A 43,782-nucleotide genomic window follows, 5' to 3' on the forward strand; every position below is an offset into this window, starting at 1 on the left:
TGATCCGGGGCCTCGCGTCTGTGGCGGGCCAGGAGGTCCCGGGGCGAGCCCGGGACGGGGGTGTCGGGGGCGGGACCGGTCGTGCGTCGCGGTCGGGCGGGAGTTGCATTGGGTGGCTCAGCGATGTCGAAATGTCACCTCGCGCCCCGGACCTGATCCGGGGCCTCGCGTCTGTGGCGGGCCAGGAGGTCCCGGGGCGGGCCTGGGACGGGGGTGTCGGCGGCGGGGCCGGCCGTGTGTCGCGGTCCGGCGAAGGTTGCATCGGCTGGCTCAGCCCTTTCACGATAAAGGGCATCAGGCGCCGTAGGCGTTACTGTCGTGTTTTTCGACGATCTCGGCAAAGCGGCGGGCGAAACGCTCGTCGGCTTTGGCCTTGGCCTCGAGCACGTCGCGGGCAAAGACCATGTGATCCTCATGCGCCTCGAGCATGTCGGCCATCTTCTGGTTGGTCGCGGTGCCGATGGCGGCCATCGCGGTCTGGGCCTCCTGATCGGTCTTGACCCCGATCTCGTTGATCCGGTGTGCCACGTCCTGCTGCTGCGCGGTCTTCAGAGATTTGGTCAGGGCGTCATAGAGCACCACCCGCTGGCGGGTGTCGGTCTGAAGCTTGTTGATCAGCACCATCTGCGTCGCCGCCTGGTTTTGCAGGCTGTCGACCCAGCTCTTGCCCTTTTCGATGTAGCGCTCCAGCGTCTGGCTCTTGGCCAGCTTGACCTGTTCCTGCTGCACCCGTTCATTGTAGGCCTTGTTCAGATCGGCGAGCTCGGTTTCGAGCCGGGTGCGGGCGCTGGCATCCTGTTCGACGGCGATCTTGTTTTCCAACGCGATGATCTCGGGGTCCATGGCGAGGATCTCCGCCTTGGTGGCCTCGAGCTCGCCGACGGTAAACTCGCGTTCGTCCAGCGTCTCGGTGAGATTGCTCTCCACCCGGTCCTTCTGGTCGTTGAGCACCGCAAGCTGGCTTTCCAGCAGCTTGGTGATGATGTCGGACTTGGAAATCAGGTCTTGCAGCTTGTCATCGATATTTGCGGTCTTCATCCGCTCCTGCCGCAGGGCGTCGGACCGGTCCTTGGAGAAGAAACCGACAAAGCTCTCCCAGCCGGTCTTGGACCGCATCTCGTCGAAATCGCGGGAAAAGGCGGCGGTGACATCGTCAAGCCCCATGATCAGCTCGGCGATATTGGCGTTCATCACCTCGGTATGGGCATGCACATCCTCGAGCGTGGCGTTTTCCACGTCGATTGCGGCCTCAGTGCCCTGTTTCATCTTTTCCCGCGCGGTCTCGATCCGGCTGGTGATCTCGGAGATTTTGGATTGGGCCTCGGCCACCTGGGCCTGGCTTTCGCGCAACTGCGTGTCGAAATTGGACATGAGTGGCTTCCTGTTGCGAATGTATCTGGTGAATATAGGTAATGTTATGCGTATTTACATCGGGGCGATGCGCTGGCCTTGGGGAAAGTCTGGCAAATGTTCCCCCTGTTGGGAAGGTCTGAAATTCCTGCCCCGCCGCTGGCTCGGGCTACCTGTCCAGCAGCGACATCGCCCCGGTCGCCAGGGCCAGCAGCGCCCGGCGGTGGCGGCCCAGCGGGAAGCGGCGCGGTGCTGTGGCAAAGGCGGCCGGGTAGGGCGCGTCGGGCTGTTTGTCGCGGACCAGGTCGGCGAGCAGACGGCCGGCATAGCTGCCCATGGCGACGCCATTGCCGTGAAAGGCGAGGCCGGCGAATGCGCCGGGCATCTCGGGGATGGGGCCGACAAAGGGTGTGCAACTGCGTGCGAGGCAGACGAGACCCGACCAGAAGTGCGGCCGCTCCACCTGCGCCCAGGCCGGGAACATGGCGTCGAAATCGGCCTCGATCTTGCGGCGGAACCGGGCATTGGCGCGGGGCGTCGCAAAGGTGCCGCCGCGCATGCCGAAGAGAAAGCGGTTGTCCGGCAGCAGGCGGAAGTAATGCAGCAGTCTGCGGGTGTCATAGGCCATCTGCCGCGAGGTCCAGCCCTGGGCGGCCAGTTCGGCCTCAGTCAGCGGGCGGGTGGCGAGGATGTTGGATTGCAGCGGCATGTAGCGGGCGCGCAACCAGCCGGGGATGTCGTCGCTGGAATAGCCGTTGGTGGCGAGGATCAGCCGTTTCGCTTTCAGCGCACCCTTGGGCGTGGTCAGGGTAAAGCCGTCGCCCTGGGTGATGGCGGTGACCGGGCTGGCGTCATGCAGCCTGGCGCCGGCCGCCTCGGCTGCGCCGGCGAGGCCGTTGACATATTTGCGCGGGTTGAGCGCGAAGCCCAGCGGGATCGTCATCCCGCCATGGAACGGACCGGTGATCCCAAGGCCAGCGAGATCGGCGGGTTCGTGCAGGACGGGCGTGACGCCATAGGCCTCGGCGACATGCGGCAGCTCGCGGCGTAGCGCGGCCATGTGGCGCGGGGTGTGGGCGAGCAGGGTCTCGCCCTCGGAATGGGTTTCGGCGTCGATGCCGTGGCGCGCCAGACGCTCGGCCACCAGCGCCACGGCGGCTTTTTCGGCGGCACGGTAAATCGCCGGGGCCTCGGGTCCGAAACGGCGCGCGAGCTGCGGATTGTAGATCATGCCGCCGCCGAGACAGCAGAAGCCGCCATTGCGCCCCGAAGCGCCCCAGCCGATGTGGCGCGCCTCGAGCAGCGTAACCTCACTGCCGGCCTCCGCCAGGTGCAGCGCCGCCGAGAGCCCGGTAAAACCGCCGCCGATCACCGCGACCTCGGTGCTTTGCGGCCCGTCAAAGGCCGCGCGCGCCGGGGTCGCATCGGCAGTCCACAGGCATCCCGACAGCGGCGCGTCGGAATAGGCGTGGTCCTCGTAGAGCCGTTGCATCAGGCGCGGACGGCGGCCTGGGCCTCGGCCTGCTGCCGGATGCTGGCGCGTTTCGACACCAGCGAGGCGGTGATCACGCCCAAGGTCACGATGCCGATCATGATCGTCGACAGCGCGTTGATCTCGGGGCTGACGCCCAAGCGCACAGCGGAGAAGATCTTGATCGGCAGGGTGGTGGCCGAGGGTCCGGCGGTGAAGGACGCGATCACCAGGTCGTCGAGCGACAGGGTGAAGGCCAGAAGCCAGCCCGAAATCACCGCCGGGGCGATGATCGGCAGGGTGACCAGCCGGAACGCCTCGAACGGCGTGCAGCCGAGGTCCAAGGCGGCTTCTTCCAGCGAACGGTCGAAGCTGACCAGCCGCGACGAGACCACGACCGAGACGTAGCACATGGAGAACGTCGTATGCGCGAGGATGATGGTCAGGATGCCCCGGTCGAGCCCGATGCCGATGAACAGCAGCAGCAGCGACAGCCCGGTGATCACCTCTGGCATCACCAGCGGTGCGTAGATCATGCCGGAAAACAGCGTGCGGCCATGAAACCGCCCGGCGCGCACCAGCACATAGGCCGCCATGGTGCCCAACACCGTCGCGATGGTGGAGGAGACGACGGCGACGCGGATGGTGACCCAGGCCGCGTCGAGAAAGGCCTCGTTCTGCAACAGCTCGGCGTACCAGCGGGTCGAGAACCCGGCCCAGACGGTGACCAGCTTGGAGGCGTTGAAGCTGTAGATCACCAGGATGATCATCGGCAGGTAGAGAAAGGCGAACCCCAGCGTCAGCGACACGGCGTTGAAGGCGGAAAAGCGTTTCATCCCTCGGCCTCCCGTTGCTTCTGCTCGTTGCGCTGGAACAGCACGATGGGCACGATCAGGATCAACAGCAGGATCACCGCCACGGCCGAGGCAACCGGCCAGTCGCGGTTGTTGAAGAACTCTTCGAACAGCACCTTGCCGATCATCAGCGTGCCCGATCCGCCCAGCAGCGAGGGGATGACGAATTCGCCCACCACCGGGATGAAAACCAGGAAACAGCCGGCGATGATGCCCTGTTTCGAAAGCGGCACGGTGACCAGCCAGAAAGCTTGCAGCCGCGAGCAGCCGAGGTCTTCGGCGGCTTCGAGCAGGCTGTCATCCATCTTTTCCAGCGCCGAATAGATCGGCAGGATCATGAAGGGCAGATAGGTGTAGACCACGCCGATATAGACGGCCGTGTTGGTGTTGAGGATGGTCAGCGGCTCCGAGATCAGGCCGATCTGGATCAGCAGGCTGTTGAGCAGGCCTTCGTTCGACAGGATCCCCATCCAAGCGTAGACCCGGATCAGGAACGAGGTCCAGAACGGCAGGATCACCAGCATCAGAAGAGTCGGCCTCCATTCCGGCGCGGCGCGGGCCATGGCATAGGCGATGGGGTAGCCCGCGATCAGGGTCAGGATCGTCGAGATGAAGGCGATGCGGACGCTGGAGAGATAGGCTTTCCAGTAGAGGTCATCCTGGGTGAGCCAGGTGAAATTCTCCATGTCGAGCTGCGACAGGAAGGCCTTGAAGCCGGCCCAGCCCTCGGAAAGATCGAGTGTGGGCGTGTAAGGCGGGATGGCGATGGCGGTGTCCGACAGCGAGATCTTGAGAACGATCAGGAACGGCACGAGAAAGAGCGCCAGCAGCCAGAGGTAGGGAATGGCGATCAGGGTCAGGCGGCGCATGCGGGGGCCTCCTTGGGGAAATGGGTAACGGCGCCAGACCGCTCGAGGTTCGCAGGGCCACCCTGGCTCCAGGCCGCGAAGCCCGCCCGAGGTCGGGCAGCGCGCAGGCGCGCCTTTTGGCGGGTGTCGAGCGCCGTGCGGGCCTGCGGCCCGCCGTCTTGAGAGCTTCGCGCGGGGTGAAGGCGCGCCGTCTGGCCGGTCTCCTGCCCCATCCCCTACTCCTCCAGCATCACGGCGGCGGTGTCGGTCCAGCTCAGCCAGACGTCGTCTTCCCAGGTCAGGGCGCGGCGTGACAACCGGCGGGTGTTGGCGGTCTGGGCCTTGATGATGCGTTCGCCCGGCACCCGGACATGATAGGTGGAGAGATTGCCGAGATAGGCGATGTCATGCACCGTGCCACGCACCTTGTTGCGGGTCTCGGGCTCTTCGGTGCCGATCGATATCTTTTCCGGCCGGATTGCAAGGTGACAGCTCTGGCCGTCGGAAAATCCGCGTGTCGTCTGGGCATGCAGCGGCGGCTGGCTTTCGGCCCAGGCGATGTCATAGCCATCGCCTTGCGGCGTGGCCACGCCGTTGATGATGTTCACTTCGCCAATGAAATCCGCCACATAGACTGAATTCGGCTGTTCGTAGATCTCCGAGGGCGTCGCCACCTGCACGATCCGGCCCTCGTCCATCACCGCCACGCGGGAGGCCACTGTCATCGCTTCTTCCTGGTCGTGGGTGACGATCACGAAGGTGGTGCCGGTCTTTTCCTGGATGTCGACCAGCTCGAACTGGGTCTGCTGGCGCAGCTTGGCATCGAGCGCGCCCAGCGGCTCGTCGAGCAGCAGCAGCTTGGGCGCCTTGGCCAGCGACCGCGCCAGCGCCACGCGCTGCCTCTGGCCGCCGGAAATCTGGTGCGGTTTGCGCTGGGCGAAGCGTTCCAGCCGGGTCAGCCGCAGCATCTCGGCGACGCGGGCCTCGATCTCGTCCTTGGGTTTGCCCTCGCGTTTCAGGCCAAAGGCGATGTTGTCGAACACCGTCAGATGTGGAAACAGCGCGTAAGACTGGAACATCATGTTGACCGCGCGCTTGTTCGGCGGCACCCGCGACATGTCTTGCCCGGCGATGAGGATCTGGCCTTCGCTTGGCGTCTCGAACCCGGCCAGCATCCGCATCATCGTTGTCTTGCCACAGCCCGAGGGACCGAGCAGGGCAAAGAATTCGCGGGCGTAGATGTCCTGGGTCAGATTGTCGATTGCGGTGAAATCGCCAAACCGCTTGGTCACGCCCTTGAACTGGATCAATGGCTTTTCGTTCGGATCGGTCCAGGGGGCAAAGACGGGTTCGGCCATGATATCTCCTGCTCGCAGAAAAAAGGCCCGCGCCTTGCCAGGCGCGGGCCGCTTCGTCAGGCTCAGGTGCCGGACTTGATCTTGGTCCAGAGACGGGTGACCACGCGCTGTACCTTCGGCGGGTACGGTGTGGTGGTATAGGTGTTGTCCATCGCCGCCGGCGTCGGATAGATCGCCGGATCGGTGATCACGTCCTCGGCCAGAAACTCCTGCGCGGCAAGGTTGCCGTTGGCGTAGTAGACGTAGTTCGACGCCGCCGCCATGTTCTGGGCATCCATAATGAAGTTCAGGAACGTGTGGGCGCCCTCGGGGTTCGGCGCATCGACCGGAATGGCCATCATGTCGAACCACATCTGCGCCCCTTCATTGGGTGCGAAATAGCCGATCTCGACGCCGTTGTCGGCCTCGGCCGCGCGGTCGCGTGCCTGAAGCACGTCGCCCGACCAGCCGACCGCGACGCAGATGTCGCCATTGGCCAGCGCATTGATGTATTCCGAGGAATGGAACTTCTGGATAAAGGGCCGGACCGGTTCATAGACCGCTTCCGCCTTGGCGATCACCTCGGGGTCATGGCTGTCGGGATCCTCGCCGATGTAGTTCAGCGCCGCCGGGATCATCTCGGCCGGAGCGTCGAGGAAATGCACGCCGCACTCGGCCAGCTTTTCCATGTTCTCCGCCTTGAATACCAGATCCCAGCTGTCGACCGGGGCATCCTCGCCCAGCACTTCGCGCACCTTGCCGAGGTTCACCCCAAGCCCGGTGGTGCCCCACATGTAGTTGATCGCATGGGCGTTTTCGGGGTCGTATTTCGCGGTACGATCCGAGATCACATCCCACATGTTGTCGAGATTGGAGAGCTTCGACTTGTCGAGCGGCTGAAAGGCGCCGGCCGCGATCTGCCGTTGCAGGAAGGTGCCGGTGGGCACCACAACGTCATAACCCGAGCCGCCGGCCAGCATCTTGGTCTCGAGCACCTCGTTGCTGTCGAAGACGTCATAGACCAGCTCGAGCCCGGTCTCCTGTTCGAATTTCTCCAGCAGGGCCTCGTCGATGTAATCCGACCAGTTGTAGACCCGGACCTCTTCCGCCGCCGCCATCGAGGCGCCAAGCGCCAGCGCCGCGGTGCAGAGCATGAGTGCATTCTTCATATTTGACTCCCGTTGGGTTCTGGCGGTCATTTTGCTTGCCACCTTCCCTTGATTTGATCAAATTATGCCGTATCAGGCAATATGGAAATGCTGCATCGGGCGCGGTAAAGTCGCAAGACCCCATAAGATGGTGATAAATTGAGCGCATGAACCAGATCGACACCCAGCCAGACAAGCCCGGGCTGCCGGCGCATGAACGGGTTTACCGGCAATTGCGGGCGCTGCTGCTGTTTGGCGAAATGCCGCCCGGCGCCCCGATCACCATCCAGGGGCTGACCGCCCGGCTCGACGCCGGCATGACGCCGGTGCGCGAGGCGATCCGCCGGCTGACCGCCGAGGGCGCCCTGACCTTTCAGGGCAACCGCCGGGTCTGTGTGCCGCGGCTCGATGCCGGAGCGTTGAGCGAGCTGATCCACGCCCGGGTGGCGATCGAGCCGGAGCTGGCGCGACGCGCCTGCGGCTTTGCGACGGCAGAGGATATCGCCGACCTGCGCGCCATCGACGACCGGCTCGACGCCGCCATCGACAGCGGCGACGTGCGCGGCTATCTCGAGGAAAACTACCGCTTTCACGCCGGCCTGAACGCCCTGGCCGGGGCACCGATCCTGCTCGATCTGGCCGAGGGGCTCTGGCTGCGTTTTGGCCCCTCGCTGCGGGTGGTCTGTGGCCGCTACGGCACCCAGAGCCTGCCCGATCAGCACAAGGCGATTCTCGCCGCGCTGGCGGCCGGTGATACCGAAGCCGTTGCCCGCGCGATGGAGGATGACGTACGTCAGGGCATGGAACATATCCAGCAATCGGTGGAATGACGCGTCGGCGGCGCTCGATTCGATTGACAGCGGATAATTTGATCATATTCTCTCCGCAAACCATGGCGCGCGAGGAGTGAGCCCGATGAACATGATCACCAATCACCTTCCGACCGAAGAGCTTCAGGCGCTGGACGCCGCCCATCACATGCACCCGTTTACCGAGGGCGAGGGGCTGGCGGAAAAGGGCGCGCGGGTCATCACGCGCGCCAACGGGGTCTGGATCACCGACAGCGACGGGCAGGAGATCCTCGACGGCATGGCCGGGCTCTGGTGCGTGGCCATCGGCTATGGCCGGGACGAGCTGGCCGAGGTGGCGGCGCGGCAGATGCGCGAGCTGCCGTTCTACAACACCTTCTTTCAGACCACCCATGTGCCCGCCATCGCGCTGGCGAGAAAGCTGGCCGAACTGGCGCCGGATGATCTCAACCATGTGTTCTTTGCCGGCTCCGGCTCCGAAGCGAATGACACCAACATCCGCATGGTGCGCCACTACTGGGCGATGAAGGGCCAGCCGGAACGCAACATCATCCTGTCGCGCAAGAATGCCTATCATGGCTCCTCCATGGGCTCCGGCTCGCTGGGCGGCATGGCGGGCATGCATGCCCAGGGCGGTCTGCCGATCCCCGACATCCACCACATCAACCAGCCCAACTGGTGGGCCGAGGGCGGCGACAGCGATCCGGCCGACTTCGGCCTCGCCCGCGCGCGCGAGCTGGAAGCGGCGATCAAGGAGCATGGGCCCGAGCGCGTGGCGGCCTTTATCGGCGAGCCGGTGCAGGGCGCCGGCGGGGTGATCGTGCCGCCCGAGACCTACTGGCCGGAAATCCAGCGTATCTGCGACCACTACGGCATCCTGCTGATCGCCGACGAGGTGATCTGCGGCTTTGGCCGCACCGGCAACTGGTTCGGGTCGCAGACCATGGGCATCCGGCCGCATATCATGACCGTGGCCAAGGGACTCAGCTCGGGTTATGCGCCGATCGGCGCCTCGATCGTCTGTGACGAGGTCGCCCAGACCATTGCCAAGGACGAATTCAACCACGGCTACACCTATTCCGGCCATCCCGTCGCCGCCGCGGTGGCGCTGGAGAACCTGCGCATTCTCGAAGAGGAAAAGGTGGTTGAGCATGTGCGCGATGTGGCGGGGCCATATCTGAAAGAAAAATGGCAGGCGCTGGAAGATCACCCGCTGGTCGGTGAAGCCCGGATCGTCGGGTTGATGGGGTCGATCGCGCTGACGCCCGACAAGGCCAGCCGTGCGGGGTTTGCCGGCGAAGCGGGGACGGTGGGTTATATCTGCCGCGAACGCTGTTTCGCCAACAACCTGGTGATGCGCCATGTTGGCGACCGGATGATCATCGCCCCGCCGCTGGTGATCACCCGCGACGAGATCGACATCCTGATCGACCGCGCCCGCAAGTCGCTCGACGAGACCTATGAGAAAATCCGCAAGGACGGGCTCTGGGCGGCGGCGTGACCGGGCCAGACTTTGACTTTGCACCGGTCCTGACCGGCGAGACGCTGCACCTGCGGCCCTTGCGGGCGGAGGACCGGGACGGGCTCTACCGCGCGGCCCGCGATCCGCTGATCTGGGCCGGGCATCCGGCCAGGACGCGGCATGAGCGGGCGGCCTTCGACCCCTATTTCGATTTTCTTCGCACTGCGGGCGGCACGCTGGCGGTGACCGACCGGCGCAACGGGGCGATCATCGGCGCCTCGCGATTTTACGAGGTGGCCGAACGCCCCGGCACCATGGCCATCGGCTTTACTTTCCTGACCCGCGCCCATTGGGGCGGGGCGGCCAATCGCGAGATGAAGGCGCTGATGTTTGCTCATGTGTTCCGCTGGTTTGATGCGGTCTGGCTCGACATCGGCGTCGACAACCTGCGTTCGCAACGCGCCGCCGAGAAGATCGGCGCCCGGCGCATGGGCGCGGCGCGGTTGAGCATCGGTGCCCAGCCCGCGGACTACCTCTGCTATCGCATGCGCCGACAGGATTGGCCGGGCTGAGGCGGCCGCCATCCGGGCGCCGGGATTCGCGCGGCTTGGGGTAAACTCCGGGTGCGGCTCTGATTCGAGCCGCGCATTTCAAAAAGGAGATTAGCCGTGCGACACGTCGTATCTGCCATGTTTCTTGCAAGTCTGGCCGGTCTGGCCGGTGCCGAGGGCCATATGGACCGCGGAGAATACCTTGTCACCACCGTGATGGCCTGCGGCAATTGCCACACGCCGATGGGCCCGCAGGGCCCGATTGCCGATCAGGCGCTGGCCGGGCGCCTGGTGGAAAAGAACCCGATGTTCACCGCCATCGCGCCCAATATCACCCCGGCGGGCCGGGTGTCGGACTGGTCCGACGAGGCCCTCGCCCGGGCGATCCGCGAAGGCCTGCGGCCGGATGGCACGGTGATCGGACCGCCGATGCCGATGCTGCTCTATCGTCATATTTCCGACGATGACCTGGCGGCTGTCGTGGCCTATCTGCGCCGGGTTCCTGCGGTCGAGGCCGACCCCGGGACCTCGGAATACAACATGCCGCTGCCGCCGGCCTACGGCCCGCCGATCGACAGCGTCAGCGCGCCGGCCGCCGCGGTGAACGCGGAGTACGGCGAATATGTCGCGCAGCTGGCCCATTGCATGGAATGCCACAGCCCGATGACGCCGCAAGGCCCCGATCTGGGCGCGAACATGGGGCGTGGCGGCTTTGAGTTTCACGGGCCCTGGGGCACCTCGGTCTCGGCCAATCTGACCCACCACGACGACGGGCTGGTGGGCTATTCCGATGCCGAGATCAAGACCATGATCACCCAAGGCGTGCGGCCCGATGGCGAGCGGATGATGCCGCCGATGCCCTATGGCCAGTTCGCCGGCATGACGGATCAGGATCTCGATGCCCTCGTCGTCTATCTGCGTGCACTCCCGGGCCAGCCCGACCTCTGAGCGGTGGCGCGCGCGGCCCAGGCGGCGCGCGCCCCTGCACCCTTTCGGCGGCGAGGGGCCAGCCCCTCGCGCTCCCCGCGGTATTTGCAGCAAGAGGAAGGGGCGGCGGGGCGCCTCAGACCAGCCGGTCGAGCATGTCGAGGCAGGCCTGCATCTGGGCGACGGTGATGTATTCGTTCGCCATATGCGCCTGTTCGATCGAGCCCGGACCGCAGACGATGACATCGGCGCCGAGGCTCTGGAACAGACCCGCTTCGGTGCCGAAGGCGACCAGATCGGTGCCGTTGGCGCCGGTGAGCCGGGCCACCAGATCGCGGGCGGCGTTGAGCTCCATCGGTTCCAGGCCGGGGATTTCGCCGATGGTCTCGACGGTGATGTCGGCCTCGGGGTCGACGGCCTGCATCGCCGGTTTCAGCACGGCATCGACATAGCGCGTCATCTCGGCCTTGACGAAATCGGCGTCGCCCCAATGCACCGGGCGCATGTCCCATTCCACTTCGGCCAGGGCGGCGATGACGTTGTGGGCATGGCCGCCGTGGATGCCGCCGATGTTGATCGTGCTCCAGGGCGGGTCGAAGCGGCTCAGGGCCGGGGTGCGCGCCTTGAGTTCTTCGCGCAGCTCCAGCAGCCGCATGGCGTAGCGGGCGGCATATTCGGCGGCGTTGACCCCTCGGTCCGGCGCCGAGCCGTGGCCCTCGAGGCCGCGAAAGCGGGCGGTGTATTCGCAACAGCCCTTGTGGCCTTCGATGATGCGCATCGAGGTCGGTTCGCCGACAATGGCCATGTCGGGGCGGATTTCCATTTCCCGCAGCGAGGTGACCAGCGCCTGGCCGCCGAGACAGCCGACCTCTTCGTCATAGGTAAAGGCGAAATGCACCGGGCGGGTCAGCGGGCGCCGGGCATATTCCTCGGCCATCACCATGGCGCAGGCGATAAAGCCCTTCATGTCGCAGGTGCCGCGGCCGAAAAGCGCGCCTTCCTTTTCGACCATCTCGAAGGGGTCGCTGTCCCAGGGCTGTTCGACCACCGGCACCACGTCGGTATGGCCCGAAAGCATCAGCCCGCCGTCGCCCTCGGGGCCCAGCGTGGCAAAGAGATTGGCCTTGCCACCGCTGTCGTCCCCCAGCACCCGCACCCGGGCGCCGACATGTTCCAGCCGGTTGGCCAGGTGGTCGATCAGCGCCAGGTTGCTGTCGGCCGAGACGGTGGGAAAGGCGATCAGCTCGCCCAGCAATTCGGTACTTGATCTGAGGTGGCTCATTTCACCACCACGTCGCGCGGGCGGTTGCAGAGCGGTTCGGCCGGGCCGTCGGGGGTGATCAGGATCGATTCGGTGATCTCCAGCCCCCAATCCTCCATCCAGAGGCCGGGCATGAAATGGAAGGTCATGCCCGGCTCCAGCACGGTCTCGTCCTCGGCGCGGAGCGAGATCGTGCGTTCGCCCCAGTCGGGCGGATAGGACAGGCCGATGGGATAGCCGCAGCGGGCGGCGCGCTTGATGTCGGATTTGCCCAGTTCGTCGGCCAGCGCCTCGGCCACGTCACAGGCGCGGTTGCCGGCGCGGGCCATGTCGATCCCGGCCTCGAGCCCGCGCAGGAGCGCCTCTTCGGCGCGTTTGAGGAAATCCGGCGGCGTGCCGAGAAAGATCGTGCGGCAGAGCGGCGCGTGGTAGCGGCGGTAGCAGCCCGAGATCTCGAAGAAGGTGGCCTCGCCGCCGGCGAAGGGCCGGCCGTTCCAGGTCAGATGCGGCGCGGCGGCGTCGGGGCCGGAGGGCAGCAGCGGCACGATCGCCGGGTAGTCGCCCCAATGCCCCTCGGCCCCGGTCACCGCATCGGCCATGGCGGCGGCCACCACCTCGTTCTTGGGCACGCCGAGGGCGGTGCGCTCCATCAGCCCGTCGATGATCTTTTCGCTGATCCGCGCGGCGCGGCGCATGAAGGTCAGCTCTTCGTCGGATTTCACCGCCCGGCACCAGTTGACCAGCGCCGTGGCATCGGCAAATGCGCATTGCGGCAGGGCCGAGAGCAGCTCGGCATGGGCCTTGGCGGAATAGTAGTAGTTCTCCATCTCCACCCCGATGCAGGCGGCCGACAGTTCGAGATCGCCAAAACGCACCGCGAGATCCTGCATCGGGTGCATCTCGGTCGATTGCACGAAGTGATCGGCATAGCCCATCACCCGGTCGTCGGCCATCCAGACGGTGCGCAGGGCGCCATTGGCATCCTGCGCCCGGCCCCACCAGATCGGATCGGCATCGGGCAACACGATCACCGCCTGATGCACGTAAAACGACCAGCCGTCATAGGCGGTGAGCCAGGCCATGTTCGACGGATCGGTGACCAGCAGCGCATCGAGCTCGCGTTCGGCCATGGCAGCGCGCACCTTGGTCAACCGGCGGGCATATTCCGCCTGAGTGAACGGGATGTCCTTGGCAAAGCGGTGGTCTGACATGGCACTTCCTTCCTACTAACTGTGTACGGACCTTGGCCTGCAAGCCGCGTTGGCTGCGTGCCGGAAAACGACATTTCACCTCGCTTTTGGGCGCAATACATTCTTGGTCGCCTGTGTGAGTCGAGCCGGTTCCGTGCCGGATTCCGAAGCGTATGCCACAAGATTGAGCGGACTAATGTCCAGTGAAATCCTGACAGTGCAGGAAAAATTCCCCGAACTGTGCAAATTCGAGTTCGCTTTGCCTTATACGTGCCTGATATTCAGTCAATTGTCCCGCGATGGCGGGAACGTCCCCTAAAGTGTCGCAACTCAGTTGCAGTCGGGGGGATTGCGCGTTTTACTCTGTTACAAAGGGATCAACCCTTGCAAAATAACAGGGAGCCAATTTTGGCAGACGCTTCAGCGAACGGCGCATTCGTCGAATTCGAACGGGTGCAGAAAAGCTATGATGGCGAAACGCTCGTCGTCAAAGATCTCAACCTCTCGATGCCGAAAGGCGAGTTTCTGACCATGCTCGGGCCGTCGGGCTCCGGCAAGACCACCTGCCTGATGATGCTGGCCGGGTTCGAGACCGCCACCCATGGCGACATCCGCCTCGATGGCACCTCGATCAACAACATTCCGCCGCACAAGCGCGGCATCGGCATGGTGTTTCAGAACTACGCGCTGTTTCCGCATATGACGATCGCCGAGAACCTCGCCTTTCCGCTCGAGGTGCGCAAGATCGGCAAGGCCAAGCGCGAGGAAAAGGTCAAACGCGCGCTCGACATGGTCGAGATGGGCGATTTCGGTGGCCGCCGTCCGGCGCAATTGTCCGGCGGGCAGCAGCAGCGGGTCGCTCTGGCCCGCGCGCTGGTGTTCGAGCCCGAACTGGTGCTGATGGACGAACCGCTGGGCGCGCTCGACAAGCAGCTGCGTGAAAAGATGCAGTTCGAGATCACCGATCTGGCGCACCGGCTGGGGATCACCACGGTCTATGTCACCCACGACCAGACCGAGGCGCTGACCATGTCGGACCGGGTCGCGGTGTTCGACGACGGCCGCATCCAGCAGCTGGCGCCGCCGGATCAGCTTTATGAAGAGCCGGAAAACAGCTTCGTGGCCCAGTTTATCGGCGAGAACAACACGCTGGAAGGCACGATCAAGGAAATCAAGGGCGGCCTGGCGCTGGTGCAGCTCGACGATGGCGGGCTGATCGACTGCAAGCCGATCAACGTCAGCGAGATCGGGCAACGCACCCGGGTCTCGATCCGGCCGGAGCGGGTGGAGTTCAACCCCGCGCGGTTGAGCGACGATGCCCATACGCTCAAGGCCGAGGTGCTCGAGTTCATCTACATGGGCGACATCTTCCGCACGCGGCTGCGGGTGGCGGGCAACAACGATTTCATCGTCAAGACGCGCAATGCGCCCGGCCAGGTGCGGCTCAAACCCGGCGAGCAGGTCGAGATCGGCTGGTTGCCCGAGGATTGCCGCGCGCTCGACGCCGCCTGACGAATACATCGCGCAGACCGGCAACGGCGCTGCGCTTCAGGGATGCGGTCCGGCTTGGCGTCACCCGTCGCGTACCGGCCCGCACAGTACAGCAACGGGTGAATCAGGGAGCTATAAATGAAACGTACCAAATTACTTCTGGCCACTTCCGTTCTGACGGCTGTCGGCGGCATCAGTTTCGCCGCCTCGCACAGCGAGATGGAAGCCTGTGAGGACTGCGCCAACGACATGACGCTGGTCAGCTGGGGCGGCGCCTATCAGGCCTCGCAAACCAAGGCCTACGCCGAACCCTACATGGAAATGTTCCCCGAGGTCTCCGTGGCCTGGGACGAAAGCTCGGCCGAGGCCGTGGCCAAGCTGCGCGCCATGAACGAAGCGGGCAACGTGACCTGGGATCTCGTCGACGTGGTGGCCTCGGACGCCATCCGTCTCTGCGACGAAGGCCTGGCGATGGAAATCGACCCGGACGAAGACCTGGCCGCCGCGCCTGACGGCACCTCGGCCGAGGACGATTTCGGCGATCTGCTGGTGTCGGATTGCTTCATTCCGCAGATCGTCTATTCGACCACCTTCGGTTATCGCACCGACCTGGTGCCGGATGGTGTCGAACCGCCCTCCGACATCTGCTCGGTCTTCGACTTGGAAACCTATCCGGGCAAGCGGTCGCTCGAGAAACGCCCGATCAACAACATGGAATGGGCGCTGCTCTGTGACGGCGTGGCCAAAGAAGACGTCTACGACGTTCTGGAAACCGACGAAGGCCAGGAACAGGCGCTGGCCAAGCTCGACACCATCAAGGATCAGGTTGTCTGGTGGTCCGCCGGTGCCGACACGCCGCAGCTTCTCGCCGATGGCGAGGTCTTCATGGGCTCGACCTACAACGGCCGTCTGTTCAGCGTGATCGAAGAGCAGGATCAGCCGGTTGCGATGATGTGGGACGCGCAGGTCTTTGACCTCGACGGCTGGATCATCCCCGAGGGTCTGCCCGAAGACCGCCTGAACCGCGTCAAGCACTTCGTCAAATTCGCCACCGACACCCAGCGTCTGGCGGATCAGGCCAAGTACATCTCTTATGGCCCGGCGCGTGAAAGCTCGGCGCCGCTGGTCGGCCAGCATGCCGAACTGGGCATCGAGATGGGTCCGCACATGCCGACCGATCCGGCGAACGCCACCAACACCTTCCTCTACAACTACGAATGGTGGGCGGATTACCGCGACGACATCGACGCCAAATTCCAGGCGTGGCTGGCGCAATAAGCGCCCCGTCTGAACACCAAGCGGAAGGGCCGGATGCGGCCCTTCCGCCCCGACAGAAACGCGCGACCGCCACAGGCTGGGCTCGCGGCAGAGGGAAAGACAGATGAGCGATCTCAAGAGCACCGGTCCCCAGACCATGGATGCGCCGACGCCGGAAGACGCGTTGCACGAAGCCAAGGCGCTGAACGCCGAGGATCACCGCGACGCCAGCGGGCGATTGGTGACGGCGGACGGCCGATCGCTGAAATCCTCGCTGAACCGGGCGCTGCGGTTGCAGAAGGCGCGCGCCATGATGCTGATCGCGCCGCTTTTGATCTTCGTTCTGGTCACCTTCATCGCGCCGATCGCCTCGATGCTGTTCCGCTCGGTCGAAAACGAGATCGTTGCCAACACCCTGCCACTGACCACCGACCGGCTGGAAAGCTGGGATGCCACTCAGGGCGAGCTGCCGCCGGAAGCGGTGTTTCAGGACCTGTTTTTCGATCTGTTCCTCGCCGCCGAGGCCAAGGAACACACCAAGCTCGGCACCCGGTTGAACTATGAAAGCACCGGCGTCTCGTCGCTGTTCCGGCAATCCGGCCGGCGGCTCGACGACATTGGCGAGGCTTACCAAGACCCGCTCGAAGACCTCAACGAAGCCTGGAAAGAGGGCGCCGTCTGGTTCGAGCTGATGTCGGGCCAAGGCCAGACCTCTGACGGCGTCGTCACCAACCAGATCGACCGTTTCAACAAGCTGACCTCTTCGAACCTGCGGGGCGACATCGGCTTTGCCCCCTCCGAAGAGATCGCGGCGCTGCTGCCGAAAACCACCCGCGCCTATACTGCATGGGCGGTGTTCACCGTATTCGAAGACGAGGATGTGGTGGCCGCCGAAGACCCCTAGGAAGCGGTCTATGCCGCCCTGGCGCTCGACCTTCAGAGCCCCGGCGCGGCCGACAGGATCGCGGCCTATGACGGCCCGCAGGCCGAACTCCTGCAAGAGGCTGCCGCCAACCTCGAGATTCTGCCGGAAGCCGATTTCACCGCCGCCTTCCTCGACATCGACGAGGACTGGGGCGACATTAACCGCTGGGAGACCTTCCAAGTCTACAGCCCGAAATACACGGACGGCTATTTCCTGAATTCAGTCGACCTGCAAAAGACGCCCGACGGCTTCGAGGCCCGGCCCGAAAACGAACGGATCTACATCACCCTGTTCCAGCGCACGATCTTCATGTCGCTGGTGATTACCGGCTCCTGCATCCTGCTGGGCTATCCGGTGGCCTGGATCCTGGCCAACCTGCCGACGCGCACCGCCAACCTGCTGATGATCCTGGTGCTGCTGCCGTTCTGGACCTCGCTTCTGGTGCGGACCTCGGCCTGGAAGGTGATGCTGCAACAGCAGGGGGTGATCAACGACGTGCTGGTCTGGCTCGGACTGGTCGGCGACGGATCGCGGCTGGTGATGATCAACAACCAGTTCGGCACTATCGTGGCGATGACCCACATTCTGCTGCCGTTCATGATCCTGCCGATGTATTCGGTGATGCAGACCATTCAGCCGTCTTATCTACGCGCCGCCAAATCACTGGGCGCGACCAACTGGACAGCCTTCTGGCGGGTATATTTCCCGCAATCGGTGCCGGGCATCGGCGCCGGGTCGATCCTCGTCTTCATCCTGTCGATCGGCTATTACATCACGCCCGAAATCGTCGGCGGCACCAAGGGTGTCTTCATCTCGAACCGAATTGCCTATCACATCTCGTCCTCGCTCAACTGGGGCCTTGCGGCGGCGCTGGGCACGATCCTCTTTGTGGTCGTCCTGGTCCTCTACTGGGCCTATGACAAGATTGTCGGCATCGACAACGTGAAGCTGGGGTAAGCGACATGGCAGCACTGACACCGATCGAACCCAAGCCGTTTTCCTTTGTCGGGCCCGTCATGGCCGGCGTCGGCGGCTTCATGGGCCTGCTGGTGGGCATCGCCAACGACGCCGGGCTGATTGGCCTGATCGTCGGCGCGGCGCTTCTGGCCGGGGTGGCTTTTGTCTTCACCCAGATGTGGCGGCAGGAAAAACCGGCGAAATGGATCCTGATTGCCGGCTTCGGCCTTGGCGGGTTCCTGATGGGCGGGGTTTCGGCGGCCATCATGGGGCTGCTGTTTGGCTGGTTCGTCGGCTGGTTCCTGTTCTGGATCGCCGAAGGCCGCTACCGCGCCAAGCTGGTGCCCTATCTCACTGCGGGGCAGGTGCTCTGGCATTATGCCTTCCGGGTGATCTGCGGCGCGATCTTCATCTTTCTGATCACGCCGATCATCGTGGTCATGCCGCTGAGCTTCAACGCCGAGGATTTCTTTACCTTCACGCCCGAAATGCTGCGGTTGGACCCAGAGGGTTATTCGCTGAAACACTACCGCGATTTCCTGACCAACTCGGAATGGACCGGCGCGGTGTGGAACTCGGTCAAGATCGCACCGGTGGCGACGCTGATCTCGGTCTCCCTGGGCACGCTGGCGGCAATCGGGCTGAGCCAGAGCCACGTGCCGGGCAAGCGGACGATCATGGCGATCCTGATCTCGCCGATGATCGTGCCGCTGATCATCTCGGCCACGGGCATGTATTTCTTCTATTCCTCGATCGGCATCCAGGGCACCTATTGGGGCATCGTGCTGGCCCACGCCGTGCTGGGCATTCCCTTCGTCATCATCACCGTGACCGCCACATTGGTCAGCTTCGACAATTCGCTGACCCGGGCGGCGGCCAACATGGGGGCCGATCCGGTGACCACGTTTTTCCGGGTGCAGATGCCGCTGATCCTGCCCGGCGTGATCTCGGGCGGGCTGTTTGCCTTCATCACCTCCTTCGACGAGGTGGTGGTGGTGATCTTCCTCGGGTCGGCTGAGTGGCAGACCCTGCCGTGGCAGATGTTCACCGGGCTGCGCGAGCAGATCTCGCCGACCATCCTGGCGGCCGCGACGATCCTCGTGGCGATCTCCATCGGGTTGCTGTCGACGGTGGAAATCCTACGGCGCCGGTCCGAGCGGCTTCGGGGCATGTCGCCGTCGTAAGAAGGGTGCAGGGCGGGTTCTTGACCCGCCTTGGCGCAAGCGGCGGGTTGGAAACCCAGCCTGCGGAGCGGAGGACCTGTCCTGCCCGGGAGAGGGCCGGGCAGCCACCGACTCTGGCTCTTGCAACCCGTGGCGTGACCGGTCATTCTCCGCCAGCCTTTCACGTCTCGGAGCCGCCTCATGTCATTTTCTCTCGCCACCTGGAACATCAATTCCGTCCGCCTGCGGGCGGGGCTGGTGGAGCGGCTCCTGACCGAAGAGGCGCCGGATGTGCTCTGCCTTCAGGAATGCAAGAGCCCGGTCGAGAAGATCCCCGTGGCGCAGTTCCAGGCGCTGGGCTACCGCCATGTCGTGGCGCGCGGCCAGAAGGGCTATAACGGCGTCGCCATCCTGTCGAAACTGCCGATCGAGGATGTGGGCGACAAGGATTTCGCCGCCCTGGGCCACGCCCGCCATGTGGCGGCCAGGCTGGAAAACGGCGTTACCATCCACAACTTCTATGTCCCCGCCGGCGGCGACAAGCCCGACCGCGAGATCAACGAGAAATTCGGCCAGAAACTCGACTATCTGACCGAGATGCGCGACTGGTTCCGCGCCGAGCCCCCGGAAAAGGCAATTCTGGTGGGCGATCTCAACATCGCCCCGCGTGAGGATGACGTCTGGGACCACAAGAAGCTTCTGAAAGTGGTGTCGCATACGCCGATCGAGGTCGAGCATCTGGGCGAGACCCAGGATGCTGGCGGCTGGGTCGACATCACCCGCAAGGACATTCCCGAAGGCAATCTCTACAGTTGGTGGTCCTATCGTTCGCCCGACTGGGACAACGCCGACAAGGGCCGCAGGCTCGATCACGTCTGGGCCACGCCCGATATCGCCAGCGCCGGCCATTCCAGCCGCATCCTGCGGCCGGTGCGCGGCTGGCAGCAGCCATCGGACCATGCGCCGGTCTTCGCCAGCTTCGATCTCTGACCACGCGCCGGAACTTCGCCCCGCCCTGGGCGGGGGAGGCCCCGTATCAGGTCCGGGGCGGGCGCGCTACCCCATGGCGCGGACCACCTCGGCCAGCGCCGCGCCAAGCGTTTGATGCGCCTCCGGCTCGAAATGCACGCCGTCGACCGCGCTGGTTGCGATCACCGAGCCGGCATCGAAAAACGCCAGCCCGCGGGCCTCGGCCACGGCCCGGTAAGATGCGGCAAGCGCGGGCCCGTGCATCTCGGCGCCAAGGAAATCGGCCCGGAGCGGTTCGGTCTCCTGGACCGGTGGCGGGCAGATCACCAGCACCTGCATGCCGGGATGGCGCGCCAGCATGTCTCGGTGCAGGGCAATGTCGAGCAGCCCGGCCAGCCCTGCGGTGATCCGCGCCGGGCTGGGCTGAAACCGGTGCTTGAGGTCATTGGTGCCCAGCATGAGCGCCAGCACGTCGACCGGCACATGCGAGGCCAGTGCGATCTTCAGCCCCTCCTGGCCGTTCATGTGGGCGCCCATCACCGGGTCGCCCATCTGCGTCGTACGCCCCGGCAGGCCTTCCTCCACCAGCTCCCAGCCCGCGCCGAGCCTGGCCGCCATCACCCGCGGCCAGCGAATGTCGGGGCCGAAGCGGCGGGATTCGCCCGGGGTGAGGATTGGCATGGTGCCATGGGTGTTGCTGTCGCCGAAGGTGAGAACGATGCGCGCCATCTCTTGCCCTTTCACATTTGCCGCGCGCGATGCTAGATAGCCGGCAAGTCAAGGTAAACCGCCGTGTGGCTTGCAGCCGGCGCGGCAAGGCCCATATCAGGCGCAACACGCATATCTCAAGGAGCCGTCAATGCTGGAACTCGGACAATCGCAGAACGCCGCCGCAGCCCCGGGCGACCTGATCAAGGACGTCTCGGAAGCGGATTTCATGGCCGAGGTCGTCGATGCCTCGATGACGACGCCGGTGATCGTCGATTTCTGGGCACCCTGGTGCGGCCCCTGCAAGACGCTGGGCCCGATGCTCGAAGAGGCGGTGACCAAGGCCGGCGGCGCGGTCAAGATGGCCAAGGTCAATGTGGACGAGAGCCAGATGATCGCCGGCCAGCTGCGGGTGCAATCGATCCCGACGGTCTATGCCTTCTGGCAGGGCCAGCCGGTCGACGGATTTCAGGGCGCGGTGCCGGGATCGGAGATCCAGGCCTTTGTCGACCGGGTGATCGAGGCCGCCGGCGGCACGCCGGCCGACAACGGGCTCGACGATGCCATTGCCGCCGCCGAAGAGATGCTGGAGCAGGGCGCCGCGGTGGATGCGGCCCAGACCTTTGCCGCGATCCTCGAAGAGGAGCCGGCCAATGCCAAGGCCTATGGCGGGCTGGTCCGGTCGCATATCGCGATGGGCGATCTCGATCAGGCCGAGGCGGTGCTCAATGGCGCGCCGGTCGAAATTTCCAAGGCGCCCGAGCTGGAAGCTGCCCATGCCCAGCTTGAACTGGCGAAACAGGCCGCCGGCGCCGGGCCGCTCGGCGAGCTGTCCGCCGCGGTCGAGGCCAACCCGGAGGATCATCAGGCGCGATTCGATCTGGCGCAGGCGCATTATGCCGGCGGCGATGCCGCGGCGGCGGTGGACGAATTGCTGGAAATCTTCCGCCGGGACCGTGAATGGAACGACGGTGCCGCCAAGGCGCAGCTGTTCACGATTTTCGAGGCGCTCAAGCCGAATGACCCGGTGGTTCTCAACGGACGGCGAAAACTGAGCTCGATGATATTTGCCTGATCGCATTCGCAGGCTAGGTTAGCCTTCATGATCAGCGCAGCAGACTTGCCCGACACACTCCCGGTCTTTCCCCTGCCCGGGGCGCTTCTCTTGCCCCGGTCGCGGCTGCCCTTGCACATCTTCGAGCCGCGCTATCTGGCGATGATCGAGGATTGCATGAAGACGCCGCAACGGTTGATTGGGATGATCCAGCCCAACCCCGGCCCCGGGGACGAGGACGGCCGGCTGCATGCCATCGGCTGCGCCGGACGGCTGACCCAGTTTTCCGAAACCGAGGACGGCCGCTACATGGTCACTCTCGGCGGGGTGTCCCGCTTTCGCATGGTCCGCGAGATCGAGGGATTTGCCCCCTATCGCCGCTGCGAGGTCGACTGGAGCCACTTTGCCCGCGATCTCGGGCAGGACGAGCAGGACCTGGGGTTCGACCGCGCCGGCTTCATGTCGTTGCTGGAGCGGTATTTCGACGCGCAATCGCTGGCGGCGGACTGGGACACGCTGAACGACGCCGAGGACGAGCTCTTGATCAATTCCCTGGCGATGTTGCTGGAGTTCGCCCCCGAGGACAAGCAGGCGCTGCTCGAGGCGCCGTCGCTGCCCACCCGGCGCGAGACGCTTGTCACCCTGATCGAATTCGCCCTGCGGGGCGGCACAGCCGAGGAGATCATGCAATGATGGACCAGGAGATCAAGGAAGGCGGTTTTGACCGCCGGATGCTCGAGGCGCTGGTCTGCCCGCGCACCCAGTCGCGGCTGGAATATGACGCCGCGAAACAGGAGCTGATCTCGCGCAAGGCCGGGCTGGCCTTTCCGATCCGCAATGGCATCCCGGTGATGCTGACCGAAGAGGCGCGCGAGATCGACTGAACGGGCGCAGCCGGAGGGCAAAGGAAAGGGGCCCCGAAGGGCCCCTTGAGGTGCTGCTCTGGCTTTGTTGCCTGTTTGTTATGCCTGTCCGGTCACATTGCCGGAATCTTCAATCTCATGCCGGGCCGCACGGCCCCCGGTGACGCCAGCTTGTCGCGGTTGGCGCGATAGATAATCTCCTCCGCCGTGGCGGTGCCGTAGTGGCGCAGCGCGATCCCGGCCAGGCGGTCGCCCGGTTGCACCACATACCCCATCCCCTCGGGGCTTGCCGGCACCCCGGGCAGCCGCAGCGCCTTGCCGGTGGTGGCACCGGTGACAAGCGGCGCGTCGGGGCCACCGTCCCCGGGTGCGACGGCAAAGGCCAGCACCATTGCGCAGGACAGTATGCCGCCGCTGAGCAGGAGGCGGGTCACGCGGCAGGCCCCCCATCGGGTATCCGGGGCTGGCTGTCGCGTGGCCGCGGCGGCACGGGCGGGATACACCCGTACCCGGCATCGACCGCCTGGCGTGCCAAGGGCAGGCCGGCGGAGAAGCTCTCCACAATCCACAACATTTAATGTTCCCCGAGAGCGCCCCCGCCATATGTCGATGGAAAGTATTGATCTGGGCGGAACGCTCGCTATTAGGCCCAAATATAGCGAAAAATGGCCGAATCAGTCAATGATTTCCTGATTCGTGGGGCGATTTCCTGGGGCGGCCGGCGAAAAGGACTCATCCTCAGCGTGTTAGCCGTTTTCGCGCAGGACCGATCCGGCGAGATAGAGCGATCCGCAGATCAGGATCCGGGCCTCCGGCGCGGTTGCCACTACGGATGTCAGCGCCTCGGCCACCGTGGCGGCGGCCTTGGCGGGCAGGCCAACGGTCTTGGCGGCGGCAACGGTTTCCTCGGCCGGCAGGGTGTTGGCCTCGCCCGGGATTGGCACGGCGGTGAGGCTTTGTGCGACCTGTGCCAGCGGTCGCAGATAGCCGGTGACGTCCTTGGTGTTGAGCATGCCGCAGATCAGATGCGTCGGCCGCGCCGGCAGCCGGGCCAGATGCGCCGCCAGCGCCACGCCCGCCGCCGCATTGTGGCCGCCGTCGAGCCAGAGCTGGGCCCGGGGCGCCATTTCGGCCAGCGGCCCTTCGGTGAGGCGCTGCATCCGCGCCGGCCAGACCGCCCGGGTGACCGCCGCCGTGCAGGCGGCTTCGTCAAAGCCCAGGTGCCGCAGCGCGGCCAGGGCGGCGCCGGCGTTGTCGATCTGATGCGCGCCGGGCAGATTGGGCAGCGGCAGGTCGAGCAGTCCGGCGTCATCCTGATAGACCATGCCGTCACGTTCTTCATGGGCATGCCAGTGCTGGCTGTGGGCGAGCAGTGGCGCGCCGAGCTGCGCGCCCCGGGCCTCGATCACCTCCAGCGCCGCCTCCTGTTGCGGGCCGATGACACAGGGCACACCGCGCTTGAGGATGCCGGCCTTTTCGGCGGCGATCTTTGCCAGCGTGTTGCCGAGGAATTGCTCGTGGTCGATCGAGACCGGGGTGATCACCGTCAGCGCCGGGCGGTCGATGACGTTGGTGGCGTCCAGCCGACCGCCGAGGCCGACCTCGAGCAGGGTGTAATCGGCCGGGGTGCGCGCCATGGCGAGGATGGCGGCGCAGGTGGTGATCTCGAAGTAGGTGATGCTTTCGCCGCCGTTGGCGGCATAACATTCATCGAGATAATCGGTCAGCGCCGGTTCGGATATCAGCGTGCCGGCGAGCCGGATGCGTTCGTGAAACCGCGCCAGATGTGGCGACGTATAGGCGTGCACACGTTTGCCGGCGGCTTCCAGCCCGGCGCGGATCATCGCCTGGGTCGACCCCTTGCCGTTGGTGCCGGCGATATGGATCACCGGCGGCAGGTCGTTCTGCGGATTGCCCAGCGCTTCGAGCAGGCGCCAGACCCGGTCGAGCGTCAGATCGATCACCTTGGGGTGCAGCGCCATCATCCGTTGCAGGATGACGTCGGAGGTCTCGGCGCTCATTCCTTTGCGGCGTGCTCGTCCGCCGCTTTCGGCGGCTTTGCCGGTTCCGGCTTCGGTTCCGGCACGGCATCGGCCGGGGCAGGCAGGTCGCCGTGAACCGCCGGCGGTTGGCCCATCAGCATGCGGCAGATGGTGATCAGCTCGTCGCGCAGATCCTTGCGGCGCGTCACCCGGTCGAGCATGCCGTGTTCGAGCAGATATTCGGCGCGCTGGAAGCCTTCGGGCAGCTTTTCGCGGATCGTCTGTTCGATCACCCGCGGCCCGGCAAAGCAGATCAGCGCATTGGGCTCGGCGATCTGCACGTCGCCCAGCATCGCATAAGAGGCCGTCACGCCGCCGGTGGTGGGATGGGTCAGCACGACGATATACGGCAGGTTGGCCTCTTTCAGCATCTGCACCGCCACCGTGGTGCGCGGCATCTGCATCAGCGACAGGATGCCCTCCTGCATGCGCGCGCCGCCGGCGGCCGAGAACAGGATCAGCGGACAGCCCCGGGCCACGGCACGTTCGGCGGCGGCGATGATCGCATTGCCGACATACATGCCCATCGACCCGCCCATGAAGGAGAAATCCTGGCCGGCGGCCACGATCGGCGTGCGGCCGATCTCGCCCTCGGCGACCAGCATCGCCTCTTTTTCACCGGTGGTCTTCTGTGCCGCCCGCATGCGGTCGGGATACTTTTTCTGATCGCGGAAATGCAGCGGATCGGCCAGCGGTTCGGGCACCGCAACCTCGCGGAAGATGCCGCCATCGAACAGGGTGTGAAACCGGTCGCGCGGGCTGATCGGCATGTGATGGCCGCAGCTGGTGCAGACGTTCAGGTTTTCCCGGATCTCGCGGTGAAACAGCATGGTGCCGCATTCGCTGCACTTGGTCCAGAGGTTCTCCGGCACCTCGCGCCGCGAGAAAATCGAATTGATGCGCGGACGCACGTAGTTGGTGATCCAGTTCATGTCCGACCTGTTCTTCGGGCCATATCACGGCCATTTGCCCTCGACTTAAGCGGGATGGCGGTGAAATGCAATCATGACCGGAGCCGCGGCGGGGCACCGGAAAGCCGGCCGGGAAATGTCGCGCATCGGGGCTTGCGGCAAATCCGACACCCGGCATAGATTGCACCAGGTCACTTCAACGGAGATGGCCCGCCGGGTTCTGGCGGGACGAGGGCATGCCAGGACGACAAGGGATCACGGTGCCAAAGGCGGCCGGCATGGCGCTGCTGCTTGCCGGGCTGACCGCCTGCGGCGAGGAGGTGCCGCGACTGGCGCTGATCGACCGGCCGGCGGGCGGGGGCTTCTTGTCGGCGCTGACCCAGCCCCGGCAGCCGGCGGCGCCGCAATCGCGGGCGGCGCTGGCGCGGGGCGATGTGCAGCTTACCGCGCCGCGCGGCTGGTGCATCGAACCGGAATCGCTTCAGGCGCGCGGCCAGCAGGGTTTTGCGCTGCTGGTCGGGTGTCATGCGCTCGGCGCGACCGAGACCGGCGGCGCCGTGCCCAGCGGCGTGCTGACGGTCGCGGTCTCGGCGCGGCGCGCCCCGGGCGAGGCGGATGCGGTCGAGGCGCTGCGCCAGGCGGTCGAGAGCGGTGCGGTGCGCAGCGAGGACCGGGTGGACGACGTGGCGCTGATGCGGCTGCGCCCCCGGGTGTCCTCCGATCCCTCGCAGCTCGGCGATCCGGTCTGGCGCGCGGTCTTTGTGCATGAACAGCGGGCGATCTCGCTGGCGGCCTATGGGCCGGAGGACGGCCAGATCGCCGGCGGCGCCGGCGCGGCGCTGCTGCTGGCCATTGCCAAAGGGATCCGCGGCAACAGGCCAGAGTGAGTTCGCGCCGGGGCGGGCACATGGGTCTTGACCCGGCAGCACGGTTCGGGCGTTTGTGGAATTGTAAGGGTTCGGGGTAAGACTGCGTGCGGCAACGACACGCGGCACCGGTGCAGCAGGGGCAGTAGAACAGGCAGGGCAATGGCAGGGCAGAGACGCGGCTTTCTGGATCGGATCACCCATCGCGGCGCGCTGCGCCGCTGGCGCAACGCGGCGCTGGCCGCGCCGCAGGCCGACCTGGCCGAATTGCGCCGCCAGCGCGGCCGCGCCCGCAAGCTCCGCCGGCAGCTCGACGAGCTTCTGCATGTGGCGGACTACCGGCTGGCCCTGCCGGCGATCGGCAGCGATGCCATCGCCGCACCGCATGACAGCGACTGGACCTGGCGCCCCGAGGCCTGGCGCGGCCCACTGCCGGCGGCGGGGGGCGCGGCGGTCGAGAGCGGCGTGCAGCTGGGTGGCGAAGTGACGCTGTTTCATGATTGCACGATCTCCGAGCTGACCCTGCGCCAGCTGCGCAACACCCGCGAGGCCGACCTGGCGCCCTTTGGTTTGCGGATGGATGTGTTCCGGTTCGACGGCTCTTATCTCTCGCTGGCGGTGGCGCTGCCGTCGGCGGCGGTCGCGGGGCTGACCAAGGCGCATCTGATGCGGGTCGACTGCATGGTCGAGCTGGAGAGCCCGCTGGAGATCTTTGCCCGGCTGAACGTAAAAAGTGGGCCCAATACCGAAAAGCTGGTGCGCGAAGTGCCGCTGAACAGCGGCGAGCGGCATGTGGAGTTCGACCTCGCCTATTCCCGGCTGAACGAGAAACGCATCGACAAGGCCTGGCTCGACCTGATCTTTGAGGGGCCGCAGATGAACCAGGTGGTGCTGCGTGACTTGACCTTCAGCCGCCGGCTGCGCGCAGAGATATGAGGGGGATGACATGTCGGAACTGACGCTGACCAGGACCCGGTTCTTTGAGGGCACATGGGAGGGCGTGGTGCAGGACCGCGCCCCCGGGGCCGGCGACCCGGCGATTCAGGTCCTGCTCAAGGATCGGCCGGTCGAGGGCGTGGAGCTGCGCCGCGACGCCGCGCCGGGCAGCTGGACGCTGCGCTTTCCGGTGCCGGCGCGGCTGTTGAGCGAGGGCAGCCATACCTTTGTCTTTGCCGATGCCAGCGATGGCGGCGTGCTGGACAGCTTCTCGATCATCGCCGGCGAGGCGCTGGGCGACGATATCCGTGCCGAGGTGGACATGCTGCGGGCCGAGCTCGACATGCTCAAGCGCGCCTTTCGCCGGCATTGCCGCGAGACCGGCTGAGGCGGGGATTTCGTCCTGCCTGCGCAGGCCGACAGGCCGGGGGCGCTGCCCCCGGACCCCCGCGGTATTTTCCGCAAGAGGAAAGCCGTGACCGGGTGACGGAACGGCGGATGGCGTTCTGACCCCACGTTCCGCGTGACAAAGTCACGTCAATCCGCTGACCTCCGCTGCGAAAGAGGAGGCTGCCGATGACCCGCTACCCAAACCTGTTCCGCCCGCTGGATCTGGGCCATGTCACGCTGAAGAATCGGGTGCTGATGGGGTCGATGCACACCGGGCTCGAGGAGACGCGGGACTGGAACCGGGTGGCGGAGTTCTATGCCGCGCGCGCCCGCGGCGGCGTGGCGCTGATGGTCACCGGCGGCATGGCGCCGAACCGCGAAGGCGGGGTCTTTCCCGGTGCCGCCGGGCTGTTCAGCCCCGAGGACATCGCCAATCATCGGGTGGTCACCGACCGGGTGCATGCCGCCGGAGGCAAGATCGCGATGCAGATCCTGCATGCCGGACGGTATGCCTATGGCCCCGATTGCGTCGCCCCCAGTGCCGTCAAATCGCCGATCTCGCCGTTTCCGCCGAAGGCGCTGGACGAGGCCGGCATCGAAAAGCAGATCGCCGATATTGCCGAGGCCGCCCGCCGCGCCAAGGAGGCGGGCTATGACGGCGTCGAGGTGATGGGCTCGGAAGGCTATTTCATCAACCAGTTCATCGTCAGCCATACCAACAGGCGCACCGACCGCTGGGGCGGCTCCTACGAGAACCGCATCCGCCTGCCGATCGAGGTGGTCAAACGGGTGCGGGCGGCGGTGGGGCCGGAGTTCATCGTGATCTACCGACTGTCGATGATCGACCTGGTGCCCGATGGCTCGACCCATGAGGAGGTGGTGCAGCTGGCGCAGGAGATCGAGAAGGCCGGGGCCTCGATCCTCAACACCGGCATCGGCTGGCACGAGGCGCGGATTCCCACCATCGCCACCTCGGTGCCGCGCGCGGCCTTTGCCTGGGTCACCAGGAAGCTGATGGGGCAGGTGGGCATTCCGGTGATCACCTCGAACCGGATCAACACGCCGGAGGTGGCCGAGGACGTGCTGGCGGAGGGCTGTGCCGACATGGTCAGCATGGCGCGGCCCTTCCTGGCCGATCCGGCCTTCGTGGCCAAGGCCGAGGCCGGCCAGGCCGATCTGATCGCGCCCTGCATCGCCTGCAACCAGGCCTGTCTCGATCACACTTTCGGTGGCAAGATCTCGAGCTGCCTGGTCAATCCGCGGGCCTGCCATGAGACCGAGCTGGTGATCGCCCCGGCCGGGACCAAGAAGAGGGTGGCGGTTGTCGGCGCCGGGCCGGCGGGGCTGTCGGCGGCGATCACCGCGGCGGAGCGCGGCCACGCGGTGACGCTGTTCGACCAGGTCGAGGAGATCGGCGGCCAGCTCAACATGGCCAAGCGCATCCCCGGCAAGGAGGAATTCGTGCCCTTCGTCGCCTGGTTCGAACGCATGGTCGAAGCGGCCGGCGTCACCGTGACGCTGGGCCGGAGGGTCGGGGCGGAGGATTTGCAGGGCTTTGACGAGGTGATTGTCGCCACCGGCGTGCTGCCGCGCGACCCCGGCATCGAAGGGCAGGGGCGGCCGAATGTGCTCAGCTATGTCGAGGTGCTGCGCGGCACCGCGGTGCCGGGCCGCCGGGTGGCGGTGATCGGCGCCGGCGGCATCGGCTTTGACGTCGCGGAATTTCTTGTCGAGCAGGGCCAGTCGCCGACGCTCGACCTGCCGGAATGGATGCGGACCTGGGGCGTGACCGACCCCGAAACCGCACGCGGCGGGCTGGCGCCCGAGGGGCCGCGACCGGAGGCGCCGCAGCGCGAGGTCATTCTGCTGCAACGCAAGCCCGAGCGTCCGGGCAAGCGGCTGGGCAAGACCACCGGCTGGATCCACCGGGCGGCCCTGAAGATGAAGTCGGTCGAAATGCGCGCCGGGGTGAACTATGAGCGGATCACCGATGAGGGGCTGTGGATCTCGAAGGGGGAGGCGCGCGAGGCTCCCGAGCTGCTGGAGGTCGATACCGTGGTGCTCTGTGCCGGGCAGCTGTCGGAGCGGTCGCTGGCCGATGCGCTGGAGGCGCGCGGCGTTTCGGTGCATGTGATCGGCGGCGCCGATGTGGCGGCGGAGCTCGACGCCAAGCGCGCGATCGACCAGGGCACGCGGTTGGCCGCGGCGCTCTGAGGCCGGCCGGCCCACGGGCCGCGCGTCTTGGGGGGGGCGATGCCGCGGCGCTGGACCTCACGCGGGCGTGACCGGAGAAGCCGCGGGCCGGGGGGAACGTACGGCGCCGGACTGCGTTGGGCGGGCTGAACCGAAAACAGGAGGCCGCGTCATGCCCAAGATCGAAAATGCCCGTATCCTCGTCGTCGCCACCCATGGCTTCGAGCAATCGGAACTGGAATTCCCGCGTGACCAACTGCGCGTCAAAGGCGCCAAGGTCGACGTGGCGACGCTTGACGGCAAAGCCATCACGGGCTGGGAAGGCACCGACTGGGGCCGCGAGGCCGAGGCCGACCTCAGGATCGTCGAGGCCAAGGCCGAGGACTATGACGCCATCGTTCTGCCCGGTGGCCAGATCAACCCCGATCTGCTGCGCGTCGAAGCCGATGCGATCTCGCTGATCAAGGCGTTCTATGCCAAGGGCAAGGTCGTGGCGGCGGTCTGTCACGCGCCCTGGCTGCTGGTCGAGGCCGGGCTCGTCAAGGGCCGCCAAGTGACCTCGTATCCGTCGATCCGCACCGATGTCGAAAATGCCGGCGGCCTCTGGCAGGACAAGGAGGTCGTGGCCGACCTGGGGCTGGTGACCTCGCGCAAGCCCGAAGACCTCAAGGCGTTTGTCTCGAAGATCGTCGAGGAGATCGAAGAGGGCAGGCACGATCGGCAGGCCGCCTGACGCGCGCCGTGAATCGAGGAAAGGGCGGGCCGCTGTGCCCGCCCTTTTTTTGTCGCCCGGACGTCACGGAGCGGCCACAATCTTTGGAAACAAAGTGCGGGCTTGCACCGCAAAATGGTGCGACGATGAGGGACACCCGCCATGCGTGTTTTGCCCTGTGAACAGTGCGCTAGATACCGCGATATTGTCAGCGCACGGCCCCGGTTCTGCCCGAATTGACGATCATTACTGTTCTTCGGGATGTCACAGTTTATCGAGGAACACGTATGGATCGCCTGACTGAAATGGAAGCTTTCGCCACCGTTGTCGATCAGGGCGGGTTTACCGATGCCGCCAAGAAGATGGGAATTTCGAAGTCCGCCGTTTCCAAACATGTCTCCTCGCTCGAGGCCCGGCTGGGCGCGCGGCTGCTGAACCGCACCACCCGCCGGGTGAGCCCGACAGAGATCGGACTGGCTTATTACGACCGCGCCCGACGGGTGCTGAACGATGCCGGCGAGGCGGATGCGCTTGTCACCTCGATGCAATCGGCGCCATCTGGGCTGCTGCGGATTTCGGTCGCGACCGATTTCGGCGTCAACCACATGTCGCCGATCCTGGGAGAGTTCCTGTCCGAATTTCCCGACATCACCGTCAACATGGTGCTGAACAACCGCTACGTCGAGCTGATCTCGGAAGGTTTCGACATGGCGGTGCGGATCGGCGAGCTGGAGGACAGCACGCTGCGCGCCCGCAAGCTGACCGAAACCACCAAGCGGATGATCGCCAGCCCGGCCTATTTCGAGAAATACGGCCGGCCGACCAAGATCGACGATCTGAACGAGCACAAGCTGCTGCATTATTCCAACCAGTCGAGCGGCAATGTCTGGAAGGTGACCGCCCCCTCGGGCGAAAAACGCCAGGTGCGCACCGCCGGCTGGCTGAGCGTAAACGACGGCCAATCGCTGCTCAATGCCGCGGTGGCGGGGCTGGGCATCGCCTATCTGCCGTCTTTCCTGTACGGCGAGGCGATGGAGAAAGGCCTGGTCGAGGATGCGATCCCCGATCTGCCGGTCGAGACCCAGGGCGTCTATGCGGTCTATCCGCCGGGCCGGTTCACCCAGCCCAAGGTGCGCGCCTTCATCGATTTCCTGGTCCATGCCTTTGCCGACAAGGGCCCGACCGACTGGTAAGTTTTGTTTCCGTGTAACGATTTCACCCCCGGTCCCTGTGCCGGGGGTTTTTACATTGGCGCCTTGTCAGGCGACCACCGCGCCCCGGCTTCCGCGCCGGGGCCCCTTGGCCTGGGGCGGAGAGGTCCCGGCGCGGCGGCCGGGACGGGCGGGAGACCGGTGGCATGAATAGGTCCGGAAGACGGTCTGTGGGTGCGGCAAAGAACCCGCGCGCCCCGGACCCGATCCGGGGCCTCCCGGCCAATCAAGGCACGGCGCCGGGGCGCGATCACGCCGGTTGCAGCATGCGGCCCAGCCCGCGGCCGCCGAGAACATGGACATGCAGGTGCGGAACCTCCTGCACACCGTCGCGGCCGGCGTTCGAGATCAGGCGAAAGCCGCCGCCTTCGCCCAGGTCGACGCCGCACATTTGGGCGACCTGGCCGATGGTGCGGACATAATCGATGATTTCCGCTTCGCCGGCCTCGCTGGCGAAATGGTCAAAGCTCACATAGGCTCCCTTGGGGATCACCAGCACATGGGTCGGCGCCTGCGGCGTGATGTCGTGAAAGGCCAGCGAATGCTCGGTCTCGATCACCGTGGTGTTGGGGATCTCGCCGCGCAGGATCTTGGCGAAGATGTTCTGGTCGTCATAGGCATAAGACATGGCGGTTCCTCAATCGGCAAACAGGTGATCGGTGTGGGCGACGTCCAGCGCGGTCTCTGGCGGGACTTGCAGGAAATCTGCGAGGGCGCGGGCATTCTGCTCGGCGGTTTCCCATTCGCGGATTTGGCTGTGATTGGCGAACCCGGCATCGCGGATCGTCTCGCTCTCGAACAGCACGTCGTTGCGGATGGTGGGCAGCAGACGGCGCAGCGCGTCGGGCTTGGTGTGGTCCCCGGCCAGACCCACGCGTTTGGCGTGGCCGACGAGATAGGCGTCGGTAAAGTGGCATTGCACCTCGAGCAGCCGGGTCACCGAGCGGTCGCCGTAGAAATCCTGCAACAGGTCGATGTTCGCCGGGTCGAGGCAGATCAGCAGCCGGTCGGTGTCGTAATAGTCGAACAGCATCCGCATCAGCGCCCTGCGGTGGCGGTGGCGTTTGTCCATCGAGGCCTGGATGCCCCCGAGATCGGGCAGGGCGCAATTGTCTTCGTTGAACAGATATTCGACCGCCGGAACATTGGTAAGTTGCTGGATGCGCCAGACCAGCCGCTTGGCGACGTGCCATTTCTTGCAGACCACGATCAGCATCTCGCGGTCGCGGCCCAGCGACCCCTCGTTCTCCCAGAAGCGCGGGGCGAAGCGCCGGCCTTCGCGGCCCCGCCCGGTGAGAAAGGTGTAAAGGCTGCGGCCCTCGTTGGAAATCTGGAACTCGGCCCCGTCCGAGGAATAGAGCACCCCCAGCCGGCGTTTGAGCTCTTGCGCTTCGGGGCTGATCTTGCGGGCGAAGAGGTAATCCTGGCTCATCAGGAGATCGTAGTGATCGTTGTAGAAATTCACCGGCATCCCGTAGTCCGAGAACATCAGGAAGGTGAGCGTGCGGTTGCGAATTTCCTCTTCCGGCACCAGATGGCGCACCAAGGTCTGAAAAAAGGTCTCGTCGGGGATCCAGGTGGTGCGAAAGAACCGCATCACGTCGCGACGTTCGCGGGTGAAGGCCAGGATCCATTCGATGGTGCGGCGGCGCAGGCACCACCATTGGCTGCCGATCATGATCTGCAAATCCGACGGGATTTCGCGCTCCAGCCCGAGCCGTTTTTGCAGGTTCATCGCGGCGTAGAACAGCCGCTTGTTCTCGCGCTCGTTGAAATAGTGGCGATAGATCAGCCGCTCGGCCTGGATACCGGTCTTGATCCAGTCCGACTCGAAGAAATCGAAGCTCTCGATGAAATCGGCGTCGTTCTCGTCGAGGAACTCATGCGTGTATTCGGCCGATTTGATCGCCATGCAATCGCCCGAGAGCATGTAGAAATGCGTCGCCTTGGGAAAGGCGGCGACTGCCGCCTCGGTGGCCAGAAGCGTCGCCTCGACCAGCGACCAGGCCCCCCAGCCGCATTTGATCCTGCGCTTGGCAAAGGTGACATGCGCATTGTCGGCCAGAGCGCTGCGGATCCGGTCATAGGCGGCCCGCGGCGCCCGCGCGTCGAAATGGATCGACATGTAGTCGTCTTTTGCCGTAAGCCGCTGGGCCTGCTTGATAACGGCCTCTGGATCCTTGTGACAGAGCAATATGAAGGCTATTTTCGACATTGTGATCTAGGTCATATTCCGCGCGTCCCGCCCTGGCCCTCAGTTAAAGCCGATGACGTGTTGAATAAACAGGGTTTATTAACAAAAACAAACGAGCGTATAAGCTTTGCAACGACAAGAGCAGACTGGAGGCAGCAGCCCATGGGCTTTCCCGGCACATGGATGACGGAGAGTGAAAGCGTGGTCTATCGCGTGGTGCCGAAATGCGCCTGCTCGACCATCGGACAGATCCTCTATTATTCCGACCACGGCGAATTTTACGATGGCGACATTCATGACGCCACCACGGGGCTGCACAAATGGTCCCGCGAGGACAGCCAGAACCTGATCAACGCCAACGTCAAGACGCATCAGGCCTATGCCTTCACCTGTGTGCGCAACCCCTATACCCGCATCCTGTCGTCCTTTTTCGACAAGATCTGCGGCATCCAGCGCAACGGCAACCGCTACCGCGGCAACCTGGTGCCGATGCTGGTGCAGAAATACGGCATCGAGGTCGGCGGCGACGACGGCAAGGGCGAGTTCGACCAGATCGCCAGCTTCCGTCGCTTCCTGCTGTTCGCCCGCGACACCATTCGCTGGCGCAAGCCGATGGACCCGGACATCCACTGGTCGGCGACCTCCGGCCACGTTTCGACCTTCATCTGCAACGGCGGGCGCTACGACAAGATCATCTGGACCGAGAAGTTCAACGAGGGCATGTCCGAGGTGCTGGGCAAGATCGACACCCGCCACGAGGTCAAGCTCGCGGAGATCCCGCGCTTCAACGAGAGCGAGGGCCACGGGCCGAAACGCGCGCATCCGGTCGAGGATTACTTTGACGACCTGTCGATGCACCTGGTCTACGAGATGTACAAGCGCGATTTCGACGTCTTCAAATACGATCCCGCCGATCCGTCGAACAAGATGCCGGTGGCCGAGATCGACCTCGACGAGGTACACGCCAAGCTGGGTGAATAGGCCAGGGCACCGGGCGCCGGTTTGTCACCCGTTGCTCAGAAACCGGCCACCCCGAAAACCGTGCCCCGGCCCCCGCGCCGGGGCCTCTTGGCCGGCCTCAACGCGCAAAACCGCGAGGTTCGGGGCCGCGGTCTCAGGCCAGGCCCGCAGCCTCCAGAACCTGCAACAATTCGGTCTCGGCCCGCGGGCCGACGTGGCGGATCACCTCGCCGGCCACGGCACAACCCATGCGGCCACAGGTCTGCATGTCACGGCCCTGCGCCAGACCGAAAAGGAAGCCGGCGGCAAAGCCGTCGCCCGCCCCGGTCGCATCCACCGGCACGATCCGCTGCACGCCGACATCGGTACGCTGGCCGTCGGCCACGATCGTCACCCCGTCGCCGGATCGGGTGCAGCAGACCAGCGAACAGATCGCCGAGACCTTGGCCAGCGCCTCTTCGGTGTCGTCGGTTTCATACAGCGAGCGGATCTCGGCCTCGTTGCCGATCACGTAATCCAGCTCGTTCTCGATCAATTGCAGGAAATCCGCCCGATGGCGCTCGACGCAGAACGGATCCGAGATCGCGATCCCGGCCTTGCCGCCGGCGGCGCTACAGGCGCGGGCCATGCGGGTGAAGGCGTCCTTGCCCTTGTCCTTGTCGAACAGATAGCCCTCGAGAAAGACGATCTCGGCCGCAGCCGCCACCGCCTCGTCGACATCCTCCGGCCCGAGTTCGGCGGAAATCCCGAGATAGGTGTTCATCGACCGCTCGCCATCGGGCGAGACAAAGATCATCGAGCGCGAGGTCGGCAGTTCGCCGCCCGGCACCGGCGGATTGACAAAGGCGGTGCCCACCTTCTCCATCGCCTCGGCATAGAAGCGGCCCAGCGCATCGTCATGCACCCGGCCGACAAAGGCTGTCCGCATGCCCAGATTGCCGGCCCCGGCGATGGTATTGGCCACCGACCCGCCAGCCGCCTGCTTGCGTTCGCCCATGGCACCATAGAGCACCTCGGCGCGCTCGCGCTCGATCAGCTGCATGATGCCCTTGCCGATCCCCATGTGTTCGAGAAAGCTGTCGTCGGCTTGTGTGATCACATCGACGACGGCGTTGCCGATGCCGACAACCTGATAGGTCTTCATAGGTTCTTGTCCTCATACATACAGAGATCTCGGATGATGCAGGTGGCGCACATCGGTTTGCGCGCCTTGCAGACGTAGCGGCCGTGCAGGATCATCCAGTGATGGGCGTGCTGCTGGAAATCCACCGGGATGTGATCCTCGATGGCGCGTTCGACGGCTTCGACATCCTTTCCCGGGCAGATGCCCGACCGGTTGCCGAGGCGAAAGATATGGGTGTCCACCGCCTGCGCCGGGTAGCGCCACCACATGTTGAGCACCACATTTGCGGTCTTGCGCCCGACCCCGGGCAGCGAGATCAGCGCGGCTCGGGAATTGGGCACCTCGCCGCCATAATCCTCGACGAGGATTTTCGACAGCTTGATGACGTTCTTGGCCTTGTTGCGATAGAGCCCGATGGTCTTGATGTGCGCGGTCAGCCCCGCTTCGCCCAAGGCCAGCATCTTCTCCGGCGTGTCGGCGATGCGAAACAGCTCCTTGGTCGCCCGGTTCACCCCGGCATCGGTCGCCTGCGCCGAAAGCGCCACGGCGACCACCAGCGTATAGGCGTTCACATGGTCGAGCTCGCCCTTCGGTTCGGGCTCGGCGGCGTGAAACCGGCTAAAGATCTCGCGGATCGTGTGATAATCGAGCTGCTTGGCCATGCCCGTTCTATGGCCCAGCCCCGACGCAAGCGCAACATTCGGGTCGCGACAGTTCGGCCTGCACCCTAGATTGAGGCAAAGGAGTTGCCCGATGACCATGCAGGAAAACGGATATCACTATCAGGTCATGCGCCGCGCCATCGATCTGATCGACGCCAGCCAGACGCCGTTGACGCTGGAGGCACTGGCCGGCGAAATGAACATGAGCCCGGCGCATTTCCAGCGGCTGTTCTCGAAATGGGTCGGTGTCTCGCCCAAGCGCTATCAGCAGTATCTGGCGCTGGGTCATGCCAAGGCGCTGCTGCGCGAGCGCTTCACCACGCTGGCGGCGGCCGATGGTGCCGGGCTTTCGGGGGGCGGCCGGTTGCACGATCTGTTCCTGCGCTGGGAGGCGATGAGCCCCGGCGATTATGCCCATGGCGGCGCCGGGCTGAGCATATATTGGGGCTGGTTCGACAGCCCCTTTGGCCGGGCGCTGGTGATGGGCACCGACCGCGGGCTTTGCGGGCTGGGCTTTGCCGCCGAGATGGGCGAGGCGGCTTGCATGGAGGATCTGCGCCGCCGCTGGCCCGAGGCCCGCTACCAGGAGGCGCCGGAGCGCCTCGCCGCCTGGGTCGGCGCCGCCTTTGGCGAGGTGCCGGGCGAGACCCCGCTCTACCTGATCGGCGCGCCGTTCCAGATCAAGGTCTGGGAGGCGCTGCTCGCGATCCCTTCGGGCCATGTCACCACCTATTCCGAAATCGCGACGAGCATCGGCAGGCCCAAGGCGGTGCGCGCGGTGGGCACGGCGGTGGGCCGCAACCCGGTCTCTTGGCTGATCCCCTGTCATCGCGCCCTGCGCAAATCCGGCGCGCTTGGCGGATATCACTGGGGCCTGCCGGTGAAACGCGCGCTGCTGGCCTATGAATCGGCCCGCGCCGAAGCCTGACGCCGGTCCTTCTTCGGTTCACAGATATCCTCGGTCGGGTCGCGGGCGGCACCGCCCCGCCCTCGCGACACCGCGTCAACGCCGAGAGGTGGCAAGCTTCCGCCGATTCCCCCTTGCACGTAATTGTGAGCGGCGACAGGATCGCGACCAGTGTAAAGCACGCGCGGCGTGCGACAGCGCAATCAATGAGGCGAACGACTATCATGACTTTTCTGAGCAAACCCATCCTGCTGGCTTCGGCCGCCGCGCTTTCGCTTGCGGCCTGCACCACCCAGGGCCCCAACCAGAACCAGAAAGCCCGTCAGGGCGCGATCCTCGGCGGCCTTGCCGGGGCGGCGGCCGGCGCGATCGCCGGCGGCAACGAGGTCGAGAAACGCAACCGGATCATCGGCGGCGCGATTGTCGGTGCCGGCGCCGGCGCGGTCATCGGCAACCGTCTGGACCAACAGGAAGAAGACCTGCGCCAGAGCATGAGCAACGGCACCATCACCAACACCGGTGACCGGCTGATCGTGACCCTGCCGAACGACATCCTCTTTGCTGTGGATGACGCCACCGTACGTCCCGATCTGCAACGCGACCTGCGGGCACTGGCCGGCAACCTCCAGGCCTATCCGAATTCGACCGTCCAGATCGTCGGCCACACCGACAGCGACGGCGACGCCGCCTATAACCTCGGCCTGTCGCAGCGCCGGGCGCAATCGGTTGCCAATGTGCTGGTCGCCGCGGGCGTCTCGGGCAGCCGGCTTCAGACCATCGGCCGTGGCGAAGACCAGCCGGTGGCGGACAACCTGACGGCGCAGGGCAAGGCCCAGAACCGCCGCGTCGAAATCGTGATCCTGCCGAACGCCTGATCGCTTCGGCCGGGTTTTTCACCCGATCCCATGTCCGGCCCCGGTCCGCAGTTGATGCGGGCCGGGGTTTTTCATGCGCCCCCGGGGCCGGACCGGCGCCTTGCCTTGCGCCGACATCGGGGTATCTCCTTGGGGCAGACAGAAAGAGAGGCAGCACATGGCAGTAACCCTTCTGGGCATCTCCGGCTCCCTGCGCGCGGAATCGTCCAACACCAAGCTGATGCGCGAGGCGCTGCGGCTCTTCGGCGCGGCCGAGACCGCCGAGGCCGACCTGCGCCTGCCGCTGTATGACGGCGATCTCGAGGCGGAAGAGGGCATTCCGGCACCGGTTCGACGGCTGGCCGATCAGATCGCCGCGGCCGATGCGCTGGTGATCTCGGGGCCGGAATACAACAAGGGGGTCTCCGGTGTGCTGAAAAATGCGCTCGACTGGATCAGCCGCACCGATGTCTTTCCCTGGCAGGGCAAGCCGGTGGCGATCATGTCCGCCGCATCGGGCCGCGCCGGGGGCGAGCGCACCCAGATGATGCTGCGCGCCAGCCTGGTGGCCTTTCGGCCCAGGCTGCTTCAGGGGCCGGAGGTTCTGGTGGCACAGGGGCGCGAACAGTTCGATGCCGAGGGCCGGCTGATCAATGACCGCTATGAGAAGACGCTGACCGCGCTGATGGCGGCGCTGCGCGAAGAGGTGCGACGCCAGGGGCTTGCCGCCGGGACGGCGATTGACCACTCTGCCTGAAACAGCCGGCAGGAGACCCGATGACAGATCACGTCGATCCGACGCGCGAAAGCTTTGCAGCGTTCCGCGAGATGCAGCGCGAGGGGCCGGTGCATATGCTCAACCTCGTGCGGCTGCACGCCCGCGCCCGCTATGACGACGGCACCGAGGCCAGCGGCGCCGAAGCCTATCGCGCCTACGCCCGCGAAAGCGGCCCGATCTTTCAGCGGTTGGGCGGGCGGCAGGTCTGGGTCGGACAGCCCGAGCTGATGCTGATCGGCCCCTCGGAAGAGCGCTGGGACATTGCCTTCATCGCCGAATACCCCTCGGTCGATGCCTTTGTCGCGATGATCCGCGACCCGGACTACCGGCGTGCGGTGCGCCACCGGCAGGCGGCGGTCGAGACCTCGCGGCTGATCCGCATGGCGCCGGGCGCGCCGGGGGCGCATTTCGGCGAACTGGCCGAAGGCTGACCGGCGCCGCACCCCAGCAGGCCGGCCCCGTCGGCCGGCCGCCGCGCTCAGCGGCGCGACAGCGCGTGATAGATATGGGTGAAGGTGGCGGCGCCGAGGATCGGCACCAGCAGGTTGAGCAGCGGCACGCTGAGCGGCATGGCCATCAGGATGCCGGCGATCCAGATCGTCGTGCCATGTTTGCGGCGCATCTCCCGGGCACCCTCGCGGCCGATCCGGCGCATCGCGGCAAGGGTGAAATACTCCCGCCCGAGCAGAAAGCCGTTCATTCCCCAGAAGATGAAGGGCGTGGCCGGCGGAAAGAACACATAGAGCACGAAGGCCACCAGGTTGGCACCGATCAGGATGCCGAGAAAGCTGACCGTATCGCGCGCCGCATCGGCAAAGGGCACCGGGGTGGCCGGCGGCAGGCTGGGATAATGCCGGTCTTCGACCGCCTGCGCCACCTCGTCGAGGAACATCGAGGTGATTGCCGAGGCCACCGGAATCATCAGGAAGGCCGAAAGCACGATCATGAAGACCAGCGAGCCGATGCTAAGCAGATCGCCGACCCAGGTGACCTCGCCCACAAGCGGCAGGGTCATGCTTTCGCCGGTGAGCCATTCGATCAGCCAGAGCAGCCCGGCATAGGCCCCGAAGAGCAGCGCCACGGTCAGCCCGATGCCCATCCAGAGCACCTTGCGGAACCGGGAATCGCTGAGCTGGCTGAGCGATTTGAGAAAGGCGGACAGGATCATTGGTCCATCCAGGTGACCTTGGCCCTCTGATCGGGGCGCGGACGATCCGGCGGTGCGGCGCGTTCGGTGCCGATGTGGATGATGCCGGCAACGCTTTCCTGTGGTGCGAGTGCAAGGCCCTGTTCGACAAAGCTGCGGTCATGGCTGGCCCAGCCGGAGAGCCAGTTCGCCCCCCAACCGGCCGCCAGCGCCGCATTGAGCAGCGATAGGCAGACCGCCCCGGCGGAATAGAGCTGTTCGATCTCGGGCACCTTTTCAGAGGCCACGGGTGCGGTCACCACCACCACCGCCAGCGGGCTGTCGGCATAGGTGGCGCGGGTCTTTTCCACCTGGTCGGGGTCGAGCCCAAGCGCCGCGCCGCGGGTTTCGGCAAGGCCCGCCAGACGGTCGAGTGCGGCCCGGTCGAGCACGATCAGCCGCCAGGGTTCGAGCTTGCCGTGATCGGGGCTGCGCAGGCCGGCGGTCAGGATCGGGTCCAGCGCGGCGCGGTCCGGCGCGGGAGCCTGAAGCGTTTTGGCCGGGCGCGAGCGGCGGCTCAGCAGAAAATCCAGTGCAGCTTGATTGGGTTGGGGCATGCGGCTCTCCTGACGTGTCGCCGCTTATGTCACCCGTCGGGCTGGGGTTTTCAAGGGCAGGCGGCGTCCCGGGCGGGGAATGGCCCCAGATGAATGTTCCGAGCTGTCTGGACGGGCCCAGTGTGCAAATGCTTTACCGGAGGTCGGGCTGATGCCTCAGCCCTGTTGCGCGGCGCGGCGATAGACGCCTTCGGGCAGGTCGATGGCGGTGGCCAGATCGCGCATCTGGGCGATCGACAGGGTGATCCTGTGCATCCTGTCCTCGCGCGGGTCATATTGCTCGACGGTGATGCATTCGGCAAAACCGTTGACAACGACGTCCTCCTGAAGCGGGGCGTCGCCTTCATCCACAAGGGTGACGACGGTGGCGTCGAATTCGTGCTCGATCGTAAACATGCCACCAGATTAGAGGCTGGCGGGGCATTTGCAACCGGCGCCGGGGGCCGGGATAAGCAATTCCCCGCCTTGCGGCTTTTCACATCTGGCACCCGGCTGTTGCGCGGCCTATTTTCGATCTGACATGACTCGTATCTCTCTCCTGTTCCTGACGCTCTTCCTTTCGGCCTGTGCCGCGGTCGCGCCTGCGCCGCGGCTGCCTCAGGATACGGCGGGGCCACTGACCGAAACCCAGATTCAGCGCCGTGCCGATGCGGCGGCGCGGCAGTTCGTGGCCGTGGTGGAACAGGTCGAACCCGTGGCCGAGGCCGAATGCCGCAAGGTGCGGTTGCGCGGGCCCTGCGATTTCCAGATCGTCGTCGACGATCGGCCCGGCCAGGCCCCCAACGCCTTTCACACGCTCGACCGGCAGGGCCGGCCGATCATCGCCTTCAACCTCGCGCTAATCCTGAATGTCGACAATGCCGACGAGCTGGCCTTTGTCATGGGCCATGAGGCGGCGCATCACATCGGCGGCCATATCGAGCGGGCGCAGCGCAATGCGACGCTGGGCTCGGAGCTTTTCGGGCGGGCGGCGGCGACCATCTCGGGGGGTGACAGCGGTGCCATAGAGGCCGGGCTGGAGCTGGGTGCGGCGCTTGGACGGCGCAGCTTTACCAAGGATTTCGAGCTCGAGGCGGATGCCATCGGCACGGTCATCGCCCATCGCGCGGGCTTTGATCCGGTGCGCGGCGCCGAATTCTTTGCCCGCATTCCCGATCCCGGAAACCGGTTTCTCGGCACCCATCCGCCCAATTCGGCGCGGATCGAGACGGTGCGGCGGGTGGCACGCCGGCTGAAATGAAAAACCCCCGCGGCCGTCCGGTCGCGGGGGTACTTTTCAGTCCTGACGCAGCGCTCAGTCGAGCCGCGCGTTGCGGTGCAGCAGCGGCGTGATCCGGCGCACGGTGGCGCGGCGGTTGGCGCGCTCGGGGCCTTCACGCGGCACCAGTAGATCGCTTTCGCCATAGCCTTGGATGATCAGGTTCTCCGGCGGCACGTCGAAATATTCCACCAGCGCCAGCGCCACGGATTCCGCCCGGCGGTCCGACAGGGCGAGGTTATAGGCGGCGTCGCCCACGGTGTCGGTGTGGCCTTCGACGATAAACAGCTCGTCGGGATTGGCGGCAAGGAAATCGGCAAGCTGGCTGCCCAGATCGGCCAGTTCCTCGGCTTCGCCCGGCTGGATCACCGCAGAGCCGGTTTGGAAGTTGACCGCATCAAGCGTGACCTCGGGCATCAGGTGGCGGACCTCACGGATCGAGCGGACCTGATTGAGCGAAAAGCGGCGGTCGACATCGGCGGCCAGCTGCGCGTTCAGCGCGGCTTCCAATGCGGCCCGATCGCCAGAGGTGACGGTAACGGGCTGTTGTCGGCGCGGCTCTGGCAGGGTGGTCACATCGACCGGTTCTGCCGCTTCCTCGGTGTCGTCGAAAAGCACGATGCGGCGGCCGTCGGCACGCACCTGCACCCGGCGCACCACGGTGCCATCGGCGGCCCGAACGGTGATCACCTGGCTGCCGTCGGGGCGGGTGACGACCACACGCGACGAGCCGTCGGCAAAGTTGCGGGTCTCGACCTCCGAGCCGGGTTGGCGCAGCAGCACGTCATCATCGCGGATGACCTGAAGATCGTTGCCGCGCCGTACCACCACCCGGTCGCCCGAGTTGGACACAACCTCGTCGGCGTCGCCGAGGATCTGGCTCAGCGCCAGCACGCCAAGCCCCAGGGCGGCGGCGGTTTCGGCATTGCTGAAGCCGCGATCATCATCGTCATCGTCGTCTTCACGGGTGCCGCGCTGCTCGGCTTGCTGTTCGACGATGACGTCGCTGCCGAATTCCTCGCTGCTCGAGCGGACGTCGGCCTCGGTCACGGTCTCCACCACGACCTCGCCTTCGGCGGTGGCGGCATCATCCTCGGCCGCCATCGGTGTGCTGTCGGCAACGGTCGTGTCCGGCTCGGTTTCTTCCGGGGCGGGCTCGACCACCTCCACCTCCATGCCCAGCGCGGCCTTCACCGCGGTGCGCAGTTCGGCCTCGGACATATTTTCCGTGGCTCCGAGGTCGAGCGACAGGTCGGAGGCCAGCGCGAGAAGCTGATCGCGGCTCATGGCGTCGATGTCGTTGATACCGGCCAGGCCGCCGAGGGAGGTCTCTGCCTGCGTCTCGGTCTCAGCTTGCGCCTCGGTCTCCGCTTCCGCTTCGGCTTCGGCCTCACTTTCGACCTGGGCTTCGGCCTCACTTTCGACCTGGGCTTCGGCCTCACTTTCG

General features: G+C 65.5%; 43 protein-coding genes and 1 pseudogene. 24 read left to right on the forward strand and 20 right to left on the reverse strand.

Translation table 11 applies throughout. The features are described from left to right. Nucleotides 1-294 precede the first annotated feature (294 nt). From PVW49_RS21275 to PVW49_RS21300, 6 genes are all read right to left on the reverse strand, one after another. On the reverse strand, nucleotides 295-1,371 hold the full coding sequence (locus PVW49_RS21275) for a hypothetical protein (protein WP_074836017.1): 1,077 nt from the start codon (nucleotides 1,369-1,371) through the stop codon (nucleotides 295-297). Between the two features lie 148 nt (nucleotides 1,372-1,519). Further along, entirely contained in the window at nucleotides 1,520-2,842 is a 1,323-nt protein-coding gene (locus PVW49_RS21280) for an NAD(P)/FAD-dependent oxidoreductase (RefSeq protein ID WP_274591532.1), read from the reverse strand. After that, on the reverse strand, nucleotides 2,842-3,657 hold the full coding sequence (locus PVW49_RS21285; RefSeq protein ID WP_048533298.1) for an ABC transporter permease: 816 nt from the start codon (nucleotides 3,655-3,657) through the stop codon (nucleotides 2,842-2,844). The genes PVW49_RS21280 and PVW49_RS21285 overlap by 1 nt, the downstream gene beginning before the upstream one ends. Then, nucleotides 3,654-4,544, reverse strand: coding sequence for an ABC transporter permease subunit (locus tag PVW49_RS21290; protein ID WP_048533297.1), 891 nt, complete (start codon nucleotides 4,542-4,544; stop codon nucleotides 3,654-3,656). Before PVW49_RS21290 ends, PVW49_RS21285 begins: the two co-directional genes overlap by 4 nt. A gap of 215 nt (nucleotides 4,545-4,759) precedes the next feature. Beyond that, a complete protein-coding gene (locus PVW49_RS21295; protein ID WP_048533295.1) occupies nucleotides 4,760-5,881 on the reverse strand; it encodes an ABC transporter ATP-binding protein in 1,122 nt (373 codons plus the stop codon). A 62-nt stretch (nucleotides 5,882-5,943) separates the two neighbouring features. Next, nucleotides 5,944-7,029: a polyamine ABC transporter substrate-binding protein gene (locus PVW49_RS21300; protein WP_048533294.1), complete on the reverse strand. Its 1,086-nt coding sequence runs from the start codon at nucleotides 7,027-7,029 to the stop codon at nucleotides 5,944-5,946. A gap of 146 nt (nucleotides 7,030-7,175) precedes the next feature. On the opposite strand from PVW49_RS21300, the gene PVW49_RS21305 reads away from it, so the two are divergent. The 4 genes from PVW49_RS21305 (at nucleotide 7,176) to PVW49_RS21320 (ending at nucleotide 10,778) form a co-directional block, all read left to right on the forward strand. Further along, nucleotides 7,176-7,838 carry a GntR family transcriptional regulator gene (locus PVW49_RS21305; protein WP_274591533.1) on the forward strand — a complete coding sequence of 221 codons (663 nt, stop codon included), beginning with the start codon at nucleotides 7,176-7,178 and terminating at the stop codon, nucleotides 7,836-7,838. Nucleotides 7,839-7,923: 85 nt separating this feature from the next. Then, nucleotides 7,924-9,318 carry an aspartate aminotransferase family protein gene (locus PVW49_RS21310; protein WP_274565310.1) on the forward strand — a complete coding sequence of 465 codons (1,395 nt, stop codon included), beginning with the start codon at nucleotides 7,924-7,926 and terminating at the stop codon, nucleotides 9,316-9,318. After that, nucleotides 9,315-9,851 carry a GNAT family N-acetyltransferase gene (locus tag PVW49_RS21315; RefSeq protein WP_274565311.1) on the forward strand — a complete coding sequence of 179 codons (537 nt, stop codon included), beginning with the start codon at nucleotides 9,315-9,317 and terminating at the stop codon, nucleotides 9,849-9,851. Before PVW49_RS21310 ends, PVW49_RS21315 begins: the two co-directional genes overlap by 4 nt. A gap of 96 nt (nucleotides 9,852-9,947) precedes the next feature. Then, the gene (locus PVW49_RS21320) at nucleotides 9,948-10,778 is read left to right on the forward strand and encodes a c-type cytochrome (protein WP_274565312.1); all 831 of its coding nucleotides are present in this window, start codon (nucleotides 9,948-9,950) and stop codon (nucleotides 10,776-10,778) included. A 115-nt stretch (nucleotides 10,779-10,893) separates the two neighbouring features. Here the strand turns inward: PVW49_RS21320 and argE are convergent, their stop codons facing one another. Then, nucleotides 10,894-12,039, reverse strand: a complete 1,146-nt coding sequence (gene argE / locus PVW49_RS21325) for an acetylornithine deacetylase (protein WP_048533290.1) — start codon at nucleotides 12,037-12,039, stop codon at nucleotides 10,894-10,896. Then, nucleotides 12,036-13,229 carry a M24 family metallopeptidase gene (locus PVW49_RS21330; protein WP_048533289.1) on the reverse strand — a complete coding sequence of 398 codons (1,194 nt, stop codon included), beginning with the start codon at nucleotides 13,227-13,229 and terminating at the stop codon, nucleotides 12,036-12,038. The genes argE and PVW49_RS21330 overlap by 4 nt, the downstream gene beginning before the upstream one ends. Nucleotides 13,230-13,616: 387 nt before the next feature. On the opposite strand from PVW49_RS21330, the gene PVW49_RS21335 reads away from it, so the two are divergent. The 5 genes and pseudogenes from PVW49_RS21335 (at nucleotide 13,617) to PVW49_RS21355 (ending at nucleotide 19,991) form a co-directional block, all read left to right on the forward strand. Beyond that, nucleotides 13,617-14,720 (forward strand): ABC transporter ATP-binding protein, encoded by a 1,104-nt coding sequence (locus tag PVW49_RS21335; RefSeq protein WP_048533288.1) that lies wholly within the window; start codon nucleotides 13,617-13,619, stop codon nucleotides 14,718-14,720. Between the two features lie 117 nt (nucleotides 14,721-14,837). Further along, entirely contained in the window at nucleotides 14,838-15,977 is a 1,140-nt protein-coding gene (locus PVW49_RS21340; protein WP_048533287.1) for an extracellular solute-binding protein, read from the forward strand. A gap of 103 nt (nucleotides 15,978-16,080) precedes the next feature. Then, a pseudogene (locus PVW49_RS21345) lies at nucleotides 16,081-17,838 on the forward strand (ABC transporter permease). A 5-nt stretch (nucleotides 17,839-17,843) separates the two neighbouring features. Then, nucleotides 17,844-19,022 carry an ABC transporter permease gene (locus PVW49_RS21350; RefSeq protein WP_074836007.1) on the forward strand — a complete coding sequence of 393 codons (1,179 nt, stop codon included), beginning with the start codon at nucleotides 17,844-17,846 and terminating at the stop codon, nucleotides 19,020-19,022. A gap of 180 nt (nucleotides 19,023-19,202) precedes the next feature. Continuing rightward, nucleotides 19,203-19,991: an exodeoxyribonuclease III gene (locus tag PVW49_RS21355; protein ID WP_274591534.1), complete on the forward strand. Its 789-nt coding sequence runs from the start codon at nucleotides 19,203-19,205 to the stop codon at nucleotides 19,989-19,991. A gap of 66 nt (nucleotides 19,992-20,057) precedes the next feature. Here the strand turns inward: PVW49_RS21355 and PVW49_RS21360 are convergent, their stop codons facing one another. Beyond that, nucleotides 20,058-20,699, reverse strand: coding sequence for an SGNH/GDSL hydrolase family protein (locus PVW49_RS21360; RefSeq protein WP_274591535.1), 642 nt, complete (start codon nucleotides 20,697-20,699; stop codon nucleotides 20,058-20,060). 130 nt (nucleotides 20,700-20,829) lie between these two features. Here PVW49_RS21360 and PVW49_RS21365 point away from each other — a divergent pair, with 130 nt between their 5' ends. Genes PVW49_RS21365 through PVW49_RS21375 form a run of 3 tightly spaced genes read left to right on the forward strand, consistent with a single transcriptional unit; the run spans nucleotide 20,830 to nucleotide 22,616 of the window. Then, nucleotides 20,830-21,753, forward strand: coding sequence for a thioredoxin family protein (locus tag PVW49_RS21365; RefSeq protein ID WP_048533283.1), 924 nt, complete (start codon nucleotides 20,830-20,832; stop codon nucleotides 21,751-21,753). 27 nt (nucleotides 21,754-21,780) lie between these two features. Next, nucleotides 21,781-22,425, forward strand: coding sequence for an LON peptidase substrate-binding domain-containing protein (locus PVW49_RS21370; RefSeq protein ID WP_048533282.1), 645 nt, complete (start codon nucleotides 21,781-21,783; stop codon nucleotides 22,423-22,425). Continuing rightward, nucleotides 22,422-22,616, forward strand: a complete 195-nt coding sequence (locus PVW49_RS21375) for a Trm112 family protein (RefSeq protein WP_074836003.1) — start codon at nucleotides 22,422-22,424, stop codon at nucleotides 22,614-22,616. Before PVW49_RS21370 ends, PVW49_RS21375 begins: the two co-directional genes overlap by 4 nt. Before the next feature lie 92 nt (nucleotides 22,617-22,708). Here the strand turns inward: PVW49_RS21375 and PVW49_RS21380 are convergent, their stop codons facing one another. From PVW49_RS21380 to accD, 3 genes are all read right to left on the reverse strand, one after another. Then, on the reverse strand, nucleotides 22,709-23,029 hold the full coding sequence (locus PVW49_RS21380; protein WP_274591536.1) for a LysM peptidoglycan-binding domain-containing protein: 321 nt from the start codon (nucleotides 23,027-23,029) through the stop codon (nucleotides 22,709-22,711). A gap of 312 nt (nucleotides 23,030-23,341) precedes the next feature. Next, the gene (locus tag PVW49_RS21385) at nucleotides 23,342-24,616 is read right to left on the reverse strand and encodes a bifunctional folylpolyglutamate synthase/dihydrofolate synthase (RefSeq protein ID WP_274591537.1); all 1,275 of its coding nucleotides are present in this window, start codon (nucleotides 24,614-24,616) and stop codon (nucleotides 23,342-23,344) included. After that, nucleotides 24,613-25,569 (reverse strand): acetyl-CoA carboxylase, carboxyltransferase subunit beta, encoded by a 957-nt coding sequence (accD, locus tag PVW49_RS21390; RefSeq protein WP_048533278.1) that lies wholly within the window; start codon nucleotides 25,567-25,569, stop codon nucleotides 24,613-24,615. Before accD ends, PVW49_RS21385 begins: the two co-directional genes overlap by 4 nt. A 215-nt stretch (nucleotides 25,570-25,784) precedes the next feature. Between accD and PVW49_RS21395 the strand changes: the two genes are divergently transcribed. The 6 genes from PVW49_RS21395 (at nucleotide 25,785) to PVW49_RS21420 (ending at nucleotide 31,838) form a co-directional block, all read left to right on the forward strand. Then, entirely contained in the window at nucleotides 25,785-26,435 is a 651-nt protein-coding gene (locus tag PVW49_RS21395) for a hypothetical protein (protein WP_139211263.1), read from the forward strand. Nucleotides 26,436-26,576: 141 nt separating this feature from the next. Beyond that, nucleotides 26,577-27,350 carry a DUF6478 family protein gene (locus PVW49_RS21400; RefSeq protein ID WP_274591538.1) on the forward strand — a complete coding sequence of 258 codons (774 nt, stop codon included), beginning with the start codon at nucleotides 26,577-26,579 and terminating at the stop codon, nucleotides 27,348-27,350. A gap of 10 nt (nucleotides 27,351-27,360) precedes the next feature. Continuing rightward, nucleotides 27,361-27,738: a hypothetical protein gene (locus tag PVW49_RS21405; protein WP_048533275.1), complete on the forward strand. Its 378-nt coding sequence runs from the start codon at nucleotides 27,361-27,363 to the stop codon at nucleotides 27,736-27,738. Nucleotides 27,739-27,926: 188 nt separating this feature from the next. Next, nucleotides 27,927-29,954 carry an NADPH-dependent 2,4-dienoyl-CoA reductase gene (locus PVW49_RS21410; RefSeq protein WP_274591539.1) on the forward strand — a complete coding sequence of 676 codons (2,028 nt, stop codon included), beginning with the start codon at nucleotides 27,927-27,929 and terminating at the stop codon, nucleotides 29,952-29,954. Between the two features lie 151 nt (nucleotides 29,955-30,105). Continuing rightward, nucleotides 30,106-30,666 (forward strand): type 1 glutamine amidotransferase domain-containing protein, encoded by a 561-nt coding sequence (locus tag PVW49_RS21415; protein ID WP_074835991.1) that lies wholly within the window; start codon nucleotides 30,106-30,108, stop codon nucleotides 30,664-30,666. A 266-nt stretch (nucleotides 30,667-30,932) separates the two neighbouring features. Continuing rightward, a complete protein-coding gene (locus PVW49_RS21420) occupies nucleotides 30,933-31,838 on the forward strand; it encodes a LysR family transcriptional regulator (protein WP_048533272.1) in 906 nt (301 codons plus the stop codon). A 268-nt stretch (nucleotides 31,839-32,106) separates the two neighbouring features. Here the strand turns inward: PVW49_RS21420 and PVW49_RS21425 are convergent, their stop codons facing one another. Both PVW49_RS21425 and PVW49_RS21430 read right to left on the reverse strand, forming a co-directional pair. Then, the gene (locus PVW49_RS21425) at nucleotides 32,107-32,484 is read right to left on the reverse strand and encodes an HIT domain-containing protein (protein WP_048533271.1); all 378 of its coding nucleotides are present in this window, start codon (nucleotides 32,482-32,484) and stop codon (nucleotides 32,107-32,109) included. Between the two features lie 9 nt (nucleotides 32,485-32,493). After that, on the reverse strand, nucleotides 32,494-34,071 hold the full coding sequence (locus PVW49_RS21430; RefSeq protein WP_074835989.1) for a DUF5928 domain-containing protein: 1,578 nt from the start codon (nucleotides 34,069-34,071) through the stop codon (nucleotides 32,494-32,496). A 141-nt stretch (nucleotides 34,072-34,212) separates the two neighbouring features. On the opposite strand from PVW49_RS21430, the gene PVW49_RS21435 reads away from it, so the two are divergent. After that, entirely contained in the window at nucleotides 34,213-35,031 is an 819-nt protein-coding gene (locus PVW49_RS21435) for a sulfotransferase family protein (RefSeq protein ID WP_074835988.1), read from the forward strand. A 133-nt stretch (nucleotides 35,032-35,164) separates the two neighbouring features. On the opposite strand, the gene PVW49_RS21440 is transcribed toward PVW49_RS21435, so the two are convergent. Both PVW49_RS21440 and nth read right to left on the reverse strand, forming a co-directional pair. Next, nucleotides 35,165-36,154 (reverse strand): adenosine kinase, encoded by a 990-nt coding sequence (locus tag PVW49_RS21440; RefSeq protein ID WP_048533268.1) that lies wholly within the window; start codon nucleotides 36,152-36,154, stop codon nucleotides 35,165-35,167. Next, entirely contained in the window at nucleotides 36,151-36,795 is a 645-nt protein-coding gene (gene nth / locus PVW49_RS21445; protein WP_074835986.1) for an endonuclease III, read from the reverse strand. The genes PVW49_RS21440 and nth overlap by 4 nt, the downstream gene beginning before the upstream one ends. Nucleotides 36,796-36,886: 91 nt before the next feature. Between nth and PVW49_RS21450 the strand changes: the two genes are divergently transcribed. The 4 genes from PVW49_RS21450 (at nucleotide 36,887) to PVW49_RS21465 (ending at nucleotide 39,765) form a co-directional block, all read left to right on the forward strand. Then, nucleotides 36,887-37,723: a methylated-DNA--[protein]-cysteine S-methyltransferase gene (locus PVW49_RS21450; RefSeq protein ID WP_048533266.1), complete on the forward strand. Its 837-nt coding sequence runs from the start codon at nucleotides 36,887-36,889 to the stop codon at nucleotides 37,721-37,723. A 203-nt stretch (nucleotides 37,724-37,926) separates the two neighbouring features. Continuing rightward, nucleotides 37,927-38,577 (forward strand): OmpA family protein, encoded by a 651-nt coding sequence (locus PVW49_RS21455; protein ID WP_048533265.1) that lies wholly within the window; start codon nucleotides 37,927-37,929, stop codon nucleotides 38,575-38,577. A gap of 157 nt (nucleotides 38,578-38,734) precedes the next feature. Next, on the forward strand, nucleotides 38,735-39,313 hold the full coding sequence (locus PVW49_RS21460) for an NADPH-dependent FMN reductase (RefSeq protein WP_048533264.1): 579 nt from the start codon (nucleotides 38,735-38,737) through the stop codon (nucleotides 39,311-39,313). A gap of 20 nt (nucleotides 39,314-39,333) precedes the next feature. Beyond that, entirely contained in the window at nucleotides 39,334-39,765 is a 432-nt protein-coding gene (locus PVW49_RS21465) for a DUF1330 domain-containing protein (RefSeq protein WP_048533263.1), read from the forward strand. 47 nt (nucleotides 39,766-39,812) lie between these two features. Here the strand turns inward: PVW49_RS21465 and PVW49_RS21470 are convergent, their stop codons facing one another. The 3 genes from PVW49_RS21470 to PVW49_RS21480 form a co-directional block, all read right to left on the reverse strand. Next, nucleotides 39,813-40,502 carry an EI24 domain-containing protein gene (locus tag PVW49_RS21470; protein WP_048533262.1) on the reverse strand — a complete coding sequence of 230 codons (690 nt, stop codon included), beginning with the start codon at nucleotides 40,500-40,502 and terminating at the stop codon, nucleotides 39,813-39,815. Continuing rightward, entirely contained in the window at nucleotides 40,499-41,077 is a 579-nt protein-coding gene (locus PVW49_RS21475) for a nitroreductase family protein (protein WP_274591540.1), read from the reverse strand. Before PVW49_RS21475 ends, PVW49_RS21470 begins: the two co-directional genes overlap by 4 nt. Before the next feature lie 156 nt (nucleotides 41,078-41,233). Beyond that, nucleotides 41,234-41,473: a hypothetical protein gene (locus tag PVW49_RS21480; protein ID WP_048533260.1), complete on the reverse strand. Its 240-nt coding sequence runs from the start codon at nucleotides 41,471-41,473 to the stop codon at nucleotides 41,234-41,236. Nucleotides 41,474-41,597: 124 nt separating this feature from the next. Here PVW49_RS21480 and PVW49_RS21485 point away from each other — a divergent pair, with 124 nt between their 5' ends. After that, nucleotides 41,598-42,317 (forward strand): M48 family metallopeptidase, encoded by a 720-nt coding sequence (locus PVW49_RS21485; RefSeq protein ID WP_074835980.1) that lies wholly within the window; start codon nucleotides 41,598-41,600, stop codon nucleotides 42,315-42,317. Nucleotides 42,318-42,371: 54 nt separating this feature from the next. Here the strand turns inward: PVW49_RS21485 and PVW49_RS21490 are convergent. After that, nucleotides 42,372-43,782 (reverse strand): OmpA family protein (locus tag PVW49_RS21490; protein WP_274591541.1); only part of this gene is annotated, 1,411 nt, incomplete at its 5' end.

This window comes from Marinovum sp. PR37 (genome assembly GCF_028807375.1).
Taxonomy (GTDB): domain Bacteria; phylum Pseudomonadota; class Alphaproteobacteria; order Rhodobacterales; family Rhodobacteraceae; genus Marinovum; species Marinovum algicola.

Excerpts from the sequence above, each read along its gene's own strand:
- PVW49_RS21370 (WP_048533282.1), top strand. The coding sequence starts at position 21,781 with ATGATCAGCGCAGCAGACTTGCCCGACACACTCCCGGTCTTTCCCCTG.
- PVW49_RS21395 (WP_139211263.1), top strand. The coding sequence starts at position 25,785 with ATGCCAGGACGACAAGGGATCACGGTGCCAAAGGCGGCCGGCATGGCG.
- PVW49_RS21460 (WP_048533264.1), top strand. The coding sequence starts at position 38,735 with ATGGCAGTAACCCTTCTGGGCATCTCCGGCTCCCTGCGCGCGGAATCG.
- PVW49_RS21305 (WP_274591533.1), top strand. The coding sequence starts at position 7,176 with ATGAACCAGATCGACACCCAGCCAGACAAGCCCGGGCTGCCGGCGCAT.
- PVW49_RS21275 (WP_074836017.1), bottom strand. The coding sequence starts at position 1,371 with ATGTCCAATTTCGACACGCAGTTGCGCGAAAGCCAGGCCCAGGTGGCC.
- argE (WP_048533290.1), bottom strand. The coding sequence starts at position 12,039 with ATGAGCCACCTCAGATCAAGTACCGAATTGCTGGGCGAGCTGATCGCC.
- PVW49_RS21425 (WP_048533271.1), bottom strand. The coding sequence starts at position 32,484 with ATGTCTTATGCCTATGACGACCAGAACATCTTCGCCAAGATCCTGCGC.
- PVW49_RS21350 (WP_074836007.1), top strand. The coding sequence starts at position 17,844 with ATGGCAGCACTGACACCGATCGAACCCAAGCCGTTTTCCTTTGTCGGG.
- PVW49_RS21310 (WP_274565310.1), top strand. The coding sequence starts at position 7,924 with ATGAACATGATCACCAATCACCTTCCGACCGAAGAGCTTCAGGCGCTG.
- PVW49_RS21480 (WP_048533260.1), bottom strand. The coding sequence starts at position 41,473 with ATGTTTACGATCGAGCACGAATTCGACGCCACCGTCGTCACCCTTGTG.
- PVW49_RS21475 (WP_274591540.1), bottom strand. The coding sequence starts at position 41,077 with ATGCCCCAACCCAATCAAGCTGCACTGGATTTTCTGCTGAGCCGCCGC.
- PVW49_RS21280 (WP_274591532.1), bottom strand. The coding sequence starts at position 2,842 with ATGCAACGGCTCTACGAGGACCACGCCTATTCCGACGCGCCGCTGTCG.
- PVW49_RS21300 (WP_048533294.1), bottom strand. The coding sequence starts at position 7,029 with ATGAAGAATGCACTCATGCTCTGCACCGCGGCGCTGGCGCTTGGCGCC.
- PVW49_RS21365 (WP_048533283.1), top strand. The coding sequence starts at position 20,830 with ATGCTGGAACTCGGACAATCGCAGAACGCCGCCGCAGCCCCGGGCGAC.
- PVW49_RS21435 (WP_074835988.1), top strand. The coding sequence starts at position 34,213 with ATGGGCTTTCCCGGCACATGGATGACGGAGAGTGAAAGCGTGGTCTAT.
- PVW49_RS21285 (WP_048533298.1), bottom strand. The coding sequence starts at position 3,657 with ATGAAACGCTTTTCCGCCTTCAACGCCGTGTCGCTGACGCTGGGGTTC.
- PVW49_RS21470 (WP_048533262.1), bottom strand. The coding sequence starts at position 40,502 with ATGATCCTGTCCGCCTTTCTCAAATCGCTCAGCCAGCTCAGCGATTCC.
- PVW49_RS21360 (WP_274591535.1), bottom strand. The coding sequence starts at position 20,699 with ATGGCGCGCATCGTTCTCACCTTCGGCGACAGCAACACCCATGGCACC.
- accD (WP_048533278.1), bottom strand. The coding sequence starts at position 25,569 with ATGAACTGGATCACCAACTACGTGCGTCCGCGCATCAATTCGATTTTC.
- PVW49_RS21385 (WP_274591537.1), bottom strand. The coding sequence starts at position 24,616 with ATGAGCGCCGAGACCTCCGACGTCATCCTGCAACGGATGATGGCGCTG.
- PVW49_RS21465 (WP_048533263.1), top strand. The coding sequence starts at position 39,334 with ATGACAGATCACGTCGATCCGACGCGCGAAAGCTTTGCAGCGTTCCGC.
- PVW49_RS21410 (WP_274591539.1), top strand. The coding sequence starts at position 27,927 with ATGACCCGCTACCCAAACCTGTTCCGCCCGCTGGATCTGGGCCATGTC.
- PVW49_RS21455 (WP_048533265.1), top strand. The coding sequence starts at position 37,927 with ATGACTTTTCTGAGCAAACCCATCCTGCTGGCTTCGGCCGCCGCGCTT.
- PVW49_RS21420 (WP_048533272.1), top strand. The coding sequence starts at position 30,933 with ATGGATCGCCTGACTGAAATGGAAGCTTTCGCCACCGTTGTCGATCAG.
- PVW49_RS21430 (WP_074835989.1), bottom strand. The coding sequence starts at position 34,071 with ATGTCGAAAATAGCCTTCATATTGCTCTGTCACAAGGATCCAGAGGCC.
- PVW49_RS21450 (WP_048533266.1), top strand. The coding sequence starts at position 36,887 with ATGACCATGCAGGAAAACGGATATCACTATCAGGTCATGCGCCGCGCC.
- PVW49_RS21295 (WP_048533295.1), bottom strand. The coding sequence starts at position 5,881 with ATGGCCGAACCCGTCTTTGCCCCCTGGACCGATCCGAACGAAAAGCCA.
- PVW49_RS21290 (WP_048533297.1), bottom strand. The coding sequence starts at position 4,544 with ATGCGCCGCCTGACCCTGATCGCCATTCCCTACCTCTGGCTGCTGGCG.
- PVW49_RS21440 (WP_048533268.1), bottom strand. The coding sequence starts at position 36,154 with ATGAAGACCTATCAGGTTGTCGGCATCGGCAACGCCGTCGTCGATGTG.
- PVW49_RS21375 (WP_074836003.1), top strand. The coding sequence starts at position 22,422 with ATGATGGACCAGGAGATCAAGGAAGGCGGTTTTGACCGCCGGATGCTC.
- PVW49_RS21485 (WP_074835980.1), top strand. The coding sequence starts at position 41,598 with ATGACTCGTATCTCTCTCCTGTTCCTGACGCTCTTCCTTTCGGCCTGT.
- PVW49_RS21415 (WP_074835991.1), top strand. The coding sequence starts at position 30,106 with ATGCCCAAGATCGAAAATGCCCGTATCCTCGTCGTCGCCACCCATGGC.
- PVW49_RS21405 (WP_048533275.1), top strand. The coding sequence starts at position 27,361 with ATGTCGGAACTGACGCTGACCAGGACCCGGTTCTTTGAGGGCACATGG.
- PVW49_RS21330 (WP_048533289.1), bottom strand. The coding sequence starts at position 13,229 with ATGTCAGACCACCGCTTTGCCAAGGACATCCCGTTCACTCAGGCGGAA.
- nth (WP_074835986.1), bottom strand. The coding sequence starts at position 36,795 with ATGGCCAAGCAGCTCGATTATCACACGATCCGCGAGATCTTTAGCCGG.
- PVW49_RS21355 (WP_274591534.1), top strand. The coding sequence starts at position 19,203 with ATGTCATTTTCTCTCGCCACCTGGAACATCAATTCCGTCCGCCTGCGG.
- PVW49_RS21340 (WP_048533287.1), top strand. The coding sequence starts at position 14,838 with ATGAAACGTACCAAATTACTTCTGGCCACTTCCGTTCTGACGGCTGTC.
- PVW49_RS21400 (WP_274591538.1), top strand. The coding sequence starts at position 26,577 with ATGGCAGGGCAGAGACGCGGCTTTCTGGATCGGATCACCCATCGCGGC.